Here is a 57,373-nt window from a genome sequence, read left to right as displayed (position 1 = left end):
CTTCACCCTAGTGGCTACTCGCGGGTCGGGAGTCGGCCGGTTCTGGAGGTCCCGAGGCGTGGCACGGCGTACCGTCGGAGCGTGGAGGAGGCACGCCCGCTCGCCGGGCGCTACGTCGCCGTCGTCGGCCCGGCCGACGCGGTGACGCCCGACGACCACCAGTACGCCGAGGAGGTCGGCCGTCTCCTCGCCGAGGCGGGGGCCGTGGTGCTGACCGGCGGCCACCACGGCGTGATGTCGTCGGCCGCCCGGGGCGCCACCGGCGCGGGCGGCGTGGCGATCGGCCTGCTCCCGGGTCTGGACCGCAACGAGGGCTCGACGTCCCACACGTTCCTGCTGCCGACCGGGCTGGGCGAGCTCCGCAACGGACTGCTCGTCCGCGCCGCCGACGCGGTGGTGTCGGTCGGCTGCAGCTGGGGCACGCTGAGCGAGATCGCGCTCGCCCGGCGCACCGGCGTGCCGCTCGCGCTGATCGACCCATGGGACCTCCCGGACGACGTCGGGGCGGTCGTGCCCGACGCCGAAGCGGCGGTGCGAGCGGTCGTTACGGCGCTAGGCTGAACGTTCGGGCGGTTGTGGCCCGTCGCCACCTGGCGAAAGGAGCCTCCGTGCTCTCATCACTCAGCGTCCGACGCGCCCTCCTCGGGGTCGTGGCCACGCTCGCAACGACCGCAGCCCTGCTCACCACCGGCGTCGCCATGGCCGGGCCGGGCTATCACGCGCCGGCCCTCGGCGACTGCCACGCCATCGACCTGGCCCACTCTCAGAAGAAGGCCGACCCGTCCGATCCGGTGCCGTGCAGCAGCGCCCACACCGCGCGCGTCATCAAGGTCGCCAAGCTGCCAGCGGGCGTCTCCTGGAGCGTCTCCGCGGCGAAGCTCTTCAAGATCGCCTCCCACAAGTGCATCCCGACCTTCATGGCCACCCTGGGGCGCACCGACAAGGTGCGCGACAGGTCGGCGTACTCCTGGCTGTACTTCCAGCCCACACAGGCCGAGATCGACCACGGCGCACGCTGGATCCGCTGCGACGTCGCGCTCCTCGGGGGCACCGAGCTGGTCAACCTCCCGACCGACGCGACCCCGGCCCTGCCGAAGCCGCCGCTGCCCGACTCCGTCGCGCGCTGTGAGACCGGCAAGTACGCCCAGACGACGTGCGCCCGCACGCACGCCTGGCGCTCGGCCGGGACCTTCCGGATCGACCAGAAGGCCTACCCGTCGCAGCAGCAGCTCCAGCACGCCGCAGAACGCCGCTGCCCCGCCATCGCCGGCACCGCCTACTGGCGGTGGAGCGCCCAGGGCGCCGTGTCGTGGTCGCTGGGCGACCACTTCGTCGTCTGCTACTCGCAGACGACGAGCTGACGCGACTCAGCCCCTCCAGACCCCGCGGGAGTCGCCGGCCTCGCCACCGAGGTCGGCGTACTCCCGCACCCAGGTGTGCATCGCGATCGCGGCCGCGGCCGAGGCGTTGATCGACCGCGTCGATCCGAACTGCGCGATCGAGAACGTCCCGTCGCAGACCTCGCGCGCGCCCTCGGACAGGCCGGGGCCCTCCTGGCCGAACAGGAAGCAGACCCGGCGGGGCACCGTCATCGTCTCGAGGTGCAGGGAGCCCGGCAGGTTGTCGATGCCGAGCAGCGCCACGTCGGCGGCGTGGAGGTAGGCAGCCAGGTCCGCAGCCGTCGCGTGGTGCCGGACGTGCTGGTAGCGGTCGGTGACCATCGCGCCGCGCCGGTTCCACCGGCGGTTGCCCACGATGTGCACCTCGGCGGCCAGGAAGGCGTTGGCCGACCGCACGATCGTGCCGATGTTGAAGTCGTGCTGCCAGTTCTCGATCGCCACGTGGAAGTCGTGGCGGCGGGTGTCGAGGTCGGCGACGATCGCCTCCATCGACCAGTAGCGGTAGCGGTCGACCACGTTGCGCCGGTCGCCCTCGGCGAGCAGCTGGGCGTCGTACTGGTCCCCCTCCGGCAGCGGACCCTCCCACGGCCCGACGCCGACCTCGGCCGGACCGTGCGGCATCGGGTCGTACGGCGCATTGGGCTCCTGGTCCTGCACGCGCGTCAGGCTACGGACCGCTTGGCAGGTTGGCTTCAGGCGGGTGCCGATACGCTACGGGGGTGACGCTGGCCCTCCTCCTCCATCCCCTGCTCCTCGGCATCTCCTGGATGGACCCCGAGTGGCTCCTCCAGCAGTTCGGCGGGGCCTTCATCTGGATCAGCCTCGGCATCATCTTCGTCGAGTGCGGGCTCTTCTTCCCGTTCCTGCCCGGCGACACCCTGCTCTTCGCGCTCGGCCTCTTCATCGCGGGCGAGAAGATCGACGTGCTCGGGATCGGGACCCCGTTCGTCGAGCTGGTCGTCGCCACGATCCTGCTCGCCGCCGTCGCGTTCCTGGGCAACGTCTCCGGCTACGAGATCGGCCGCCGGATCGGTCCACCGCTCTACGAGCGCAACGGCCGGTTCCTCAAGCGGAAGTACCTCGACAAGACCGACGCGTTCTTCGACCGGCACGGCAGCAAGGCCCTGGTCATCGGCCGCTTCGTGCCGTTCGTGCGTACCTACATCACCGTGGTGGCCGGCGTGACGCAGATGGAGCGCCGCCGGTTCTTCACCTGGAGCGGCGTCGGCGCCGTGGCATGGGTGGTCAGCATCATCTGCCTGGGCTACTTCCTCGGCCAGACCTTCCCCTCGATCGGCAACAACATCGACTACGCGATGATCGCGATCCTCGTCTTCACCGTCATCCCGCTCGTCTGGGAGGGCTGGCGGCACCGTGGCAGCGACGAGGACGACGAGGACGCCGAGGGCGTGCAGACCTCCGCCGAGAGCTGACGTGGGTGCCGGCGCAACTGCCGGCGACTCTGGGCTGGTTGCGCGCCGACGCTTCGCTGCGGGACCTCGCGCCTTCGGCGCGTATTTCTAGAATTTCCTTGGTCACCGCAGGGTTCGCACGAGGTACCTCCGGACCTTGCTTCCCGGCCTTCGGCTTCTTCACTCGACCGCTCGAACGAGGTTTCAAAATTCCCTCGATTCTTTACCTTTGTCGTGCTGGAAAAGGGGCTCTGGCCTGCGGTTTTGTCGGTGGTCCCTGCTGGAATTGATCCATGACAGCGATGGTCACCCAGCCGCCTCGACACCAGGTGTCGCGCGCTGTCGAGACCATGCAGTCACAGCTCTCGGAGCTGGCGGATGTGTCGCTCTGGTCGATGGATGCGGCCGAGTCCGCTGCGACGCTGACCGCGGTGACGCGGCTGTCCGCCCAGCTCGCCGAGCTCGAGATGCGGGTCGCCGAGCACGCCAAGGCCGTCGGGGTCGGGGAGTCTGTCGGGGCGACGTCGACGACCAACTTCTGGGCGCACGCGACTCATCAGACCCGGACGTCTGCGCACGGGAAGATGCGGCTCGCCGTCGCGCTGGCCACAAGGCCCGCACTCCGTACGGCGGTCGCGGCCGGTCAGGTTCTCGTGGAGCAGGCTCGGGTGATCGTCGACGCCGTCGAGGTCCTCCCGGCCGAGCACCGCGACGAGGCCGAAGCGATGCTGATCAAGTTCGCCGCCGACCACGACGCCAAAGCACTCAAGGTGCTGGGCCGGCGGATCCTGGACTTCCTCGACCCCGAGGCGGCCGAGGCGCACGAGGCCAAGCAGCTCGAGGACGAAGAACGCGCTGCCGCGATGTCGACCAAGCTGACCATGACCGACGACGGACACGGCAAGGTCCACGGCCGGTTCACCCTCCCGGCCGCCCAGGCCGCGATGCTGAAGAAGGCGCTGCTCGCCTTCGCTGCCCCGAAGCACCGCGCCGCCGTCGACGGGGGGCTCGGTGAACGCAGGCCCAGTGCCGAGCGGATGGGGCAGGCGTTCTGCGAGCTGATCGAGCGCTACCCCACCAAGAAGCTCCCCAAGGCCGGCGGTGTCAACGCCACCGTCGTGGTCACCATGGACATCTCCACCCTGATGGGCGGCCTGAAAGCCGCGTCGCTGGACACCGGAGAGCGGATCACCGCCGGCCAAGCACGCCGCCTGGCGTGCGAGGCGGGGATCATCCCCGCCGTCCTCGGCGGCAAGTCCCAGGTCCTCGATCTCGGCCGCAAGCGCCGCTTCCACAGCGAGTCCCAGCGAATCGCGATGGCAATCGAGCAGGGCGGCTGCAACGCCCAGGGATGCGACTGGCCGCCCGGTCTGTGTCACGGACACCACCCGATCCCGTGGAGCCTGGGCGGCGAGACGAACACCGACGGGATGCTCCTCTGCCCGCATCACCACGCCCGGGCGCACGACCCGAAGTTCACGATGACCACACAGGCCGGCGGGAAGGTCGCCTTCACCAGGCGGACATAGGCCGACGCCTCAGGGCTCAGCCCCGCGCTGCGTCCAGCTGCTCCTTGGTGAGCACCGGGCGGACCTCGAGGCCCACGTCGGCGAGGGGGTTCTCCCCTGCCGGGCTGCGGTCGATCGCGCAGACCACGACCTCGACGATCGCGCCTGCCTCGCGCAGCGCCCGCGTCGCGTCGCGTACGGCGCCGCCGGTGGTGATGACGTCCTCGATGATCGTCACCCGGCGGCCGGCGACGTCCGGGCCCTCGGCGAGCTTGCAGGTGCCGTACTCCTTGGCCTTCTTGCGCACGAAGAGCGCCGGGGTGCCGGTCAGGCTGCTGACCATCGTCGCGATCGGGATGCCGCCGAGCTCGAGGCCGCCGAGCAGGTCGGTGTCGGCGGGCAGCAGGTCGACCATCTGCCGGGCCACGCGAGCGAGCAGCGCGGGGTCGGACTCGAAGAGGTACTTGTCGAAGTACTCCGAGGCGACCTGGCCGGAGCGGAGCGTGAACTCCCCGGTCAGGCGGCAGCAGGCGTCGATGTCGGCGGCGAGGGTCTCGTCAGCGGTCACGCGCCCCATCCTGTCCCATGGCTACCCTCGGGGTCATGCTCGCCTCTCGCCTGCAGGACATCCCGCCCACGATCTTCAGCCAGATGTCGGCGCTCGCGGTGCGCACCCAGGCGGTGAACCTCGGCCAGGGCTTCCCCGACGTGGACGGCCCGCCCGAGGTGATCGCGCGGGCGGTGGCGGCGCTGGAGTCCGGGCAGAACCAGTACGCACCGGGGATCGGCGTACCCGCCCTGCGGCAGGCCGTCGCCCGGCACCAGCAGCGCCACTACGGCATCGAGCTCGACCCCGACTCCCAGGTCGTGGTGACCACCGGGGCCACCGAGGGGATCGCCGCGGCGCTGCTCGGGCTGGTGAACCCGGGCGACGAGGTGGTCGTGCTGGAGCCCTACTACGACTCCTACGTCGCGATGATCCAGATGGCCGGAGGCGTACGCCGTCCGGTGACCCTGCGTGCCCCGGACTTCCGCCTCGACCCCGACGAGCTGCGGGCGGCCGTCACCGACCGGACCCGCTTCCTGCTGGTCAACTCCCCGCACAACCCGACCGGCACGGTCCTGACCCGCGAGGAGCTGGGCGCCATCGCCGCCGTCGCGATCGAGCACGACCTGACCGTGATCACCGACGAGGTCTACGAGCACCTCGTCTACAGCGACGCGAGCGGCCACCACGAGCACGTGCCGCTGGCGACGCTGCCCGGCATGTTCGAGCGCACCCTGACCCTGTCGAGCGCCGGCAAGTCCTACTCCTTCACGGGCTGGAAGGTCGGCTGGGCGACCGGGCCCGCCGAGCTCGTGGGCGCCGTGCTGGCGGCCAAGCAGTGGCTGACGTTCACGTCCGGGTCACCGCTCCAGCCCGCCGTGGCGCATGCGCTCGACGAGGCCCCGGACTGGCCCGCCCAGCTCGCGCGGGACCTGCAGGGCCGACGCGACCTGCTCTGCGCGGGGCTCGCCGACGTGGGACTCGAGGTCCGGGTGCCCGAGGGGACCTACTTCGCGACGACCGACATCTCGGCGCTGGGCTGGGAGGACGGGCTCGCGTTCTGCCTCGCCCTGCCCGAGCGGGCCGGGGTCGTGGCGATCCCGAGCCAGGTCTTCCACGACGACGTCGAGGCCGGGCGGCACCTCGTGCGCTGGGCGTTCTGCAAGGAGCCGGCGATCATCGAGGAGGGGCTGCGGCGGCTGGCCGCCGCCGACCTCACTGCGTAGGCGTCGCCCCGAACCACGCCTTCACGTCGGGCCGGACCAGCAGCGCCAGGGTCACCACCGCCGCGGCGAGCGGCAGGACCAGCACCGGCTGGCCGAGCGTGGCCACCAGCAGCATGACCGCCGCCGCCGAGGCCGACACGGCCAGCCCGCGGCGGGCCCAGGCCACCCGGCGCCAGACCAGGACGCCCAGGACGATCGCGAGCACGCACCAGATGACCGCCAGGCCCACCATCACGAACGTCGCGATGCGCAGCGCGTCGTCGGAGACCCCCTGGCCGGCGAGGTCGGGGTTCTGCCGGTGCAGCTCGTCGAAGACGACGCCGGGACTGACGGCCAGGATCGCCGCGCTCGTCGCCATCAGCGCGATCGCCAGGCCCGAGCACACCCACGCGAGCAGGCAGGCCCACATCACGGCCGAGGGCCGGGACGACACGTCGGTCGGGGACCCGGGCAGCAGGGACTGCTCGACGCCGCCGGGACCCGCCGGCTCACCGAAGCCCTGCATCGCGCGCGGCTGCCCCGACGGATCGGCGTACGTCGTGGGCGACAACGGCGGGGCGGGCGGCACCTGCCCCGGTGGGACCTCCCCCGGTGGGACCTGCCCTGTGGGGAGACCCTCGCCGGTGAGCCGCTTCATCCCCTCGCGGCCGTTGAACCAGTCGCGCGCCGGCGGCAGCCACAGCATGACGGAGGCGGCCGCGACCATCGAGGACATCAGACCGCCGGTGAGGAGTCCGGTCACGAAGACCGGCAACGCCAGGATCGACAGGCCCACCCGGGCGCTGCGGCTGCGCTGGAGGACCTGGAAGCCGAGGATCGCGGTGGCGGTGGCGCAGGCGGCCGCGATCATCCCGGTGACGCGGAGGATCCCCAGCACGCCCTCGACGCCCAGGCCGAGCGAGTCGCCGGGCGGCGTGGACAGGAACTTCTCGACGGAGTCCTGGGTCTCCAGGGTGTGCAGGCCGGAGATCCGCTCCCAAGCCGTCAGCACCACGAGCACCGACCCGGTCATGATCAGCCCCGCCGCGAAGGTGACCTGGCGGGGGCGGTGGGAGGCGCTCATACCTGCCATTCCACCAAACGGGTGGTGGCCGCCGCATCGCCAGCCCGGGCGAGAGTGACCGAACGCTCAGTCGCCGACCAGCTCCGCGACCCGGTTGCCGAGGTCGAGCAGCCGGAAGGGCTTGGTCATGTAGGCGCTCGCGCCGGCCCGGATCCCCTCGGCGACCGCGTCGTCGGAGGCCAGCGCCGTGAGCAGGATGACCGGCATCGTGTGCATCTCCGGGGTGGCCCGGATCGTGCGGAGCACCTCCAGGCCCGTGAGATTCGGCATGGTGATGTCGAGGACCGCCAGGTCGGGGCGACGGGTCCGGCACAGCTCGAGGGCCTCGGCCCCGTCGTGGGCCTCGAGCACCTCGTGGCCGAGCGCGACGAGGCGCATCCGGACCAGCATCAGCAGGTCGGGATCGTCGTCAGCTGCCACGATCAGTGCCACGCCGCCAACCCTAGTGCCCAGCGCCGGGATGGCCCGCTCAGCCGGCGACCAGCCCCAGCCCGTCGCCGGCGCGGTCGACCACGACGCGGCCGCCGTCGGTCACCTCCCCCGCGATCAGCAGCCGCGCGAGCGGGTCGCCGATGGCGGTCTGGATGAGGCGGCGCAGCGGACGGGCGCCGTACGCCGGGTCGTAGCCGGTCTCGGCGAGCCAGCCCCGAGCAGCCTCGGTCACCTCGATGGTGATCCGGCGGACCGCCAGCCGCTTCTCCAGGAGCGCGAGCTGCAGGTCGACGATGTGGGCGAGCTCGTCCTTGCCAAGGGCCTCGAACAGCACGATCTCGTCGAGCCGGTTGAGGAACTCCGGCTTGAACGACGCCCGCACGGTGGCCAGCACCGACTCGCGCTTCTTCTCACCGTCCAGCGTCGGGTCGACGAGGTAGGCCGAGCCGAGGTTGCTGGTCAGGATCAGCAGCGTGTTGCGGAAGTCGACCGTGCGGCCCTGCCCGTCGGTGAGCCGACCGTCGTCGAGCACCTGCAGCAGGATGTCGAAGACCTCGGGGTGTGCCTTCTCGACCTCGTCCAGCAGCACCACGGCGTAGGGACGCCGGCGCACCGCCTCGGTCAGCTGGCCGCCCTCGTCGTAGCCGACATAGCCGGGAGGGGCACCGACGAGGCGCGCGACGGAGTGCTTCTCGGAGTACTCGCTCATGTCGATGCGCACGATCGCCCGCTCGTCGTCGAACAGGAAGTCGGCCAGCGACTTGGCGAGCTCGGTCTTGCCCGTGCCGGTGGGACCGAGGAACAGGAACGAGCCGGTCGGCCGGTGCGGGTCGGAGATGCCGGCGCGGGAGCGACGTACGGCGTCGGAGACGGCCCGCACGGCCTGCTCCTGCCCGACGAGGCGCTCCCCGATGACCTCCTCCATGCGCAGCAGCTTGGCGGTCTCGCCCTCGAGCATCCGGCCCGTGGGGATCCCGGTCCAGGCCTCGACGACCTCGGCGACCTGCTCGGCCCCGACCTCCTCGCCCACGAGCGGCTCGACCTCGCTGCGCTCGGCCGCCTCGACGCCGGCGAGCTTCTTCTCGAGCTCGGGGATCTGGCCGTAGAGCAGCTCGCTCGCCTCGTCGAGCTTGCCCTCGCGCATCAGCTTGTCGGCGGCGACCTTGACGGAGTCGAGGCGGCGCCGCAGCTCGCCCTCGCCCTCGAGGGTGGCCTTCTCGTGCTCCCAGCGGGCCTCGAGCCCGCGCAGCTCCTCCTCGCGGTCGGCGAGGTCGGCGCGCAGCGCGCCGAGCCGCTCCCGGGAGGCCGGGTCGGTCTCCTTGTCGAGGGCGAACTCCTCCATCTTCAGCCGCTCGACCGCGCGCCGGAGCTGGTCGATCTCCTCTGGCGAGGACTCGATCTCCATGCGCAGGCGGGAGGCGGCCTCGTCGATGAGGTCGATGGCCTTGTCCGGCAGCTGGCGACCCGGGATGTAGCGGTCGGACAGGGTCGCGGCAGCCACCAGCGCGGCGTCGGTGATCCGGACGCCGTGGTGCGCTTCGTACTTCTCCTGGATGCCGCGCAGGATCTGGATCGTGTCCTCGACGCTGGGCTCGCCGACGAAGACCTGCTGGAAGCGGCGCTCGAGGGCGGGGTCCTTCTCGATGCGCTCGCGGTACTCGTCGAGCGTGGTCGCGCCGATCATGTGCAGCTCACCGCGGGCCAGCATCGGCTTGAGCATGTTGCCGGCGTCCATCGCCGAGTCGCCGCCGGCGCCCGCGCCGACGACGGTGTGCAGCTCGTCGATGAAGGTGATGATCTGGCCGCCGGCGTCCTTGATCTCCTCGAGGACGGCCTTGAGGCGCTCCTCGAACTCGCCGCGGTACTTCGCGCCGGCCACCATCGCGGCCAGGTCGAGGCTGAGCACGCGGCGCCCCTTGAGCGAGTCGGGGACGTCGCCGGCGACGACGCGCTGGGCGAGCCCCTCGACGACGGCGGTCTTGCCGACGCCGGGCTCGCCGATGAGCACCGGGTTGTTCTTGGTGCGGCGGGACAGGACCTGCACGACGCGGCGGATCTCGGCGTCCCGGCCGATGACGGGATCGAGACGGCCCTCCTCGGCGGAGCGGGTGAGGTCGACGGAGTACTTCTCGAGGGCTTCGTACGTCGACTCCGCGTCCTGGCTGGTGACGCGGCGGTTGCCGCGCACGGCGGTCAGGCCCTCCCGCAGCCCGTCGGCGGTGAGCCCCGCGTCGGTGAGCACCTTCTGGGCGCTGCTCTCGGTGCCGGCGATCGCGATGAGGAGGTGCTCGGTGGCGACGTACTCGTCCTTCATGCCGCCCGCGAGGTCGAGCGCGGCGGCGAGGACGCGGGTGAGCGCGGCCGAGGCGGCCGGCTGCTGGACGGTGGCGCCGCTGGCCTTCGGCAGGGCGGCCATGACGGCCTCGGCGCGGGCGGCCAGGGCGGCTGCCTCGACGCCGGCCTTGGTGACCAGCGTGCGCGAGGTCCCGTCCTCCTGGCGGAGGAGGGCGACGAGGAGGTGGATGGGCTCGGTGGTGGTGTTGCCGGCCGTGGTGGCGGAGAGCTGGGCTGCCTCGATCGCCTCGCGGCTGCGGCTCGTGAACTTCTCGGCCCCGAACTGACTCATCTCGGTCTTCTCCTGTGACGGGTGGCTCGACGGCACCCAGTGTGCTCGTCATGGGGATCAACGCACCAGAAGTTGAGTCTGTTCCACTCAACTTTGGAATGTGTCGGCAGCGGCAAGGAAACGTCAAAACGACCACCCGAGGATTTCCGCGATCCGCGAGCAGCAGGCGGGCCCAGGCCCTACATTGCCCAGTGGGGCACCTCGGCTGGGGGCAGGGGTGGGTGGGAGACAACAGATGATCGCCTTGTCGGCCGCAGACAGCGCGGGCACACTCGCACACGGCATCCACTACGCGCTGGTCGCGGGGGGACTCGTGGGCCTGACCGTGCTGCTCGCGCCGACCACGCTGGCCTCGCGCCGCCGTGCCGGCGCACCGCACGACGAGCACGAACGCCGGATCCGCCGACTGCGCGACGAGCTGCTCGCCCACCGCTTCGCCGCGGCCCCGGTGACCTCGGTAGCACCGGCCCCCGCCTCCGCTCCCGTCCCCGCGCCGCCACGCCTCCCGGCGTCGGCCGCCGGCGACGCGTCGTACGCCCTCCTGCCGCTGGCCGTGGTCAGCAGCGCGGCGGCCGCCGGCGTGCACGCCGCGGTGTGCCCCGGGCACTTCCGGGAGGGCGCCCTGCTGGGGGCCTTCTTCGCGGTCACCGCGCTCGCCCAGCTGGTCTGGGCCGGGCTGCTGCTGCGCGGCAGCAGCCGGCCGCTGCTGGCGGTCGGCCTCGCCGGCAACCTCGCCCTGCTCACGCTCTGGACCGCCACCCGCACGACCGGACTGCCGTGGGGCCTGATCCCCGGTCCCGAGGAGGCCGGCCCCTGGGACCTCGCCGCCTGCGCCTGGGAGCTCGTCGCCGCGGGCGTGTGCTTCCAGCTGCTCCACGACGGCCGGGTGCGGTCCCGGGTCGGCGGCTGGTCGGGGTGGCACCCCGTCGCCCACGTCTTCTTCGCCACGTCCGTGGTGGCGCTCGGGCTCCTGACGATCAGCGGTGCCGGCGCGTGACCCGCCCGGGGAAGGAGTAGCCGATGTCGTGGCAGATCGGCCTGGTGTGCAACGCGGTGATCATGGTCGCCTACCTGCTCATCTCCCTGGCGATCGTGGTCCCGCTGGCCCGCAGCCACCAGCTGCGCACCAACCCGCTGGGCGCCGCCACCGCCGCGATCTTCTTCACCTGCGCGGTCCACCATGGCTCGCACGCGGTGCACATGCTGCTGCCCTCGCTGGGGCTCTCCGACGACGAGGGCCTGGCCATGCGGGTGGCCTGGGGCTGGCCCCTGACGATCTGGGACGCCGTCGGCGCGGCCGTGGCCGTCTACTACTGGACGCTGCGCCGCAACTACTCCTCCCTGATGCAGGGCGCCCAGCTCTTCGAGGACCTCCGGGCCCGGGAGCAGCAGGCGCTCGAGCTCAACGACTCGGTCCTCCAGGGGCTCGTGGTGGCCAAGATGGCCCTCGACCTGGGCCAGCCGGCCAAGGCCGACGTCGCCCTGACCAGCTCCATCGACTCGGCGAGCCGGATCATCACCAACCTGCTCGGCAGCGAGCACTTCGCCATCGAGCTGCTGCGCAGCTCGCCCGCCGCAGTCCACCGGATCGTGGAGTCCGACGACCCGCAGGCCGCGGTCGCCGCCGAGGTCCTCGCCGCCCACACCCACGAAAGGCCGACGCCATGAGTGCCGCCGCGCGAGTCCAGCCCCAGCGAGTCGTCATCGTCGACGACACCGCCGACCTGCGCGAGCTGCTGCGCCTGGCCCTGACCCGCGGCGGCTTCGACGTCGTCGCCGAGGCCGGCGACGGCCAGGAGGGCATCGACGCGGTGCGCGACCTGCGCCCCGACGTGGTCCTGCTGGACCTCGCCATGCCCGTCATGGACGGCCTCGAGGCCTTGCCCACGATGCGTCGGCTCCTGCCCGCCGCCAAGATCATCGTGCTGTCGGGCTTCGGCGCGACCCAGATGTCCGCCCGCGCGGTCGCGGCCGGGGCAGACGGATACGTCCAGAAGGGCGCGTCCCTGAACTCGATCCTCGACTACGTGCGAGACGTGACGTCAGGAGTCCCCCGGGCTCCCCGGCCGCTCTCCGTCGTACCTCCCCCGCCGCCGGCTGACCAGGAGGACAGCGTGGAGCAGACAGACCCGACCAGCACGACGACCACGGACGTGGTCGAGCACGCACCGGACCGACCCGCCCCGTCCGGCGGCGGGTCGGGCGGTGGATCCGGCTCCGGCCACACGATCCCGAACGTCCGCTCCGACGATCGCGTGGAGTCCTCGCCGGCCTCGATGGCGTCCCGGGTCTCCTCGTGGGAGGCGCTCGGCATGGCGCCCTACGGCATCATCGAGCTGGCCGACGAGCCGCTGTTCCGCATCGTCTACGCCAACGCGATGGCCCAGCGCCTGCTCGGCCACGCCTCCACCGCCGGCACCCCGCTCGGGCTCGCTTCCCCGGCGCTGGCCGCGCTCGTGTCCTACCACCGCCTCGACTCCGACGCGTCCTTCGAGGTCGAGCTGGTCGGCGGCAACGTCCGCGCGACCCTGCGCCGCACCGGCTGGTCGGTGCTGGTCTACCTCGACTCGACCGCCGACGACGTGGGCCTGCTGCGCCGCGCGATCGCGACCACGGCCCACGAGATCCGCGGCCCGGTCGCGGTCATCAACGGCATCGCCGAGACGCTCGGCTGGTCCGCGGCCGACATGGACGAGGAGCAGCGCAACCGGCTGATGGCCTCGGTCGCCCGGCAGGCCCGGATGCTCGACAGCATCACCGCCGACCTGCTCACCGCGGCCCAGATCCAGCGCGGGACGCTGCGCATCGACATGCAACCGGTCGACCTCTCGGCCGTGATCGAGGGGGTCGTGACCGACCGCTACGACGTCAAGGTCGTCATCGAGGACGAGCGGGCGGTCCGGGCCGACCCGCTGCGGCTCGAGCAGATGCTCAGCAACCTGCTGGCCAACGCCCACAAGTACGGCCAGGCGCCCTACACCGTGCGCGTGCGGCCGGCCGGGTCCCGGATCAGCATCGACGTGGTCGACGAGGGCGAGGGCGTGCCGCCGGAGTTCCGGGAGCACCTCTTCCGCGAGTTCGCCCGTGCCAACGACACCGTCGCCAAGGGGACCGGCCTGGGGCTCTACGTCGTCCGCACGCTCGCGCAGGCACAGAGCGGCTCGGTCACCTACACGCCCGGAGACCCCCACGGCTCGACGTTCACGATCACGCTGAACGCCTGCTGAGCGTCCCGGTCAGGGCTCCTGCGGGGGCTCGCCCGACTCCGGGGCGGGCGGCGTGGCGTGCTCGGGGAAGGTGTCCGTGGCGACCTGCTCGTCGACGAGCACCTTGCGGCAGAAGTCCTCGCCGAAGGGCGTGAGGTGGATGCTGCGTCGCACCACCTTGGCGAACTTCACCGAGTGCACGGCCGCCAGCACGTCCGGCTGCGCCTCGACCACCTGGTAGGGCATCGGGTCGCGCAGCGCCTCTCGGCTGAACCACACCAGGCCGAGCCGGAACAGGTTGTTGAGGTAGGACGGCACCTGGTCGAGGTAGCGGCACCCGGCCCGGGCGCCGATCATGCTCAGGCCCGGCGCGATCAGCTGGCTGGAGACCATCCCGATCGGGCCACCGGTGCGGACGTCGACGCTCGGCTGCGGACCGCCCTCGAGCAGGAGCAGCAGGATCCGGGCCTCGTCGGGTGCGAGCTCGTCGAGGATCCGCTCGTGGGCGGGGTGCGCCTGGTCGGTGTTCCACACGTCCCGGGAGCGCTCGAGCAGCTCGGCCCCGCGCTCGCGCAGGGAGGGGCCGGTCGGACGGGGCTCGGGGGCGTGCCCGTTGGCCGACGGCGTGGTAACGGCCTCGTCGGGCGGCTCGGCCAGCCACTCCCCCGCGGTCACCAGCGCCTTGCCGAGCGGCATGCCGGAGGAGACCGAGCGCGCGAGGCCGCCGATGACCGAGGCCGCCTCGGTGGCGTCGCGCGCGATGGCGGTCGCCTCGGCGGGGTCGGTGACCGCCCGGGCCAACCGGAGGCCTGCCTTCGCGGACGTCTTCACGCCCCACTCGGTGGTGTGCCACCAGGCCGAGGCGGCCACCCGCGCCAGGCCGGGCAGGGCCTCGACGGCCGGCGCGATCGACTCCGGCAGGTGCGGCCCGCCCTGCGGCGTACGCCGGGGCTTGTCGTGCTCGATCTCGGGGATCTCGTCGTAGGGGTCGAGGGGTTCCACGGCCATCAGCTCACTCCGAATATCGCGAGGTGGAGGAAGCCCCCCGCCAGGCCCATGACGGCGCCGTGGGCGTAGAGCATCCACTCGTCCTCCTTGATCGCCGCGCGCATCATCTCCACGAAGTCACGCGGCGGCAGCTCCTTGGTGCGGCGGGCGATGAGCACCCGGATCTTCTCCGCCTGCCGCTGGGAGAAGGCCGGGTCCTTGAACGGGGTCAGGGTGCGTCCGACCGCCTCGCGGGCGACCGAGTCCCGGATCGTGTCGAAGCGCCGGGGGCCCATCGCGACCCGGACCGCCGCCCGCGCGGGGCCGGCGGCCTGGTCGATCGCGGGCCGCATCGCGGTCGCCAGCATCTGGCGGGTGCGGTCGCCGCGCGGGCCGTCGAGCAGGAAATCGCCGATCCGCTCGAGCGTGATGACGTCCTCGGCGATGATCCGCGCGTAGACCTCCGCGGCCTGGTCCTGACGGCGCAGGAACAGGCCCTGGTGCCGGATCCCGAAGTAGGTCCGCGGCTCGGGCGGCTCGAAGATCAGCCACATGCCGAGGGCGTTGGTGACCCAGCCGACCACGACACCCAGCAGCGGCAGCAGCCACCAGAGGCCGAAGATGCTGTCCACGACCGCCACCGGGATGCCGAGCAGGAAGCCGAAGACGAAGCCGAAGGCCACCATCAGGTTGAGCTCGCGCTGGCCGAAGTCGCGGAAGATCCGCACCACGAGGGCGGGGTTCTTCTGGAAGTGGTCGATCACCATGATCTTGGGGTCGAGGAGCTGGTCGATGTGGACGCCGATCTCGGTGGTGACCCGGCCGACCACCGACGGCAGCTGGGCCTGGACCCGGTCGATCACCGCGTCCCGCACCGGCCGCGGCAGGTCCCGCCACAGTCGCGGGTGCTCGCGCAGCATCACCTGGTCGACGAGCTCGGGGATCTCGGGCCGGAACACCGTGACGATGTGCTCGGCGATCCGGTCCGGCTCGAGCTGCTGGTAGAACTCCGCCGGCGTCCCGAGCTTGGCGATCGCCTTGTCGACGGCGATGCTGCCCATCTTGGCGGCGCGCGCCGGGATGATCCCCTGCCAGCCGATGCCGCCCTGCAGGACGCCCGGCACCTCCTGGATCTTGCGCGGCAGGACGCTCGCGAGCTCGCGCATCCCGGGGATCCGGACGCCGTGGAACCGCACCGGGCTGAACAGCATGACCAGCCCCGACCAGTTGATCAGCCAGCCGATCACGCCGGTGAAGACGGGGATGGTCGCGAAGTGCACCCAGTTGATGTCGCGCAGCCAGTCCTGCAGCCACGCGATGATCGCGGCGTACGTCGTCCTCACCCCCTCGATCGGGTCCGGTCCTGCCTCGTGACAGATCGGTCGAGAGTAGCCGGGGCACCTTACAAAGCGACAGGCTTTGTCAAGCGGACTCCGTCACAGTGGCTGCGCGGGGCTGCGCTGGTGGGGGTGCGTCAGCGGCGTCACCCCGGCTCAGGGCGTACGCCGCCACACGACCATCGACTGGCCGGGCGAGGGCCGGCGCAGGACGGGGAGCTTGTTGGGCGGCAGCGGGGTGCCGTCGCGGCGGGCGGCGAGCGCCTGCGCCAGGGCCGCCCGGGTCGCCTCGAGCTCGCCGACCAGCTCCTCGTTGCGGGCGGCCAGCGCGGCGGCCCGGTCGGTCAGGTCGAGGATGCGGCGGACGCCCTCGATGCCGATGCCGATCGAGGTGAGGTCGGCGATCTCGCGGAGCAGCTCGACGTCGCGGTGGGAGTAGCGGCGGCCGCCACCCCCGGTGCGTCCGGGGGTGATCAGGCCGAGCCGTTCGTAGGTCCGCAGCGTCTGCGGGTGCAGGCCGGTGAGCTCGGCCGCGACGCTGATGACGTAGACGGCAGCGTCGGGTCCGGGGTTGCCGAACGGCTCACGGGCGGCCACGGTCAGCTGCCCTCGAACAGCCCGGCCCGCAGCGGCTTGCCGGCGGTCGCGGCCCGGTAGGCCTCGATCGCCTCCCGCGCCGCATCGTCGAGGACCGCGGGCACGACGACCTCGACGGTGGCCAGCAGGTCACCGCGTGTGCCGTCGGCCTTCGGCGCACCCTTGCCGCGGACGCGGAAGGTGCGGCCGTTGGGCGTGCCGGCCGGGATCTTCAGCGTGACCGGGGCCCCCGACAGCGTCGGGATCTTGATGTCGGCGCCGAGCGCCGCCTCGTCGAAGGACACCGGCACCTCGAGCGTGAGGTTGTCGGCCTTGCGCCCGAACAGCCGGTGCGGGGCGACCTTGACGGTGACGAAGAGGTCACCGGCCGGACCGCCGCTCTCGCCGGCGGCGCCCTTGCCGCGCAGCCGGATCCGCTGACCGTCCTTGACCCCCGCGGGGATCCGGGCCTGGATCGAGCGCGCCGACATCCCGCGGCCGGAGCCGTGACAGGTCGGGCACGCCTCGTCGTAGACCAGTTGGCGGCCACCGCAGGCGGGGCAGGTCTCGTTCATCGAGAACGCGCCGCCGACCGAGGCGACCACGAAGCCGGCCCCCTCGCACTCGGGGCAGATGTGCGGCTTGGTGCCGGGCTTGCCGCCGGTGCCGGCGCAGTCCGGGCAGGGCGCGTCGGAGGTGAGGCGCAGCGAGATCGTGACGCCGTCGAGGGCGTCGGTGAAGCTGATCGTCGCCGTCGTCTCGACGTCCGCGCCCTTCTGCGGCCGCGGCTGGTGCGTACGTCGACCGCCGCCGCCGAACAGGTCGCCGAACATGTCCCCGAAGCCGCCGCCACCCCCGGCGCGGTCGCGCAGCAGGTCGTTGAGGTCGAAGCCTCCGGCCCCGCCCCCGCCGCCGAAGCCGCCGGGGAACCCGCCGCGGGCACCGCTGCCGTAGAGCGAGCGCATCTCGTCGTACTTCTTGCGCTTCTCGGGGTCCCCGACGACGTCGTAGGCCTCCGCGACCTTCTTGAAGGTCTCGTGCTTGGCCGGGTCGTCGGGGTGGGAGTCGGGATGGTTGGCCCGCGCGAGCCGGCGGTAGGCCTTCTTGATGTCCTCGGCCGACGCATCCTTCGCGACGCCGAGCACGGCGTAGAAGTCCTTGTTGGCCCAGTCGGCACGCATGCCGTCGGTCGCGCTCACGCGGTCATCCCCCTCTCGCTTCCCCTCATGTCCAGCTCACACACTCCGGTGCCCATGCGCCGCTCAGGCGGTCGGGCCGCTCGGCGGGTCGACCACCAGGACCTGGGCCGCGCGGACCACGCGGTCGCCGATCCGGTAGCCGGCCTTGGCGATCACCTTGCAGGTGGTCACCTCCACGTCGGCATCCTCACCGATGTGGGACAACGCCTCGTGGATCGTCGGGTCGAACGCATCGCCCGGCGCGCCGAACTTGGCCAGCCCCAGGCCGGCCACGATCCGCTCCAGTTGGTCGGCCACCGTCTTGAGACCGTCCTCGAGCGGGGCGTGCTCACGCGCCCGGTCGATCGTGTCGAGCACCTCGGTGATCGGCGCGAGCGCGGCGTACGTGCTGTTCTCACGGATCAGCTCGCGGTCGCGGTCCACGCGTCGCTTGTAGTTGAGGTACTCGGCCTGCAGGCGCTGCAGGTCGGCGGTCCGCTCGGCCAGGGCCGTGCGGGCCGCGGACAGCTCGTCGTGCTCGGTCAGCCCGTCGGTGTCGGTCGTCGCGTCGATCGGAGAACCCTCCTCGACCATGTCGGAGTTGCGGGCCGAGTCGCCGTTGCGCGGCGTCTCGACCTCGGTCTCGTTGGCCATCTCGGCGGCAGCCTCGCCGAAGGACCCCGGGTGGGGAGCCGACCGGGTCGGCTCCCCCTCCGTGGTCACGTCTCGCTGCTCGGTGGCCTCTCCGTCAGGAGGAGGGGTCACTTGGCGTCACCCTCGTCCGCGGGGCCTTCGTCGACGATCTCGGCGTCGACGACGTCGTCGTCGGCCTCGCCCGTCGCACCGGTGGCCCCACCGGCGGCGGCCTGGTCGGCCTCCGCGGCGGCGTACATCGCGGCGCCCATCTTCTGGCTGGACTCGCCGAGCTTGGTCACGCCGGCGGTGATCTCCTCGGCGGAGGCCTCGGCGTTCTCGAGGATGGTCTTGAGCGCCTCGACGTCGGCCTTGACCTCGGTCTGGACGTCCTCCGGAATCTTCTCGGAGTTCTCCTCGAGGAACTTCTCGGTCGAGTAGACCAGCGAGTCGGCCTGGTTGCGGGCCTCGACGGCGCTGCGACGCTTGGCGTCCTCCTCGGCGTACTGCTCGGCCTCGCGAACCATGCGGTCGATCTCGTCCTTGCCCAGCGCCGAGCCGCCGGAGATCGTCATCGACTGCTCCTTGCCGGAGCCCTGGTCCTTGGCGGACACGTGGACGATGCCGTTGGCGTCGATGTCGAAGGTGACCTCGATCTTCGGGATGCCGCGGGGCGCCGGCGGGAGGCCGGTGAGCTCGAAGTTGCCGAGGGGCTGGTTCTGGGCCCACATCTGGCGCTCGCCCTGGGCGACCTTGATCTCCACCGACGGCTGGTTGTCGTCGGCGGTCGTGAAGATCTCCGAGCGCTTCGTCGGGATCGTCGTGTTGCGCTCGATCAGGGTGGTCATGACGCCGCCCTTGGTCTCGATGCCGAGGCTCAGCGGGGTGACGTCGAGGAGCAGGACGTCCTTGACCTCGCCCTTGAGCACGCCGGCCTGGAGCGCGGCGCCGACGGCCACGACCTCGTCGGGGTTGACGCCCTTGTTGGGCTCCTTGCCGCCGAGCAACTCCTTGACGAGCTCGCTGACGGCGGGCATACGGGTGGAGCCACCGACGAGCACGACGTGGTCGATCTTGTCGACGGCGACGCCACCGTCCTTGAGGACGTTCTGGAACGGCGCCTTGGTGCGGTCGAGCAGGTCGGCGGTGAGCTTCTGGAACTCGCTGCGGGTGAGCTTCTCCTCGAAGTGGAGCGGGCCCGACTCGCCGTGGGTGATGTAGGGCAGGTGGATCGTGGTCTCGGCGGACGAGGACAACTCGATCTTCGCCTTCTCCGCGGCCTCCTGGAGGCGCTGCTTGGCGATCTTGTCGGCGCCGAGGTCGACACCGTTGTTGTCCTTGAACTTCTTGACCATCCACTCGACGACGCGGGAGTCCCAGTCGTCACCACCGAGGTGGTTGTCGCCGGAGGTCGCCTTGACCTCGACGACACCCTCGCCGATCTCGAGCAGGGACACGTCGAACGTGCCGCCACCGAGGTCGAAGACCAGGATCGTCTGGTCGTCGCCCTTGTCGAGGCCGTAGGCCAGGGCGGCCGCGGTCGGCTCGTTGACGATGCGGGAGACGTTGAGGCCCGCGATCTCGCCGGCCTCCTTGGTGGCCTGGCGCTGCGCGTCGGAGAAGTACGCCGGCACCGTGATCACGGCGTCGGTGACGGTCTCGCCGAGGTAGGCCTCGGCGTCGCGCTTGAGCTTCTGCAGGACGAACGCGCTGATCTGCTGCGGCGTGAAGTCCTTGTCGTCGATCTTGGTCTTCCAGTCGGTGCCCATGTGGCGCTTGACCGAGCGGATGGTCCGGTCGACGTTGGTGACGGCCTGCCGCTTGGCGACCTCACCGACGAGCACCTCGCCGGACTTGGCGAACGCGACCACGGACGGAGTGGTGCGGGCGCCTTCTGCGTTTGCGATGACGGTGGGTTCGCCACCCTCGAGGACGGCAACGACGGAGTTCGTCGTGCCCAGGTCGATGCCGACCGCACGTGCCATGGTGAGTTACCTCCGGGGTAGAGCGTGATGTGTCAGTGGGGCCATCCTGCGCCTCGGCGACGAGTCTGGCAAACAAGTTGAGTCGGATCAACTCAACTCTGTTCATGGGGTCCAACGCAGGGTCGGCCGCCGGTGTTCCCGCCGTCGGGGAAATCTTCGGGTCGCGCCGCCCAGCGTGCGGCGGGGCGCACTGTGAGCATCACGACCCCGAGGGGGGAAACCGGAATACTCGGCGGCGATGGGTTGTCATGCCCCGCATGACCGTTTCCACGATCACCCTCAACGACCAGACCACCATCCCCCAGCTCGGCTTCGGGGTCTTCCAGGTGCCGCCGGAGGAGACCGCGAAGACGGTGACGACCGCGCTCGAGGTGGGCTACCGCCACATCGACACCGCGCAGATGTACCAGAACGAGCAGGGCGTCGGGGAGGCCATCGCCGCCTCCGGCATCGCCCGCGACGAGCTCTACGTGACCACCAAGCTCAACAACGGCTTCCACCGTCCCGACGACGCCCGGCGCTCCTTCGAGGAGTCGCTGAGCAAGCTCGGGCTGGACCGCGTGGACCTCTTCCTCATCCACTGGCCGCTGCCCACGCTCTACGACGGCGACTTCGTCTCGACCTGGCGCACCCTCGCCGAGTTCGTGGCCGACGGCCGCGCCACCTCGATCGGCGTCTCGAACTTCCAGCCGGCCCACCTGGACCGCATCATCGAGGAGACCGGCGTCGTGCCGGCGGTGAACCAGATCGAGGTGCACCCCTACTTCACCAACGAGGCCGCCCGGGCCGCCTCGATCCGCCACGGCGTCGAGGTCGAGGCCTGGTCCCCGATCGCGCAGGGCAAGGTCCTCGACGACGAGGTGATCGGCAAGATCGCGGCGGCGCACGGCAAGACGCCCTCGCAGGTCACGCTCCGCTGGCACCTCGAGCGCGGCGACATCGTCTTCCCCAAGTCGATGCGCGAGGAGCGGATGCGCGAGAACTTCGACATCTTCGACTTCACCCTGAGCGTCGACGAGGTCGCCGCGATCAGCGCGCTCGACGAGGGCGAGGACGGCCGGATCGGCCCCAACCCGGACGTGTTCGACTACGTCCCCAGCTGAGCCGGCACTCCCCGGCACTCACAGCAGAGCGAGAGGGCACTTCCCGGCAGTCACACTGCCGCGAAGTGCCCTCTCGGCGTCTGGGGAGTGCCCCAGAGTGCCGTGTCGGTCAGCCGACGGTCACCCGGATCTCGTTGGACTCCAGGCCGGTGTCGGTGTCGACCACGCGGAACCGGTTGACCCCGCCCTGGCTGGTCTGGACGTAGGTCGAGAACGTCTCGTCGCTGACCGAGACGGTCACCGGGAAGTCCTGCCACGAGCCGGACGTGAAGCGCTGCACCTGCAGGATCGCGCCCTCGCCGCCGGGGTAGACGCCGGTCAGGTCGATCTGCTCCATGGGGGCGACGGCCGTCTGGCCGGCCGAGAGCGAGATCTGCTTCTTCGGGGCCTTGGTCTTCGAGGGCTGCTCGGTGGGCTGGGCCGACGCGGTCTCCGACGGCGCCTGCGAGGCGTCCGAGCCGAGGGTGATGAGCGGGCCGGAGGCGCGCTGGGTCTTCTCCGGCCTGGGGAGGTACATCGACTGGCCGCCCGTCGAGGCCGACGTCGCGGAGCTGTCGCCCAGCCCGAGGACGTGGGTGCCGATGAGGACCGTCACGCCCAGGAACAGGCCGACGGCCAGGCCGACGCCGACGAGGGCGAGCAGGCCGGAGACGACCGGGTGCTCGGAACGGGTCGGGGAGTCGTGGTCGGACACGCCCCCCATTGTGTGCGACGGGCGGGGGACGGCCAAACGGGGTGCCGCGTGATGCTCACGACGCCTCCCCTCACAGGCCCCGCTTCCACACCAGCTCCTCCACGAGCCGCTCGCTGCGCCAGCCGTCGGCGGTGCGGACCATCCGGTGGTGGTAGATCCCGCCGAACTCGATCAGCACCTCCGCCCCGTCGCCGGTCGGCATCATCATCGGGTTGTGGAAGTACGCCGCCACGTCGGCCACGTCGCCACCCGCAGCGGCTCCGTCGTACCGGACCTCGACCTGCCCCAGCGTGTGCATCCGCCGCGGGAAGATCGGCAGGTGCTCGGCCAGCCAGGGCTTGACCGTGCCGTAGCCGCCCTCGATGCCGCCGGACTGGGTGTAGTCGATCTGCGCGTCCGGCGTGAACACCGTGTCGAGGCGGTCCCAGTCACCGGTGTCGATCGCCCGGGTGTAGCGCGTGAGCACGTCGGCGATCTCGAGCCGGTCGGAGAGCTGCTGGACGTCCATGCGACCACCCTTCCAGAAAACTGGAACACGTTCTATCCTTCGAGACGGTCGCTGCGCGACCTCCTCAGGAACCGAAGGAGCGAGAGCGATGCGATTCACCTACGCCGAGGCGATGACCCGGGCGTCGTTCTACGGGCCGCTCGCCCAGGCCGCCGAGGCCGCGGGCTACACGAGCATGACGGTGGCCGACAGCCTGATCTACCCCGAGGAGTCGGACTCGACCTACCCCTACACCGACACCGGCGACCGGGAGTTCCTCGAGGACAAGGAGTTCATCGAGACGATGGTGCTCTGCGCGCACCTGTTCGCGCTGACCAGCACCCTGCGCCTCACGCCGTTCGTCCTCAAGCTGCCCGTGCGCCCGCCCGTGCTGGTGGCCAAGCAGGCGTCCTCGCTCGCGCACCTGTCCGGCAACCGTCTCGGTCTCGGCGTCGGCCTGTCCCCCTGGCCCGAGGACTTCGAGGCCCTCGGCGTGCCGTGGGAGCGCCGCGGCAAGCGGATGGACGAGTGCATGGACGTCCTGCGCGGGCTGACGAGCGGCGAGTTCTTCGGCTACCGGGGCGACTTCTACGACTTCCCGCCGCTCAAGCAGTGCCCGGCCCCGACCGAGCGGATCCCGCTGCTGGTCGGCGGCCACGCCGACGCGGCCCTGCGCCGCGCCGTCGTGAAGGGCGACGGCTGGATGCACGCCGGCGGTGACGGCGAGGAGCTCGACCGGCTGCTGGCCCGGCTGGCGGAGATCCGCAAGGCGGAGGGCGACGAGCGCGACGACTTCGAGGTGCACGTCATCTCCTACGACGCCTACGACCCCGACGGGATCAAGCGGCTCGAGGACAAGGGCGTCACCGACTGCATCGTCGGCTTCCGCGTCCCCTACATCAAGGGCCCCGACACCGAGCCCCTGGAGAAGAAGATCGAGCACCTCGAGCGCTATGCCGAGAACGTCATCGCCAAGGTCGGCGCGTGACCACGGAAGCCTTCCAGAAGGCGGTCGCCGAGGCCGAGGAGCTGATCCGCAACCCGCCGTTCGAGATCTCCGAGCAGGACCTCGCGGAGGGTCTCGACTACCTCGCGGGGTCGATCCGGTCGTCGCTGCAGATGGCCTTCGACTACGACCTCGAGCACCCCGTGCTGATCAACCCGACGCACCAGTACGCCCGGCAGGGCCTTGACAACCCCGACGCGATCTACTTCAACGCCCACCTCACCGACGGGGCGTCGTACGTCGTCTCCGGCCGGCGCGGCTCCACCGCCGACCTGTCGTTCCAGGTCATGGACGGCACCTACTCCGACGCGGGGGCGCCGAACACCGTCGTGGCCTTCGACGACCGCGAGCTCGACGTGGCCGCGGACGGCACGTTCGAGTGGCGCTTCGGTCCTGAGCTCGGCCTGTCGCGGGGCAGCACGCTGATCGTCCGCGAGGTCTACGACGACTGGAACGCCGAGGAGCGCGGCACCCTGCGGATCCAGCGGCTCGACACGGCCGGGCAGCCACGCGGTCCGCTGACCCCCGAGCGGGTCGAGAAGCGCTTCGGCGTCGCGGCGAAGATGCTCACCGGCCGGATCCGGACGTGGTTCGCCTTCCCGGAGTGGTTCACCTACCAGGAGCCGGTCAACACCCTGACCGCGCCCGCCTCGACCCCCGGCGGCCTGGCCTCGCAGCTCTCCTCGATCGGCCACTACGCGCTGGCCGACGACGAGGCGATGATCGTGACGGTCCCGGTGGCCGCCTGTGCCTACCAGGCCATCCAGATCGGCTCGGCCTGGTACATCTCGACCGACTACGAGCACCACCAGACCTCGCTCACCCGCGCCCAGTCGCGCGTCGACCTCGACGGGATGCTCCGGTACGTCGTCACCGAGCGCGACCCGGGGCTGGCCAACTGGCTGGAGACCACCGGCCACCCGCGCGGCGTGATGATGCTGCGCTGGCAGCGGCTCTCCGAACCGCTCGCGGAGACCGACGGACCCAACGTCGAGGTCGTGCCGGTCGCCGACCTGCCGTCCCGCCTGCCGTTCCACGCCGAGGCCTCGATCACTCCGTCCGACCAAGCCGCCCGCATCGCCGACCGCCAGGTCGGCATCGCCCGAAGGATGATCTCGTGAATCTCGACACGGGCGCTGCGCGCCCTGCTCGATCACCGCAGCTGCTCGAGGACAAGGTCGTCGTGCTGTCCGGTGTCGGCCCCGGGCTGGGCCGCGCTCTCGGCGAGGAGGCCGCGAGGATGGGGGCCGACCTGGTCCTGGTCAGCCGCACCGAGCGTCGCCTGCAGAAGATGGCCGACGTGGTGCGCTCACACGGCCGCCGCGCCCTCGTCGTACCGACCGACATCACCGACGAGGACCAGCGGGCCGCGCTGGTGCGGGCCGCGCTGGACGAGTTCGGCCGCGTCGACTGCCTGATCAACAACGCCTTCGGGATCCCGCCCATGGACCCGCTCACCACGCTCGACCTCGACGGCCTGCGTTCGGCCAACGAGACCAACGTCTTCGCCCCGCTGCGGCTCTCGGCGCTCTTCGCCGACGCCCTGGCGGAGTCGCAGGGGTCGGTCATCATGCTGAACTCCTGCGTCATGTACTCCTCGCAGCCGGAGTACGCCGGCTACAAGCTGAGCAAGGGGGCGCTGGCGCACCTGTCCTCGTCGCTGGCGACCGAGCTCGGCCCGCGCGGCATCCGGGTCAACAGCGTGGCGCCGTCCTACATCTACGAGGACGTCAACAAGGCCTACTTCGACTGGCTGGCCACCGAGCAGGGCGTCACCCACGAGGAGATCTACCGGCAGAAGGCCGACCCCACGGACCTGAAGCGGCTGGCCACGCCCGACGAGGTCGCGCGGGCGACGCTCTTCCTCGCCAGCGACCTCGCGAGCGCGGTGACGGGGCAGGTGCTGACCGTCGACTGCGGGGAGTTCCACTCGCGATGAGCCGGGTCCGGGACGACGTCGGCTCCTACGACGACATCGCGGCCGCGGCCGTGCGCACCACGGGGCTCGAGGACTTTGGCGGCACCGCGCACGAGGAGGGGCTGCGGATCCTCGTCGAGGACCTCAACTCACCGGAGGCCGGGCTGACGGGCGTGGGCAACTACTTCCAGCGCGGCCAGGTCAAGAGCGCGCTCGTGGGGAGGCTGCTCACCCAGCTCCGGTTCGGCGAGCACCCCGAGCACGCCGACGTGCCGATCGAGAGGCCGATCTTCGTGGTCGGCCTGCCCCGCACCGGCACGACCGCGCTGCACCGGCTCCTCAACGCCGACCCGGCCCACCAGGGCCTGGAGCTGTGGCTCACGGAGTTCCCCCAGCCCCGGCCGCCGCGCGAGACCTGGGAGCAGGACCCGGTCTTCACCGCCATGCAGGCGGCGTTCAGCGAGCACCACGTCGAGAACCCCGAGTTCATGGGGATCCACTACATGGACGCCACGTCCGTGGAGGAGTGCTGGCGGCTGCTGCGCCAGACCGGCAAGTCGATCAGCTACGAGTCGCTGGCCCACGTGCCGCGCTACTCGGCCTGGCTGGCGGAGCAGGACTGGACCGACGCCTACGCCCGCCATCGTGCCAACCTCCAGCTGATCGGGCTCCACGACCCGGAGAAGCGCTGGGTCCTGAAGAACCCCTCCCACCTGGCCGCCCTCGACGCCCTCATGGCGGTCTACCCCGACGCGCTGGTGGTGCACACCCACCGCGACCCGGTCACCTCGATCGCCTCGGCCTGCTCACTGTCGGCCGAGGCCACCGACGGGCACTCCACGACCTTCGTCGGCGCGACGATCGGCCGGACCCAGCTCGCCATGCTGGCCCGCTCGTGGCGCTCCTTCGAAGAGGCCCGCACGCACCACGACCCGGCGCAGTTCGTCGACGTGGACTACGCGGCGTTCGTCCAGGACCCGGTGGGCACCACCCGGGGGATCTACGACGCCTTCGGGCTGGACTGGACGCCGGCCGCGGCCGCCGCGGTCGAGCAGATCGACGCCGAGTCGCGGCGCGGCGGGCGCCGGCCCGCGCACCACTACGACCTGGCCGACTACGGCCTCACCGAGGGCGACGTACGCGCTGCCTTCGGGTGATCGCGACCCCGGGCCCGCACCCCCGTTCGGGCGGGCCCGGCTGGGTCATTTCGCGGCATTCGGCCACGGTCGCGACGGCGCCGGGCATTCACTCCCTTGGGGCTCGCTCGGAACCCCGAAACGGAGGAAACCCATGCACCTGCTCTCACGCTTCGTGGCGGTGGCGACTCTCGCCTCCACCGCCCTGGCCGGCGTCATGCTGGCCCCGACGGGCACCGCGGCCACGCCGGCCGGCGCTCCTGCCATCCACCGTCCGGCGGGCAGCGCCCAGGCGCCGCCGGTGAGGGTCACCGTCCGGATCACGAAGGACGGCGTCCGGCGTTCGATGACCGGCTTCCGGCCCGGCAGCACCATCTTCGACATGGTCAGCGACGGCGGCACCGGGACTCTCGAGGTGATCCGCCTCCACGACGGCTACTCGCTCAAGGAGATCCAGAAGGACTTCGGCGGCCTGTTCAGCGGGGACCTCAAGGCGATCCGCCGGATCGACCGCAACGTGGAGTTCTACGGCGGCTCTTCGGTCACCCGGCACACCCGGGCATCGTTCGCGACCCATCTCGACGCCGGCCTGTACTACCTGGTCAACCTCGACCGGGGCACCTGGCGCACGATGCGGGTCACGGGCAAGGTCCAGCAGCGCTGGATGCCCGTCTCACACGGCCCGACGAACATCGTGTCGCCCAACCGCTTCGACACCCCACGACGCATGGCCCACTCGGGGTGGATGCGGACGACCAACAAGAGCGACGAGCCGCACTTCGTCGACATGAACCTCGTGAAGTGGTCAACCACCCCCCAGCAGGTCAAGAAGTTCTTCGAGGGGGGCGCCAAGGGACACCCGAGCTGGGGCCTGGGCGTCAGTGGCGGCACGCTCGTGATCGGTCCTGGTCACACCGTCGCGTGGAGCTACGACCTGCCGCGCGGCAAGTACGTCCTGGACTGCTTCTGGCCCGATGACGAGACCGGCATGCCGCATGCGCTCATGGGGATGTGGCACCTCACCCGGCTCCGGTGAACAGCGTCGACCATCAGGCCCGCGGCCGGATGCTCACGCGGGCTCAAGCTCGCTCGGAACCCCGAAACGGAGGAAACCCATGCACCTGCTCTCACGCTTCGTGGCGGTGGCGACTCTCGCCTCCACCGCCCTGGCCGGCGTCATGCTGGCCCCGACGGGCGCCGCGGCCACGCCGGCCGGCGCTCCCACCATCCAGCGCCCCGCCGGCGCCACCCAGGCCCCGCCCGTCCGGGTCACGATCACTGTCGCGGAGGACGGGTCCATCCGCCGCAGCCTGAGCGGCTTCCGCCCGGGCGCGACCATCTTCGACATCAGGTCTGCCGGAAGCGGCAGCGTCGAGCTGCTGCGCCTGCACGACGGCTACTCCCTCAAGGAGCTCCAGGGCGACTTCGGCGGCATCTTCAACGGGAACCTCAGGAAGATCCGGCGCGTCGACCGCAACGTGGAGTTCTACGGCGGCACCTTCGTCGAGAAGGGCGAGGCCCCGTCGTTCGCGACCCGCCTCGACGCCGGCCAGTACTTCCTGGTCAATCTCGACAAGGGCACCTGGCGGACCCTGCGGGTGACCGGGAAGGTCCAGCAGCGCTGGATGCCGGTCTCGCACGGGCCGATCAACATGGTCGGCGAGCACCAGTTCAGCGAGCCGAAGCGGATGCACCACTCGGGCTGGATGCGCTCGACCAACAAGACCGACGAGCCGCACTTCGTCGAGCTGGCGCAGGTCAAGGAGTCCACGACGGCCGCGAAGGTGCGCCACTACTTCGCCAGCGGCGCCAACGGCGACCCGTCGTGGGCGCTGCCCGGCCATGGCGGCACGCTCGTGATCGGCGCCGGCCACACGGTGGCCTGGAGCTACGACGTGCCGCGCGGCAAGTACTTCACGATGTGCTTCTGGCCGAGCGACGAGAACGGCATGCCGCACGCCGCGATGGGGATGTGGAGGTTGGCGCACCTGAAGTGACCGGCACCAAGTGACAGGCAGTACCTGAACAACCGCCGGACGGCCCCGCCCCCTCGTGGGGCGGGGCTGTTCCGCGTCAGGCGCCGGGCTGCTCGCCGGCCAGTGCCCGGAACGCCCGCTCCGCGACCGCGTGCTCGTCGGTGCGGGCGTCGTACGTCCAGAAGTCGCGCAGCGCGAGGGCCGTGAGGCCGACGCCTGCGATGCAGGCGAAACCACCGCTGGCGATCGAGCCGCGGACGCTCCACAGGTCGGCCACCGCGCCGGCCCGGACCTGCCCGCCCAGCGGGCCGATGGAGTAGGACAGCATCTCGATGCCGGCAAGCCGGCCCCGCATCGTCTCGGGGATCGTCTGGTTCCACACCGTGCCGCGGAACGTCGCCGAGACCATGTCGGCCGCACCGGACAACGCCAGGAACAGCATCACCAGCCAGATGCTCGGCATCAGGCCCGCCAGCCCGACACAGGCGCCGTACGCCGCCGCGGCGATCACGATCGCCCGGCCGTGGAGGTGCACCCGGGTGGTCCAGCCGCTGAGGGCGGTCGCCACGAGCGCGCCGACGGTCTCGGCGGAGTAGAGCAGGCCGAGGAGCTCGGGACGCGCGAAGACCTCCTTGGCCAGGGCCGGGAAGAGCACCACCGGCAGGGCGAGCAGCATGGCCGCGATGTCGACGAGGTAGGTGCCGAGCAGGTCGCGGCGGCCGAGGGCGTAGCGCAGGCCGTCGCGGATGCCGGCCAGGCTGGGTGGCGTGGTCTCGGCGCGGTGCGGGTAGGGCCGCATCAGGAAGAACATCAGCGTCGCGACGCCGAGGCCCGCGATGTCGACGGTGTAGCACCAGCCGATGCCGACGTAGGCCACCAGCAGGCCGCCGATCGCCGGCCCGACCAGCACGCCGATCTGCATGCCGAGGCTGGTCAGGTTGTTGGCGGCGGTGATCTGGTCGTGGCGGACCGTGCGCGGCATGAGCGCCTCGCGGGAGGGCCGCTGCATGGCCGAGCTCGAGGCCAGCAGGCCGGCCACGACGAAGATGAGCGGCACGTGGGGGTCGTCGCCGAACGCGTTGACGGCCAGCACCACGGTGAACCCGGCCTGGGCGACCCCCGTCCAGATCAGCAGCCTGCGGCGGTCGACGTGGTCGGCCAGCGCACCGCCGTACAGGCCGAAGACGACGAGCGGCACCAGCTCGACCAGGCCGATCGCACCGACCGCGAAGTTGGAGCCGGTGAGCGTGTAGATCTGGTAGGGGATCGCGACGTAGGTGACCATGCCGCCGAGGTAGAAGACCGTGCCGGCCAGGAAGAGGAGCCGGAAGTCGCGCGACTCCCGCAGGGGGGTCACGTCCATCCGCATCGCGCGGAAGCGGTCACGCCAGGTCACGACCAGCAAGCGTGGCACCCGGGGCCACCGGGTGCACGCGAATTCCTGGTCAGGCGCGAGCGGTCACCCGGATCCGCGCCCCGTTCCTCGGGACGCTGGTGATGTTGCGGACCTTCGGCTCGTCCTCGCCGACCGCGGTCACGTCCCAGGCGCGCAGCACCTCGCGAAGCACGGCGACGCCCTCCATGAGCGAGAAGCCGGCGCCGATGCAGCGGCGTACGCCGCCGCCGAACGGGATCCAGGTGTTGGTCGGCGGGTTGTGGCCCAGGAAGCGCTCGGGGTCGAACCGGTCCGGGTCGGGATGGTTCTCCGGGCGGCTGTGGGCGACGAGGATGGAGGGTCCGATCGTGGTGCCGGCCGGCAGGTCGATGCCGCCGACGGTCGCGGGCTTCATGAGGGTCCGCACGACCATCGGGATGACGGGGTGCCGCCGCATGGACTCCTTCATCACCGCGTCGAGCCAGGCGTCGTCCCCCTCGAGCGCGGCGGTGCGGGCCCGGGCGAGCTGCTCCGGCGAGCGGCCGATCTCGTGGAGCGCCCAGGCGAGCGCGGTCGCGGTGGTCTCGTGGCCGGCGAGCAGCAGGGTCACCAGCTGGTCGCGCAGCTCGGTGTCGGTGAGCGCGTCGCCACCGTCCTCGGTCAGGATCAGCCGCGAGAGGACGTCGGTGCGCTCGGCCAGGTCGGGAGCCGCGCGGCGCTCGCGGATCTCGCGGTAGATCAGCTGGTCGAGCTCGTGCTGGTTCTCGACGGTCTTCTTCCACGGACCGAACTTCTGCAGGGCGGGGTAGCCCCAGCCGAGCAGGATCGCGGGGCTGATGTCGACGGTCTTGTTGACCCGGGGGCGCAGCTCGGCGAGCCGGGCCTCGTCGGTGACCCCGAAGACGACCCGGAGGATCACCTCGAGGGTGACGGCGTTCATCCGGTCCAGAGCCCGGAGCTCGGCGCCCGACGTCCAGTGGGCGGCCTCGGCGGCGGCGACCTCGGTCACGAGGGCCTCGTAGCCGCGCAGGGCATGGCCGTTGAAGGCCGGCATCAGCAGCTTGCGCGCCCGCTTGTGCTCACCGGAGTCCTGCAGGAGCAGCGAGTGCTCCCCCATGATCGGACCCAGGATCGCGTTGCCCTTGCCGGCGTGGAACACCTCCGGGTCGCCCGCGAAGATCTCCTTGGCGTGCTCGGGCCGCGTGAACAGGACCAGCGGCCGACCGCCGGGGATGATCCGCACGGTGAAGACGTCGCCGTACCTGCGGTGGAGGTAGGGCACGAAGCGGTGCCGGAAGCGCAGCAGCCCCGCGCTCTGCAGGAGGACCGGCCAGCGGGGGCCCGGCGGCAGCCCGCTCGTGTCGATCGGCGGCGGCGCGTCACCCCCGAACGGGCGCATCCGGGTGAAGCGCTGCTCGGTGAGGTCATGGACGTCGCGCTCGACCGTGGTCACCGTCACATACTACGAGTACGTCAAGTGGCGGCGTCACCCGTCCCGAAGTGCCCACCGCGAGCCGCGTCCGCTGCTAGCGTCCCCGCATGGGCAGCCCCGCCACGCTTGCCACGCAGCGGCGCCGGTTCGCCGTCGCCGCCCCGAGCGCCCTGGCCCTGCTGGCCCTCTTCGCCTTCCTGCTCCAGCCGGGCTTCTCGCTGGCCACCCGTCAGGCCGCCAGCGGGGCCGGCCTCCTGCTGGCTGGAGTGCTGGGAGCCGTCAGCTGCGGCGCCCGGGCCGCGCAGACGACCGGACGTCGCCGTCGTTCCTGGCTCCTCCTGATGTCGGCCGGATGCACGGCGGTGGCGGCCAACCTGTGGGCGACCGTCGTGGGTGCCGACGTGGTGACCTCGCCGAGCGCCGTGAGCAACGGCGGGATCGCCCTGGCCCTGGCCCTCTCGATCGCCGGACTGCTGATGTTCCCCAGCGTCCGCCGCCGCGGCGCCGACGCACTCGTCATGTTCCTGGACGGCGCGATCGCCGCGGGCGCGGTGCTGGTCATCTGCTCGGTGCTCGTCTACTCCGAGCTCCTGGAGGCGACCGCCAGCTCGCCGTCCGAGCGCTGGAGCGACCTGCTGTTCCCGGTCCTCGACATCGTGCTGGCCACGGTGGCCATGCTGCTGGTCCTCCGCACGCGGGGAGCGGACCGCTCAGCCCTGGCGATGGTCGCCGCTGGGTTCCTCCTCTACACCGTCGCCGACCTGACGTTCGCCGTGCTCGCGGCGAAGGGCACCTTCGAGTTCGGTGGCTACGTCGACCTGCTGTGGATCGGCGGCTACCTCATCATCTCGCTCGCCGCCTGGTACCCCAGCGAGCACACCGACGCCGCCTCACCCGGGGTCAACGGACCCGGCTCGGACGCCCGGGCGACCGTGCTGGTCTTCGCCGTGCTGTTCATCGCGGGCGTCATCCAGGTCTCGGTCCGGGGGGACCACCTGCGCGCGACGGAGGCCGTGCTCTGGGTCGCCCTCTTCCTGGCGGCCGCCGCCCGACAGACCCTCCTCGCCGCCGACAACGCCGCCCTCCGTGTCGACCTCGAGCGTCGCGTGCGCGCGCAGACCGCCGACCTGCGGCGCCTGGCCCGGCAGAACGAGGTGCTGCTGACCTCGGTGGGCGACGGCATCTACGGCGTCGACCCCGCCGGCCGCGTCACCTTCGTCAACCCGGCCGGCGCGGCGCTCCTGGGCTACTCGCCCGACGACCTCCTCGGCAAGGTCGCCCACGACCACTTCCACGCGCCGGCGGTCGACGGCACGCCGTACCCCTCCGACGGCTGCTACATCAGCCAGGCGATCCGCAGCGGGACCGTCGCGCAGCCCGAGGAGGACGTCTACCTCCGCGCCGACGGCCAGACCTTCGCGGTCGAGATCACCGCCTCGCCGCTGCTGGACGACGACACCGTGCGGGGAGCCGTCGTCGTCTTCCGGGACGTCACCCAGCGCCGCGAGGTCGAGCGGATGAAGAACGAGTTCCTCTCGGTGGTCAGCCACGAGCTGCGCACCCCGCTGACCTCGATCCGGGGCTCCCTCGGGCTGCTCGCCGGCGGAAGCCTGGGCGAGCTCCCGGAGCGGGCCGGACCGCTGGTCACCATCGCCCTGCAGAGCAGCGAGCGGCTCACCCGCCTGATCAACGACCTGCTCGACATCGAGCGCATCGAGTCCGGGACGCGCCCGATGGCCGTGACCGTCCTCGAGGCCGCCGACCTCGTCGCGACGGCCGCGCACCAGATCGAGGGGCTGGCCACCCAGATGCGGGTCCGGATCGAGGTCGGCGACACGAGCGGGCGGGTGCTCGCCGACGAGGACCGGATCATTCAGACCCTCACCAACCTGCTCGGCAACGCCATCACCTACTCCGAGGCGGGCGGCGTCGTCCACCTCGAGGCGCGGGAGCAGGGCAGCGAGGTCGTCTTCACCGTCCGCGACCAGGGACGCGGGATCCCGGCCGAGAAGCTGGAGAGCATCTTCGAGCCCTTCGAGCAGGTCGACTCCTCCGACGCCCGCCAGAAGGGCGGCACCGGGCTGGGGCTCGCGATCAGCCGCGGCATCGTGGAGGGGCACGGCGGGCGGATCTGGGCTGCGAACGCCCCCGGCCGCGGCGCCGTCCTGACGTTCACGCTCCCCTCGCCCCGACGACCGGGGGCCGAACCCGGGGCCGTGGCGCGACAGTCCTCCCGACCGACGGCCTAGCATGGCGCCGACACTCTCGGGGGAGGCTCGGTGATGGTGCGCACGGTGCTGGTGGTGGACGACGACGACTCGATCCGGGAGATCACGCAGCTGGCCCTCGAGGTCGTCGGCGGCTGGCGGGTGATCGCCGCGTCCGGGGGCGCCGAGGCGCTCGTGCTGGCCGACCGGCACCAGCCCGACGCCGTCCTGCTCGACGTGATGATGCCGGAGATGGACGGGCCCACGACCTTCCGTCACCTGCGCGACGGCGCGACCACCAGCCAGATCCCGGTGATCTTCCTGACCGCCAAGGTGCAGGTCGGCGACCACCGGATGTGGGACGACCTGGCGGTGGCCGGGGTGATCCCCAAGCCCTTCGACCCGATGGGGTTGTGCCGGGAGGTCTCAGGCCTGCTCGGCTGGACGGACTGAGCCGCCCAGCGTCGCGACCCGGGTGAGGGCCGCCTCGGTCGCGAGCTCGACGCGCCGTGGCGGGTGGTCGAGGTAGTGGCGCAGCACCCGGAGCGCGAGCCACGGGTCCAGGGCCAGGCTGGTCGCGTCGACCCGGGGGGAATCGTCGTGACTGCCACCGAGGTCGACGGTGAGCCAGTTGTGCACGACGTCCCGCCCGGTCGGGAACCGGCGCACACCGCGGCTCCAGTGCGGGCGGAAGTCGAAGACGTGCTGCCAGGTGAGGTGGACCGGGACGTCGCTGGTCCGCATGACCACCCCGTCGGGGCGCAGCAGGATCCCTCGGCCGGATCCGGCGCGCACGCCCGAGACGGGGAGGAGGAGGCCGGCGCCCTGCCCGTCGTCGTAGAGGCGCGGGGTCAGGCGGCGCACTGACCAGCGGCGGGTGGGCAGGTGCCAGCCGTCGCCGCTGGTGTTGGACTCCAGGGGGGTCGTGGTCGCGGGGTCGATCACGGACGGACATGTACCCGCGGGCGGACTCGTCCACACGGTGATGCCCACCACCTGACTGGACAGGTCGGTCAGGGTCGGTCCCACCCGGTGACGGTGTGCACGCGGGTGCCCTTGAGCTTCAGGTCGGCGCAGCTCTGCCGGCGCGGCTCGCCGGGCGTGGAGGCGACCGTGAGGCGGTGGTCCACGCCCGCCAGCGTGAGGGAGACGGTGTCCTCGATGCCGGGTCCGACCGACACGTCGCCGAGGTCGTGGAGACCCTCGAGGCCGAGTGCGGTCCGGACGTGGAGCTCGGCGACCTGCGCCGCCGCGGGCAGTCCGGCTCGTCCGCGTGCGTTGGCCGTGGGGAAGCCACCCGCGGCGATCTCGGCGCAGGCCTCGACGGCCGTGTCCGGGTCGAGGCGGCCGAGGGTCACCCCGCTGGGCAGCGCCAGGAGGGTGCCGGAGAACCGGTGGCCGCCGAGGTGGGTCGTCTCCCAGGTCGAGGCGGGCCAGCGCTCGGCCAGGGCGGCCGCGACCGGGCGGCCGATCTCGGCGCAGCAGCGGTCCCGGCGGCCATTGGTGCACACCAGCCAGAGTGGCCCCTCGTGGGCCGGCAGGCCGGGCTCCCCGCCCAGCGCCAGCGCGCGCAGGTCGAGGTCGGCGACCTGGTCCACCCGCTCGAGGACGGTGCCCCACACGCGCCCGGTCGCGCCGAGCCGGGCGGCGAAGACGTGCACCCCCGGTCCGGCCCAGCCGCCGTGCCGGCGGATCAGCTGGACCCGGACACCGTCGGCCCCCTCGAGGACCTCGCGGACGCCGTCGGGGAGACGGCTGTCGGCCACGGCGTTGCGGCCCCAGGAGCCGGCGTACTCGACGAGGAGCCAGGCCGTGTCCTCCGGCGCCGTGCCGGCCATCGGCTCCGCGTCGAGGGCGCTGGCGGCCGAGCAGCGGAAGGTCTCGGGGGTCACCCGGCTATTCGACCAGACCCCGCCGGCGCCCGATCGCGGCGGCCTCGGTGCGGCCGGCGGCCCCGAGCTTGCCGAGGATGTTGGAGACGTGGACCGAGACCGTCTTGGCGCTGATGAACAGCTGCTTGCCGATCTCGCCGTTGGAGCGCCCCTCCGCCACGAGGGCCAGGATCTCGGTCTCGCGGGGCGTGAGCGCGTCGGAGGTGGCGTCGCCCCGGGCGGGGGTGCTGCCGAGGGCGCGGAGATCGTCGAGCAGCGGCTGGGCGCCGAGCTGGTGGGCCGCGGCACGCGCCAGGTCGCCGACCTCCCGGGCCCGGGCGGCGTCGCCGGAAGCCCGCAGGATGCCGGCGAGCACGGTGCGGGTGCGGGCCAGCTCGAAGACGTCGCCGAAGTCGGCGAACAGGACCTCGGTCTCCTCCCACGCGCGCACCAGGGCGTCGAGGGGTGGCGCGTCGATGCCGGTCAGCCAGCGCAGCCGCAGGACCTCGGCGTCGAGGCGCTTGACCCAGGCGCGACCCTCGGGCCCCCAGAAGCCGGACGGGTCGGCGTAGCGCTCGAGCACCGTGTGGCCCTCGGCGTGCAGCCGCTCGGCACGCTCCTGGAACGCTGCGCGCTCGCCGGCCACGAGGGTCGGGACGGCCTGGGCGATGGCCCCGATCGTGATCGCGGCCAGCCGCACCCGGGCGGGGAACCACTCGTGCCAGATCCGGCCGAGCACGTCGACGGCGTGCTCGTACGACGCCACCGCGCCGGCCGCGTCCGCGCGGCGCCCGGCGTCGAGCAGCTCGACGGTGCTGGCGTGGATGGCGATCCCGCCCTCCTTGTGCCAGTGCCGGCGCAGCGCGAGCGTCTCGGGGGCGACGTCGAGCCCGCGGCCGTGCTGGATGTTGAGCCGGACGCTGTCGAGCAACGCCTTCGGGATCGGGGGCGCGGACTGGCCGTCGATCCCGCAGAGCTCCAGTGCCTCGTCCCACCGGCCGCTGACCATCAGCACCCAGGCGAGCTGCCACCGCGACTCGAAGGCGTACGGCGCCCACGCCAGCCCGGCCGCCTGGCCGCGCTCGATCGCGCTGCGGAACCAGCGCTCGGTCTCCTCGAACTCCGCCCAGTCCTGGTAGGAGCGGGCCAGGAAGAACCGCCCGCGGAGCTCGGCGTGGATCGCACCGGACTCCTGGGCACGCAGGATCGCGTCGGTCAGTGCGGCCCGCAGGCCCTCCTTGGGGCCGGCCTTCTTGAGACCGGACAGGGTGGTGATCGCGTCGGAGGCCAGCTCGGACATCGAGAGCTTCTCGGCCAGGGCGAGGGCGTCGATGCCGACCGCCTGGGCCTCCTCGAAGCGGCCCATCGCGGCGAGCACCCGGGCATGGGTCGTGAGCACCCGGGCGCGCAGCATCGGGGCGTCGTCGGGCACCAGGTCGAGCGCGCTGGCGGACACGGCGGCCGCGTCCTCGTCGGTCTCGATGATCACCAGGGCGGAGGCCCGGACGGCGAGCATCCGGGCCCGCCAGGCCGGCGAGGCGTCCGCGGGCAGGCAGGTCAGCTGCTCGGCCACCAGCGCCGCCGCGCGGATCGGGTGGCCGCTGGCCATCAGGGCCTCGGCCGCGCTGACGGTCAGCTTGGACACGTCGACATCGAGGTCGGCCCGGCGCCGCGGGTCGGCGAGCAGCTCCAGGGCCTGCTGGTAGTGCTGGGCGGCCTCGTCCGGGCCGCCGATCGCGGTCGCCTCGTTGCCGGCCCGGATGCTGGCGTCGAGGGCGGTGTCGAGGTCCATGGCGAGCCGGGCGTGCCGGGCCAGCTCGGCCGCGGTGCCGCGGGCCCGGCCGTCGCTGAGCGCCGCGCAGTACGCCGCGTGCAACCGGACCCGCTCGCCCGGCAGCAGGTCGTCGTACACCGCCTCGCCGAGCAGGGCGTGCCGGAAGGTGTAGGTGCCGGCGCCGGCCACGAGGACGTTCATCTCGACCGCGCGGCGCAGGCCCTCGTCGAGGGCGGTGTCGTCGAGCAGGGAGGCGGCGGCCAGCATCTCGTGGCTGACCTTGCGGCCGGCGACGCTGGCCGCGCGGACGACCTGGCGGGCGGTGTCGTCGAGGCGGTCGAGGCGGACGAGCAGCACGTCGGCGAGGTCGGCAGGCACCCAGCGGCCCGGTCCGGAGGCGGCGCCGACGAGCTCCTCGACGAAGAACGCGTTGCCCTCGGCGCGGTCCACGATGCCGGCGACCTGCTCCTCGGGGAGGGGGCCGGCATCGAGCTCGGCGATGAGGGTGCGGACGTCGCCGGCGGAGAGCGGGGCCAGCTGGATCCGCTCGACCCCGCGGATCCGCGACCACTCCGCGACCTGCGTGCGGAGGGGGTGGCGGCGGTGCAGGTCGTCGGAGCGGTAGGACGCGACGATCGCGACCGGGCGGGCGAACGGACGGGAGAAGAGGAAGCTGAGCATGTCGCGCGTCGACTGGTCGGCCCAGTGGGCGTCCTCGATGACCAGGAGCAGCGGGGCGGCCTCGGCGGCGGCCTCGAGCAGGGCGTGGACGGCCTCGAACAGGTCGGTGCGGTCCAGGGCGCCCGTCTCACGGTCGGGGTCGGCGTTCATCACGCGACGGCCGGGCTGGAGGCGGGCCAGGGCGGGGTGCTGGCCGGCGACGGCCTCGACGACCCCGGGCAGGTCGGTGGCCATCCGGCCGAGCACCTCGGAGAAGGGCAGGTAGGGCAGGGCGCTGTCGCCGAAGTCGAGGCAGTGGCCGGCGAAGACCTGCCAGCCCTCGGTGAAGGCCACGTCGCGCAGCTCGGTCAGCAGACGGGTCTTGCCGACGCCGGCGTCACCGGACAGCAGGACGTTGGTGGCCTCGCGGTCGCTCGCGGACCGGTCCCCGGGGATGCGACGGACGCCGAGCAACGAAGCGATCTCCGTCAGCTCGGCGTCTCGTCCCACCAGGGGCTTGCTCGTGTGTCCTGCCACGTCGTCCATGATCTCGTGAACGTCCGGTGCGGTGCCCATCTTTTCGCGGGCCCGTCAGCGGACGATGTCGCTGTCCACCACGGATCGACGTACGCGGGGAAGCCTGGTGCGGCGCCCCTTGAGCCCGGACCGGATCCGCATCGCGCGGTAGTCGATCTCGGACTTCAGGATCTGGTTGGTGTGGTCGTACATCTGGTGCTCCTCATCTCGGGTCGGTGAGACGAGGTTCGCTCCCTGAGGTAGGCGCCCACATCGGACAACCTCCCTATCTGAGGTGGCCGTCCGGCGGGGGTGCCTTAGGGCGGCTCAGACCGGCCGGCCGCCCTGCCAGACCTGCTGCACGAGGGGCACGCCGGGGCGGTAGGCCAGGTGCACGTGGCTGGGGGCGTCGAGGACCATCAGGTCGGCCCGCCTGCCGACGGTGAGCGCGCCGACGTCGTCGCGGTCGAGGGCGCGCGCTCCCGTCGCTGTCGCCGCATGGACCGCCTCACCGGGGGTCATCCCCATCTCCCGGACGGCCAGCGCGACGCACAGCGGCAGCGAGCTGGTGAAGCAGGACCCGGGGTTGCAGTCGCTGGCAATCGCGACCCGCACGCCGGCGTCGAGGAGGCGGCGCGCGTCGGGGTAGGGCTGCCGGGTCGAGAACTCCACACCGGGCAGCAGCGTCGCGATCGTGCCGCTGTCGCGCAGCGCGTCGACATCGGCGTCCTCGAGATAGGTGCAGTGGTCGACGGCGGTGAGCCCGAGCTCGGCGGCGAGCCGGACGCCGGGGCCGGGGCCCAGCTGGTTGGCGTGCAGCCGGCCGCGCAGCCCCTTCGCCGCGCCGGCGGCGAGCACCGCCCGGGCCTGGTCGCCGTCGAAGGCGCCCCGCTCGCAGAACACGTCGATCCAGCGGGCGTACGGCGCCGCCGCGTCGAGCATCGGTCCGGTCACGAGGTCGACGTACGCCGCCGGGTCGTCGGCGTGCTCGGCCGGCACGACGTGCGCGCCGAGGAACGTCGTCTCCTCGGTGAACTGCCGGGCGACGGCCAGGCTGCGCGCCTCGTCGCGGGTGGAGAGGCCGTAGCCGCTCTTGATCTCCACCGTGGTGGTGCCCTGGCGGCGCATCTCGGCGACCAGCCGGGCCACGTGGCTGGTGAGCTGCTCGTCCGTGGCGGCGCGGGTCGCGGCGACCGTCGTACGGATCCCGCCGGCGGCGTAGCTCTCGCCCGCCATGCGGGCCGCGAACTCGGCGGCCCGGTCGCCCGCGAAGACCAGGTGGGAGTGGGAGTCCACGAAGCCCGGCAGCACCGCGCGGCCGCCGACGTCGAGGCGCTCGTCGGCCTCGGGGGCATCGATCGCCCGGCCGACCCAGGCGACCGTGGCGCCCTCGACGACGAGGGCGGCGTCGGCGATCGCACCGAGGAGGTCGTCGGCCTCGGGGTCGTTGGTGACCAGCTCGGCGATGCCCGTGATGAGGGTGCTGCTCACGCTGTGCCCTTCCAGATCGTGTCGATGGCGGCCGCCAGCTCGCGCCCGATGTCGGCGCGATCACCCTGCCGCACCACGACCCGCCCGTCGACCATCACCTGGGTGACGTCCTCGGCGGTCGCGGCGAAGACCGCGGTGTTCTCGTCGCCGCCGGTGCCGGCGGTGCGTGGGGTGGCGGGGTCGAGGGTGACGAGGTCGGCCCGGTTGCCGACCTCGATGGCGCCGGCGTCGGCGAAGCCGAGGCTCTCGTGGCCGGTCGTCGTGGCCGCGGTCAGCAGCTCGGCCGCGGTCCAGTGGCCGCGCTGTCGGGTGGCGAGCCGCTCGTCGAGCTCGACCGCGCGCATCTCCTCGAACAGGTCGATGACGGCGTGGCTGTCGCTGCCCAGGGTCAGCCGGCTGCCGGCCTCGTGCAGCCGCCGGCTCGGACCGATGCCGTCGCCGAGGTCGCGCTCGGTGGTCGGGCAGAAGTCGGCGTAGGTGCCGGTCTCGCCGAGCAGCCTGATGTCGTCGTCGGTCAGGTGCGTCGCATGCACCGCCGTCGTCGCGGGCGTCAGCAGGCCGGCGTCGTGGAGCAGCCGGGTCGGCGTCACGCCGTACGCCGCGAGGCAGCCGTCGTTCTCGGCCACCTGCTCGGAGAGGTGGACGTGGAGGGGCATCGTGCCGTCGACCGCCTCCCTGACCGTCGCCAGCTGGTCGCGCGGCACGGCCCGCACGCTGTGCACGGCCGCGCCGATGACGACACCGTCGCCCTGTACGTTTCCCAGCAATTGTTGGGTTCTGGCCCCCCACGCGGCCGCGTCACCGTCGTAGTAGCGCAATTGCGCGGTTTCGACCGGCTCCCCGAAGCCCGAGCTGAGGTAGACCGTGTCGAGCAGCGCGATCCGGATCCCGGCCTCGCGCGCCGCCTCGACCAGGGCCAGCCCCATCGCGTTCGGGTCGGCGTAGGGCGTGCCGCCGGGCTGGTGGTGCAGGTAGTGGAACTCCCCCACTCCCGCGATCCCCGCCGCCGCCATCTCGCGGTAGGTCGCCCGGGCCAGCGCGAAGTAGTTGTCGGGGTCCAGCCTCCCGGCCACGGCGTACATCTGGTCGCGCCAGGTCCAGAACGTCCCCCGCTCCCGCTGGGTCCGCCCGCGCAGCGCCCGGTGGAAGGCGTGGCTGTGGCAGTTGGCCAGGCCGGGGATCGTCAGGCCGGGGACGCGGGTGGCGGTCGGGGCGGAATCACCGGTTGACCGGTGATTCCGGACGTTCTGGGGGGTTGCAACGCCCGAAGACGTCCGGGAGTGCCCGGGGAGTGTCGCGGAAGTGACGGAAGTGAACCGCCCGCCCTCGACCTCGACCAGCACGTCGTCGTGGACGGCCCCGGCGACCCACGCCCGCTCCAGGAGGTACGACGCCGCCGTCACTGCCCGGCCAGCCTCTCCAGCGTGTCCGCCAGCGCCGAGACGCCCACCAGGCAGTCCGGCATCGAGGCGTGCTCCGCGGGCGAGTGCGAGACGCCGGTCGGGTTGCGCACGAAGAGCATGGCGGTGGGGATCCCCGCGGCCGACAGGATGCCGGCGTCGTGGCCGGCCTGGGTCGGGATGACCGGCCAGTCGCCGCCCTCGTGGTCGGCCGCGATCGAGGCGGCCAGGGACGGGGAGAAGGCCACCGACGACGAGACCGACTCGGCGGTCACGACCAGGGCCGTGCCGTCCCGAGAGGCCCGGTCGGAGGCTTGCGTCGAGATGGCCTCGACCAGCGACGCCAGCCCCGCATCGGTCGAGCACCGCGCGTCGAGCCACGCGGTCACCCGCGACGGGATCGCGTTGGTGCCGTTGGGGGCCACGTCGATGCGCCCGAAGGTGGCGCGCTGCCCGGCCAGCCGTGCCTGCTTGTTGGCGGCGAGCGCGGTCATCGCATACGTGAGCATCGGGTCGGCGCGGTCCTCCATCCGCGTCGTGCCGGCATGGTTGGCGGCCCCCGTGAAGTCGAAGCGGTAGCGCCCGTGCGGCCAGATCTCGCTGGCGAGGCCGACCGCGGCACCCCGGTCGACGAGGTCGCGGCCCTGCTCCACGTGCAGCTCGACGAAGGTGCCGACCGACGCCAGCGACAGCGGCGTCCCGTCGAGGCCCTCCGCCGCGAGCGCGTCGCCGAGGAACACCCCGTCGCGGTCGCGCAGCTCGCGCGCGGTCGACCACGGCAACGCCCCCGCGACCAGCCGCGACCCGAGGCAGGCCAGCCCGAACCGCGACCCCTCCTCCTCCGCGAACACCGAGACGCCGATCGGCCGTGCGGGCACGAATCCCCTGTCCCGCAAGGCATCCACGGCCGCGAGCGCCGACACGACGCCGAGCGGGCCGTCGTACGCGCCCCCGTCCAGCACCGAGTCGAGGTGCGACCCGGTGAGCACCGCCGGGCCCGACGCCCCGGGATGCTCCCACCAGCCGACCACGTTGCCGAGCCCGTCGGCCTCGACCCGCAGGCCGCGTGCCTCGCACTGCGCCACGAACCACGACCGCAGCTCCACCTCCGCCGAGGTCCAGGGCTGGCGGAAGTAGCCGCCCGAGGTGGCCGAGCGTCCGACCGGGCCGAGGTCGGCCCACATCCGCTCGAAGTCGTCAGGCACGCTTGCCTCCATGGAGTTCCAGGACGTCGTCCGACGCCGCAAGATGATCCGCAACTACGCCGAGACCCCGGTGGACCCGGCGGTCGTCGACCGGGCGCTCGACAACGCGACGCGCGCCCCGAGCGCAGGCTTCAGCCAGGGTTGGGGATTCCTGGTGCTCGACACCCCCGACGACGTACGACGCTTCTGGGCCGCCACGTCCGACGACGTGGACCAGCCCGACAGCTGGCTCGCCGGCATGATGCGGGCGCCGGTCGTCATCGTGCCGTGCTCGAGCAAGGCCGCCTACCTCGCGCGGTACGCCGAGTCGGACAAGGGCTGGGCCGACCGCGACGAGGCCCGCTGGCCGGTGCCGTTCTGGCACATGGACGCGGCGATGGCGAGCCTGCTCATCCTGCAGACCGCCGTCGACGAGGGGCTCGGGTCCTGCTTCTTCGGCATTCCGCCGGACCGGGAGCCGCAGGTGAGGACGGCGTTCGGCATCCCCGACACCTTCGACCCCGTCGGGGTCATCACCCTGGGCCACCGCGTGGAGGACACCGGCGCCGCCGGATCCCCGTCGCGACGCCGACGCAAGCCGCTCGAGGACGTCGTCCACCGCGGCAGCTGGGGTGGATGACGGGGGCACCCCGCCAGTCCACCGGGCCCCGGCACCGGGGTCAACGACCACCACGCCGGCCCAGTCTCACATCCGAGACACATCACCCCGGTCGTGCGGATGAGAGTGCGCGATAGCGCTCCTTGAGCAGCACGACCCGGCTAGGTTTCACCGCATGTCCACGAGGGAGGGCGGGCCGGAGCATGCCCGCGCGATCACCAAGCTGCAGGCCCTCGTCCGGATCCCGACGGTCTCGCACCGCGACCCCGCGGCCGTGGACACCGCGCAGTTCGACGAGTTCCTGGTCGAGCTCCGGAAGCAGTTCCCGCGGTTGCACGCCGAGACCGAGCTGACCCGCGTCGGCACCCATGGACTGCTCTTCCGCTGGTCGGGCGCGGACGACAGCCGCCCCGTCGTGCTGATGGCCCACCTCGACGTGGTGCCCGTCGACGAGGACGCCCCGTGGCAGCACCCGCCCTTCGACGCAACCCTGGTCGACGGCGCGATCTGGGGCCGCGGGACCCTCGACGACAAGGGCTCGCTGGTCGGCATCGCCGAGGCGGTCGAGGTGCTGCTCGAGCGGGGATTCACCCCCGCGCAGGACGTGTGGCTCTCGTTCGGCTGCGACGAGGAGGTCTCCGGTACGGCGGCACCCGAGGCCGTCGCCCACCTGCGGGCGGCCGGCGTACGCCCCTGGTTCGTGCTCGACGAGGGCGGCGCCGTCGCTCACGAGGCCTTCCCCGGCGTGGCCGCGCCGATCGGCGTCATCGGGGTGACCGAGAAGGGCACCACCAGCATCGAGCTGCGCGTCGAGGGCCGCGGCGGCCACGCGTCGACGCCGGCCCGGATGGGCCCGACCGCCCGCCTGGCCCGCGCGATCCTCCGGCTCGAGCGGGCTCCCATGCCCGCCCGCACCCCCGACGCGACCGTGGAGTTGCTGCGCCGGATGGCCCCGCACGCGTCCGTCGCGCTGCGTCCCCTGATGGCCAACGCCGGGCGCCTCCGCCCCGTCCTCACCCGGGCGCTGGTCGCCGCGGGTCCCGAGTCCGCGGCGATGACGCGGACGACGTTCGCGATCACCACGCTGTCCGGCAGCCCGGCACTCAACGTCATCGCCAGCACCGCCAAGGCCGGCGTGAACATCCGGGTGATGGTCGGCGACACCGTCGCGGGCGTCCTGGACCACGTGCGCCGCGCGATCTCCGACGACGACGTCCACATCGACGTGGTCGAGCAGAACGAGCCGAGCCCGGTCTCCCCGATGGACGACGCGTTCGCGCTGCTCGAGGAGACCATCGGCGAGCTCTTCCCCGACGCCTTCGCCGCGCCCTACGTGATGATGGCCGCCACCGACTCCCGGCACTTCACCGAGATCTGCGAGCGCGTCTACCGCTTCGCGCCCTTCCGGATGACCAAGGCCCAGCGCGAGTCCATCCACTCCTACGACGAGCACCTCGACGTCGAGGCGTTCCTCGACGGCGTCGCCTGGTACCAGCTCCTGATCGAGAGGATCCCCCGATGAGCGTCCACCGGCTCGACCGACGACCGGCTGAGGCGACCCACAGCCTCGTCGCCATCGTCGGCTTCCTGGTCTGCGTCGAGATCGCCAGCGGCATCCTGCAGGGCTACTACACGCCGATCTGGAAGGACGTCGCCGGCCACCTCGACATGCGCGACGCCGACGTCAACTGGTTCGAGGCGGCCCAGCTCATCGTCTCCGCCCTCGTCGTGCCGTTCCTCGCGCGGCTCGGCGACCTGGTCGGGCACAAGAAGGTGCTGCTGCTCTCCAGCGCCGTCACCGCCCTCGGCTCCTGGATCCTCGCGTTCGCCCCCTCCTTCACGACGTTTCTGGTCGGCTTCGCCCTCCAGGGTGCGTACGTCGTGTGGTTGCCCATGGAGGTCGCGATCATCCACCGCCGGACGGCCGGCACCGGCCGCCAGGCGGTCCTGACGCGGCGAGCGGCCGCGATCCTGGTCGGCGCCCTCGAGCTGTCGGTGATCATCGGCGCGCTCACCAGCGGGGCGCTCGTCGGGTCGACGTCGATGGGCCTGGTCCTGATGCTCCCGGCCGTCGCCGTGACCGCCTGCTTCTTCGTCGTGCTGGTCGGGATCGAGGACGTGCAGGGCGTCGGGCGCGGCGGCATCGACTACCGCGGCCTGGGCCTGGTCACGCTCGCCCTCGGACTCGTGATGGCGGGCCTGATCGCCGTACGCCTCGACGGTCCGGGCAGCCTCCTCGCGTGGGTCCTCGTCGCCGCCGGGCTCGCCACGATGGTGCCGTTCGTCCGCTTCGAGGCCGCCCACCCCGACCCCATCGTCGACGTCCGGCTGTTCGCCCAGCCCCGCCAGTGGCCGGTCCAGCTGACCGCGTTCCTGTTCGGCATGTCCGTGCTGGGGGCCCAGATTCCGCTGTCGACCTTCGCCCGCACCGATCCCGACGTCGCGGGCTACGGCCTCGGCGCGGACGCCGGCTTCGTCTCCACCCTGATCGGCGTCTACGTCATCACGCTGGCGATCGGCGCCTTCACACTGCCACTGACCTCGCGCTGGTTCGGCGCCCGCAACGCGCTGGTGCTCTCGGCAGTCCTGGTCGCGGCCGGCTACGCGCTGTGGCTGCCCTTCCACGACAGCACCGGCCAGGCCCTGCTCAACATGGCCGTCGCCGGCGTCGGGTCCGGAGCCCTGGTCGCGGCCCTGCCCGCCGCCGCCGCGGCCGCTGCTCCGGCCGACCGCACGGGCTTCGCCACCGGCATGACCAACGCGACCAAGACCGTCGGCGGCGCCATCGCCTCCTCGGTCTTCGCGATCGCCCTGGCCTCGACCGGATCGCTCGACGACCCGACCGAGGGCCACGCCCCACTGCAGGGCTACCTCACCGTCTGGACGGTCTGCGCGGTGGCCGCCCTGCTCGCCGCCGTCGCCCTGCTCGTGATGCCGCGCGACGCCGCCGAGGACCCGGAGGCCCCCACCCCCGCCGGGTAATCTGGCCGCACGGAGGTGACCCAGTGACCGACCAGCCCGACCGCCAGCCCGAGAGGCTCCCCGAGAAGGACGAGCGCACCGGCCGCAGCGCGGCCGCGGCCCGGATGCACCACCAGGCCAGCTGGGTCGACCAGCAGATCCGGGTCGCGATGGCCAAGGGCGAGTTCGACAACCTGCCCGGCGCGGGCAAGCCGATCACGGACCTCGGGCCTACCCACGACCCGGACTGGTGGCTGAAGAAGTTGGTCGAGCGCGAGCACATCGCGGTGCTGCCGGCCTCGCTCCAGCTCCGCAAGGACGACGCCGAGCTCGACGCCCTGCTCGACCGCCTCAACGTCGAGGCCGAGGTGCGGCGCGAGGTCGAGGAGTTCAACGCCCGGGTGATCGCCGCCCGCTACCGCCCGCCCGAGGGGCCGCCGCTCATCACGATGCCGCGCGACGTCGACGCCACCGTGGCGGGCTGGCGCCAACGCCGTACGGCGAGGCTCGCGGCGCACCGCACGACGCCCGCACCGGCTCCGGCGCCCGCTGCGGAGTCGCCGAAGCGTCGCTGGTTCCGCCGCTCCCGCTGATTGCGATCCACTGTCAGATCGGTCATACCGGCGAGTAGCCCCCCGCTGCTAGTTTCCGCCCATGCCCAGCAGCAGCCGTAGCGCCAAGGACTTCTTCCGCCCCCTGGCCGTGGGGGCCCCGACCCCCCTGACCGAGGTCCCGGCCCGCCCCAGCCGGGCGATCCACTTCTTCGACCCGAGCAACGAGAAGATGGCCGCCAAGATCCCGGCCATGGTCGGCACCGTCGACGTCCTGCTCGGCAACCTCGAGGACGCCGTCAAGGCCGACAACAAGGTCGCCGCCCGCGAGGGCCTGGTGAAGATCGCCCAGGGCACCGACTTCGGGCCCACCCAGCTGTGGACCCGGATCAACGCCCTCGACAGCCCCTGGGTCCTCGACGACCTGACCACGCTCGTGCCGGCAATCGGTGACAAGCTCGACGTGATCATGGTGCCGAAGGTGCAGGGCGCCGAGGACATCCACTACGTCGACCGGCTCCTCGCCCAGCTCGAGGCCAAGGCCGGGCTGGACCGGCCGATCCTCGTGCACGCGATCCTCGAGACCGCCCGCGGCGTGGCCAACGTCGAGGAGATCTGCGGCGCCAGCCCGCGCATGCAGGGCCTCTCCCTCGGCCCGGCCGACCTCGCGGCGGACCGCCGCATGAAGACCACCCGCGTCGGCGGCGGCCACCCCGGCTACCTCGTCCGCCAGGACCCGACCAAGTCCTCGGACGGCATCGAGGTCGGCGAGCGCGCGACCTACCAGCAGGACCTCTGGCACTACACGATCGCCCGGATGGTCGACGCCTGTGCGATGCACGGCATCTACCCCTACTACGGCCCGTTCGGCGACATCGCCGACGAGGTCGCGTGCGAGGACCAGTTCCGCAACGCCTTCCTGCTCGGCTGTGTCGGCACGTGGAGCCTGCACCCCAAGCAGATCGCCATCGCCAACCGGGTCTTCAGCCCCAGCGTCGAGGACATCAAGCACGCCCGCCGCGTGGTCGCGGCCATGGGTGACGGCACCGGCGCGGTGATGCTCGACGGCAAGATGGAGGACGACGCCTCCCTCAAGCAGTGCCTGGTGATGGTGCGGCTGGCCGAGGAGCTCGCCGCGATCGACCCCGAGCTGAAGAAGCAGTACGACGCGATCGAGGTGCCGGCATGAGTGACTTCACCCCCCTGCGCTCGGTCCTCTACATGCCGAGCTCCAACGAGCGGGCGCTGGAGAAGGCCAAGGCGATCGCCTGCGACGGCCTGATCCTCGACCTCGAGGACGCTGTTGCCCCCGACGCCAAGCCCGCCGCCCGTGAGGCCGCTGCCGCGGCCGCCGCATCGGGCGAGTACGGCCGCCGTACGGTCACCATCCGCGTCAACGGCATCGGCACCCAGTGGCACGACGACGACATCGTCGCCGCCGCCCAGGCCGGCCCCGCGGGCGTGGTCGTCCCCAAGGTCAACAGCGCCGACGAGGTCCGCGCCCTGGTCGCCGCACTGGAGAAGGCGGGCGCCCCCGACCACACCCGCCTGTGGGCGATGGTCGAGACGCCCGAGGCGGTGTTCAACGTCCGCGAGATCGCGGCGGCCTCCGACCGGCTCGCGGTCCTGGTCATGGGCACCAACGACCTTGTCAAGGAGCTGTACGCCGAGCACGTCCCGGGCCGCGCACCGCTCCTGACCTCGCTCTCGCTCTCGCTGCTGGCCGCACGCGCCGCCGGCGTCGCGATCCTCGACGGTGTCTACAACGACGTGAAGAACACCGACGGCTTCCTCGCGGAGTGCCAGCAGGGCCGCGAGATGGGCTTCGACGGCAAGACCCTGATCCACCCCGGCCAGATCGAGGGCGCCAACACGGCGTTCGCGCCGAGCGAGTCGGCCGTCGAGGACGCCCGCGGGATCCTCGCGGCGTGGGAGGACGGCAAGGGATCCGGCGTCGTGACCTACAACGGCAAGATGGTGGAGAACCTCCACGTCGAGTCCGCCGAGCGGACGCTCTCGATCCATGAGGCGATCACCGCGCTCGGGTCGTGAGCGGGGCGTGACCTGCGCCACGCCCCGATTCGGGTTCGGCCGGGAGTGAACTGCGGCCCTCCGGGTATAGGACGAGTACCTATTCCCCGGAGGGAGAACACATCATGGTTGTACTCGGCCTGATCCTGCTCATCATCGGCCTCGTGGCCGCGATCCCCGTCCTGACGACGATCGGTCTGATCCTCATCGTCGTGGGCCTGATCCTGAACTTCGTTCCGATCGGCGGCACGCGGCGCAGGTACTACTGACCCGCAGCGGCGACAAGCTCTGACCCCCGGCCCTCCTGGGCCGGGGGTCGTTGCATGTCCGGGGCCTCTCAGTCGTCGTCGCGGCGCAGGGTCTCGTCGAGCCACATCTTGGCGCTGCCGAGCCAGCCCGCGGCGTCGTGCACCATCCGGCCCAACGCGTCCTGGGTCTGCTTGAACGTCTCGCCGTAGCTCCGGGCCGCGGCCGACGCCGCCTCGCTGACCGTGGCGGCGTCGTCGGTGTCGCGACGCGGGTAGGCGCCGCCGAGGAAGCGGGTGTACTCCCCCGCGTCGACCCACCGGCGCAGCTCGCTGGCACGCACCACCGCGAAGGGGTGGGTGCGGTTCTCGATGAGCAGCAGCTTGAGGACCGAGTCGCGCAGGTCGGACTCCTCGTACTCCGTGCCCTGCGCGAAGAACGACGTCGCGTCGAGGTCGTCGAGGTGGCCACCGCTGGCGAGCTTCATGTGCACGCGGAACGCCGTCGCCGGGTCCTGGGTGGCGAGCAGGCCGGCCCGGTCGGCGGACAGCTCCGCCTTGCGCGACCACTCGTAGAGCGCGGCCATGATGGCGCGCACCCCGAGCCCGCCCAGCGGCACCGAGGACAGCACCCCGCTCAGCTGGATCAGCCGCTGCAGCAGCGTCTGGTAGACCGCGTGCCCGCTCACCGCGTGGCCGAGCTCGTGGCCCAGGACGAAGCGCATCTCCTCGTCGTCGAGCAGCTCGACCATGCCGGAGGTGACCACGATGAACGGCTTGTTCATGCCGATCGTCATGGCCTGCGGCACCGGGTTGGCCGACACGTAGAGCTCCGGCAGCTCGGCGGCGTCGAGCGTCTGCGCCACCTCACCGAGGAGCCGGTGGAGCGTGGGGAACTGGCGGTCGTCGACCCGGATCGCCGACCCCAGGAACACCAGCCGGACCGCGCGCTCGTTGAAGAGCCCCGACATCGCCTTGAGGACGGTGTCGAAGCCCTTCAGCTTGCGCAGCGCCACGAGGGCGCCGCGGTCGGCGGGGTGCTCCCACGCGCGTGAGCTGATGCCGGGCAGTGGGACCCGAGAACGGGCCGGCTGGGTGGTCACGGTCCCAGCCAATCACGCGACCTGTCATGTCGTCCGTGGGTCGCGGTCATCTGCGACCGCTCGACACACCGAAGTGCGGTCCGAGGCCCCTCCAGGTGCCGCGATCCGGACTTCGGTGTGTCGGTGGGTTCAGCCCTCGGACATGGGGATGCGCACGTCGCGCTCCGCGGCCACCTCGGCGGCCCGCTCGTAGCCGGCGTCGACGTGGCGGATCACGCCCATGCCCGGGTCGTTGGTGAGCACCCGCTCGATCTTCTCGGCGGCCAGTGCGGTCCCGTCGGCGACGCAGACCTGGCCGGCGTGGATCGAGCGCCCCATGCCGACGCCGCCGCCGTGGTGGATCGAGACCCACGTCGCGCCCGAGGCGGTGTTGACCAGGGCGTTGAGCAGCGCCCAGTCCGCGATCGCGTCGGAGCCGTCGAGCATCGCCTCGGTCTCCCGGTAGGGCGAGGCGACCGAGCCGCAGTCGAGGTGGTCGCGGCCGATCACGACCGGCGCCTTGAGCTCGCCCGAGGCGACCATCTCGTTGAACTTCAGGCCGGCGAGGTGACGCTCGCCGTACCCCAGCCAGCAGATGCGCGCCGGGAGGCCCTGGAAGTGCACGCGCTCGCCGGCCATGGTGATCCACTTGCGCAGCCGCTCGTTCTCGGGGAAGAGCTCGAGGATCGCCTTGTCCGTGGCGGCGATGTCGGCTGGGTCGCCGGACAGCGCGGCCCAGCGGAAGGGGCCCTTGCCCTCGCAGAACAGCGGCCGGATGTAGGCCGGCACGAAGCCGGGGAACTCGAAGGCCCGGTCGTAGCCACCCTTGCGGGCCTCGTCGCGGATCGAGTTGCCGTAGTCGAAGACCTCGGCGCCCTTGTCCTGGAACTCCACCATCGCCCGCACGTGGGCGGCCATCGACTCCTGCGCGCGCTTGGTGAAGCCGGCCGGGTCCTCTGTGCGCTCGCGCTCCCAGTCCTCGAAGGCGGTGCCGACCGGCAGGTAGAACAGCGGGTCGTGGGCGGAGGTCTGGTCGGTGACGATGTCGATCGGCGCATCGGACTCGAGCAGCTCGGGCAGCATCTGGGCGGCGTTGCCGAGCACCCCGATGGACAGCGGGCGCCGCTCGTCGCGCGCGGCCACCGCCATCTCGACCGCCTCCTCCAGCGAGGCGGCCTGGACGTCGAGGTAGCGGTGCTCGATGCGGCGCGCGATCCGGGACTGGTCGCACTCGATGCAGATGACGACGCCGTCATTCATGGTGACCGCCAGCGGCTGGGCACCGCCCATGCCGCCGAGACCGGCGGTCACGGTGATGGTGCCGGCCAGCGTCCCCGAGAACCGCTTGTCGGCGACGGCTGCGAACGTCTCGAACGTGCCCTGGAGGATCCCCTGGGTGCCGATGTAGATCCACGAGCCCGCGGTCATCTGGCCGTACATCGTCAGCCCGAGGTCCTCGAGGCGGCGGAACTCCTCCCAGTTGGCCCAGTCGCCGACGAGGTTGGAGTTGGCGATCAGCACGCGCGGCGCCCACGCGTGGGTGCGCATCACGCCGACCGGCTTGCCGGACTGCACGAGCATCGTCTCGTCGTCCTCGAGGTCGCGCAGGGTGCGGACGAGCGCGTCGTACGCCTCCCAGCTGCGGGCCGCCTTGCCGGTGCCGCCGTAGACGACGAGGTCCTCGGGACGCTCGGCGTTCTCCGGGTCGAGGTTGTTCATCAGCATCCGCAGCGGCGCCTCGGTCTGCCACGACTTCGCGGTCAGCTCGGTGCCGGTGGCGGCGTGGATGGGCAACCTTGGATTCTGGGGCAGGGGGTTGGTCACGAGAGTTCTCCGATCACGGCTTCGACGGACGACAGGACGGCGCCCGAGCGGACCAGCTCGACGGCGGCCTCGATCTCGGGCGAGAGGTGGCGGTCGGGGCCGGGGCCCTGGATGCCCGACTCCCGCAGGAGGCGGACGACGGCGGCGGTGGCCGGCGACGGCTCCAGCGGAGCGCGCAGGTCGAGGGCGCGGGCAGCGGTGAGCACCTCGATCGCGACCACGCGGGTCAGGCCGTCGACCGAGCGGCGCAGCTTGCGCGCGGCCGACCAGCCCATCGAGACGTGGTCCTCCTGCATCGCGCTGGAGGGGATCGAGTCGACCGAGGCCGGAACGGCGAGGCGCTTGAGCTCGGAGACGATCGCGGCCTGGGTGTACTGCGCGATCATGTGGCCGCTGTCGACGCCCGGGTCGTCGGCGAGGAACGGCGGCAGCCCGTGGTTGCGGGCCTTGTCCAGGAACCGGTCGGTACGTCGCTCGCTGATCGAGGCGACGTCGGCGGCGACGATGGCGAGGAAGTCCAGGACGTAGGCGACCGGGGCGCCGTGGAAGTTGCCGTTGGACTCCACGCGGCCCTCCTCCGCCAGGACCACCGGGTTGTCGACGGCACTCGCCAGCTCGCGGCCGGCCACCTGCGCGGCGTGCTCGACGGTGTCGCGGGCGGCGCCGTGCACCTGCGGCGAGCAGCGCAGCGAGTAGGCGTCCTGGACGCGGTTGCAGTCGGGGCCGCGGTGGGAGGCGACGACGCCGGAGTCGGCGAGGACGCGGGTCAGGTTGGCCGCCGAGAGCGCCTGGCCGGGGTGCGGCCGGATCGCCTGCAGCTCGGGCGCGAAGACCCGGTCGGTGCCGAGCTGGCCCTCGACCGACATGGCGGCCGAGACGTCGGCCGTGCGCAGCAGCATCCGCAGGTCGTGGATCGCCATGACCAGCATCCCGAGCATCCCGTCGGTGCCGTTGATGAGCGCGAGGCCCTCCTTGGCCTCGAGCTCGACCGGGGTGAGCCCGGCGGCGGCCAGCGCGTCGGCCGCGGGCATCAGCACACCGTCGGCGTCGCGGACGTCCCCCTCGCCCATCAGGGCCAGCGCGCAGTGGGACAGCGGCGCGAGGTCGCCCGAGCAGCCCAGCGAGCCGTACTCGCGCACGACCGGGGTGATCCCGTGCGACAGCAGCCCGGCGAGCAGCTGCGCGGTCTCGACCCGGACGCCCGTGTGGCCGGTGGCGAGCGTGGAGAGGCGCAGCAGCATCAGTCCGCGGGTCACCTCGCGCTCGACCTCGGGTCCGGAGCCGGCGGCGTGCGAGCGGACCAGCGACTTCTGCAGCTGGGCGCGCATCTCGGTCGGGATGTGCCGGGTGGCGAGGGCGCCGAACCCCGTCGAGATGCCGTACGCCGGGGTGGCGGCCGACGCGAGCACCTCGACCACCTCGCGTGCCCGGGCCAGGGCGGTCAACGCCTCCTCGGTCAGCTCGACGGGAGCGCCGCCGCGGGCGACGGCGACGACGTCGTCGAGGGACACGGGGCCGACACCGACGGCCACGGGGCGGGTGCGCAGATCAGGAACGGACATGCCCCCATCCAACGCCCGGGACCGGTCGCCCACCAGAGCGGGACACGGCGCACCCGTCTCGGATCCCAGACTCGTCGCCGCGCGACCCCGCCGGTTTCTTTACCTTCCGGGACGTGTTCCGGCTCACACGATGGGTAAAAGACAGGTGAAGGCCTGGAGGCAGTACGGGGGGCGACCAGGGTCGCAAACGCCAACAGGCCCGGGCGCTGAACCGTCTCGGGCTGCTCACACGGGGAGAGCACAAGCATGCGCACACCACTCATCGCAGGATCCGTCCTTGCCCTCATGACGGCCGGCGCCGTCACCCTGGGCACCACCACCGCACAAGGCATGGGGGCCTCGGAGAAGACTCCGACGCAGTTCGCCCTCGGAGGATCGGGGTTCGGGAGCCGGGGCGAGGGCGGCGACGTCCCCGCCGGGACCGACACCACCGCCTACCAGGTCATCGGCTGCAACAACAGGGCCGGACTCAACCGCGAGAACCACCTCGAGGACACGACCGTCCCCGGGCTGGGCACCATGCACAACATCACCACCACCGTTTGGACGACCACGTCCGGCGGCACCGTGGCGTCGAACTCGCGCAACAGCATCGAGCAGCTCACCATCGGGGACCCCTCGGCAGGCGCCCTCGAGCTGCACGCCGTGAGGTCCGACTCTCGCGCCTTCCACGACGGCAGCGGCTACCACTCCACCACCGTCACCCACGTCGGCTCGCTGACGTTCACGCCGCCGGGCGGCGAGCCGCAGGTGCTCGACCTCCCGACGCCGGACCAGCCGGTCACGGTGCCGGGCCTGGCCACCATCGCGATCGGCGACGCCCGCGAGCTGCACGACGGAGACGGAGCCAAGGCCTCGGCCAACGCCGTCGACATCACGGTGCTGGCCACCGGCTCGCGCTTCCGGATCGCGCACTCCGCGGCCCAGATCGGGGAGGGCGTGCGCTCCGGCCTCTTCCGCGGCTACTCCTCCAGCAGCCGCAACCGCGGCCTGGACGACAACGTGACGACCGGGAAGACGTCGTACCTCCTCATGCCCTGCCAGGGCACCGGCGGCGACCTGCGCCGGAAGTCGATCGCTCACTCGACGCCTCGCTCCGACATCGAGATCCGCAACGCGGCCAGCCGCGAGTCGGGCACGCAGAACGCCTCCACCGCGAGCGGGTTCGAGCAGGGCTCCATCTCCCGGATCGCCATCGGCGGCGACCTGCTCGTCAAGGCCATCGTCGGCCGGGTCAACGTCAAGCGCGTCGGTGACAAGGTGATCCGCTCCATCGACGGCACCAGCATCGGCACGATCATCGCCAACGGTGAGCCGCAGACGTTCCCCGACACCGACGTGCTGGAGATCCCCGGTGTGGCGCGCCTGGAGCGCAACATCGTGAAGAAGACGCCGAACGGCATGTCCGTGATCTCGCTGCGGATCACCCTGCTCGACGGCACCGGCGCTGTCTTGAACCTCGGCCTCGCACGGCTCGAGATCCTCGACAGCGGCAACTGACCGACACGCTCGGTCAGCCTCCCCCGGGGGTGGCGGGTGACCACGGTCACCCGTCACCCGCGGAGCCCGCAGGCGTTGTCCTCGTGGGAGCGCGACACCAACGTCGCCGTCATGCCATGCCACACCACGGGCCCACGGCCCACTCCGGGAGAAATCACCACATGCGCACACGACTCGTCCTGCCGTCCCTCGTCGCCCTGCTGTCCGCGGGCCTCGTCGCCTCGCCGAACCTGGACGCCCAGGCCGCCGACGGCGCCAGCCAGGCCGCGCGGACGCCCACGGCGTTCGCGATGAAGACCTCCGGCTTCGGCACCCGCGTCCAGGGCGGCCAGGTGCCCGCGAGCTCCGACACCACCGGGTACGACGTCATCAGCTGCACCAACGAGGCCGGACGCGACCACCGCAACTACGAGGCCTCGGTGACCCTGCCGGGCGCCGGGCTCGCCGAGGGCGTCAAGACCCACGCGTGGACGGCCACCGGCCAGGACGGCGCGCGTGTGTCCTCCAACACCGTGCACGACGTGGCCCGGGTGACCCTGGCCCAGACGGGCGCGGGCAAGCTCGTGCTCACCGCGATCCACTCGAAGTCCTCCGCCGTGCACGACGCGACCGGCTTCCACACCATCACCTCGACCACCATCGGTGGCGTCTCGCTGGTCAGCCCGGGCATGCCGGCGCAGTCCTTCCCGGTCCCCACCCCCGGCCAGCCGCTCACGATCCCCGGCGTCGCCACCGTCGCGGTCGGCACCTCCCACGAGTCGACCACCGACCACGCCGCGCACGCGACCGCCAACGCCGCCGACGTGCACCTCCTGGTCTCCGGCACGCGCGTCCGCATCGCGCACAGCGCGGCGCACCTCTACGACGGCGTCATCCACGGCATCTTCAAGGGCAACGCCAACGCCACCCGGGCCACCGGCGTGGCCGACAACGTCCGCAGCGGCCCGACCCCGCTCCAGTACGTCCCCTGCCAGGGCACCGCCGGCGACGCCCGGAGCAAGTCGATCGCCAGCCTCGACCTCGGCGGCAACATCGCCGTCCAGGGCCTCAGCACCAAGGTGATGGGCAAGCAGACCGCCGACAAGACGACCGGCTTCGCCTCGGGCCGCGTCGCCTCGTTCAACCTCGGCGACGGCCAGCTCGTCATCACCGGCATCGTCGGCCGGGTCAACGTCGACCGGCTCGCGGGCGGTCGCCTGATCCGCACGCTGGCGGGCACGACGATCGGCAGCATCACCTCCAACGGTGACCCGCAGAGCTTCCCCGACACCGGCGTCCTCACCATCCCCGGCGTCGCGAAGGTCGAGCGCTCGCTGTCGGAGATGAAGCCCAACGGGCTCGCCGTCACCGCCGTGCGCATCACGCTGCTCGACGGCTCCGGCGCCGTGATCAACCTCGGCCAGGCGCAGCTCAAGATCAAGCCCAGCGGCCGCTGACCCCTCCTGCCTGATGGCCCATCTCACGGGCCATCAGGCAAGACGCGGCGTCGTACGTCGATCGCCGCGGCGTTGACTGGGTGGCATGACCACCACGAGGGACACCGTGGCGCGTCGGGTGCCGGACGTCGGGACCGCGCGGCGCTGGTCGATGCTCGGCGCGAGCACGCTCGCCCAGGCGGCGGCCGCGGTGATGGTGCACGGCCCCGCGTTCCTGATCCCGGTGCTGCACGCCCGGCTCGGCCTGAGCCTGGCCGAGGCCGGACTCGTGGCGGCAGCGCCCACGGTCGGCGTGATGCTGGCCCTGGTGGCGTGGGGGCTCGTGTCCGACCTGCGAGGTGAGCGCTTCGTGCTCGTCTCCGGCCTGGCGCTGACCACCCTCGCCGGCGTGGCCAGCACGCTGACCGACCGGCTGCCTCTGCTGGTGCTCACCCTCCTGCTCGCCGGTGCCAGCGCGGCCAGCACCAACGCCGCCAGCGGGCGGGTCGTGGTCGGCTGGTTCCCGGCCGGACGGCGCGGGCTCGCCATGGGCGTGCGGCAGATGGCCCAGCCCGTCGGGGTCGGCGTGGCCGCGCTGTCGATGGCCGTGGTCGCCGACGGTCACGGCGTCCAGGCGGCCCTGTGGGTGCCGACCGTCGCGTGCGGCCTCGCCACGGTGGTCGTGGCCCTGGTCGTGGTGGACCCGCCGCGGCCCGAGGCCGCCGCCGGCATCGCTCCCAACCCCTACCGTCGCGACGGCTACCTCACCCGCATCCACGGCGTCTCGGTCCTGCTCGTGGTCCCGCAGTTCCTGGTGTGGACGTTCGCGCTGGTCTGGCTGGTGCAGGACCGGCACTGGTCGGCTGCCGGGGCCGGCTCGGTCGTGGCCGCCTCCCAGCTGGCCGGGGCCGTCGGCCGGATCGCCGCCGGACACCTCTCCGACGTGGTCGGCAGCCGGATGCGTCCGCTGCGCTGGGTGGCCGCCGCGGCCGGCACCACCATGGCGCTGCTGGGCCTGGCGGCCGGGGCCGGCTGGGCCGTGGCCGTCGCCCTGATGGTGCTGGCGACCGTCCTCACGGTGGCCGACAACGGGCTCGCCTTCACCGCGGTCGCGGAACGGGCCGGCCCGTTCTGGTCGGGCCGGGCGCTGGGCATCCAGAACACCGCGCAGTTCCTCGCGGCGAGCGCCGTACCCCCGCTGGCGGGGCTGGCCGTCGCGGCGTTCGGCTACTCCGCC

52 protein-coding genes (1 of these 52 cut by a window edge) are annotated in these 57,373 nt (G+C 72.1%); 27 read left to right on the top strand and 25 right to left on the bottom strand.

Annotation, left to right across the window (positions count from 1 at the left end; translation table 11 throughout):
- Window positions 1–81 precede the first annotated feature (81 nt).
- Together EJF31_RS12555 and EJF31_RS12550 are read left to right on the top strand one after the other, a co-directional pair.
- A complete protein-coding gene (locus EJF31_RS12555) occupies window positions 82–561 on the top strand; it encodes a TIGR00725 family protein (RefSeq protein ID WP_125037355.1) in 480 nt (159 codons plus the stop codon).
- Window positions 562–608: 47 nt separating this feature from the next.
- Window positions 609–1,361 (top strand): septum formation family protein, encoded by a 753-nt coding sequence (locus EJF31_RS12550; protein WP_185736228.1) that lies wholly within the window; start codon window positions 609–611, stop codon window positions 1,359–1,361.
- Between the two features lie 6 nt (window positions 1,362–1,367).
- On the opposite strand, the gene EJF31_RS12545 is transcribed toward EJF31_RS12550, so the two are convergent.
- Complete coding sequence (locus EJF31_RS12545; RefSeq protein WP_125037779.1) at window positions 1,368–2,021, bottom strand: TrmH family RNA methyltransferase; 654 nt, start codon at window positions 2,019–2,021, stop codon at window positions 1,368–1,370.
- Between the two features lie 98 nt (window positions 2,022–2,119).
- On the opposite strand from EJF31_RS12545, the gene EJF31_RS12540 reads away from it, so the two are divergent.
- Together EJF31_RS12540 and EJF31_RS12535 are read left to right on the top strand one after the other, a co-directional pair.
- Window positions 2,120–2,833, top strand: a complete 714-nt coding sequence (locus EJF31_RS12540; RefSeq protein ID WP_260430809.1) for a DedA family protein — start codon at window positions 2,120–2,122, stop codon at window positions 2,831–2,833.
- A gap of 272 nt (window positions 2,834–3,105) precedes the next feature.
- Complete coding sequence (locus EJF31_RS12535; protein WP_125037353.1) at window positions 3,106–4,341, top strand: HNH endonuclease signature motif containing protein; 1,236 nt, start codon at window positions 3,106–3,108, stop codon at window positions 4,339–4,341.
- A gap of 16 nt (window positions 4,342–4,357) precedes the next feature.
- Here EJF31_RS12535 and pyrE read toward each other — a convergent pair whose 3' ends face one another.
- Window positions 4,358–4,888: an orotate phosphoribosyltransferase gene (pyrE, locus tag EJF31_RS12530; protein WP_221767533.1), complete on the bottom strand. Its 531-nt coding sequence runs from the start codon at window positions 4,886–4,888 to the stop codon at window positions 4,358–4,360.
- Window positions 4,889–4,923: 35 nt separating this feature from the next.
- On the opposite strand from pyrE, the gene EJF31_RS12525 reads away from it, so the two are divergent.
- Window positions 4,924–6,093: a pyridoxal phosphate-dependent aminotransferase gene (locus EJF31_RS12525; RefSeq protein ID WP_125037351.1), complete on the top strand. Its 1,170-nt coding sequence runs from the start codon at window positions 4,924–4,926 to the stop codon at window positions 6,091–6,093.
- Here EJF31_RS12525 and EJF31_RS12520 read toward each other — a convergent pair.
- From EJF31_RS12520 to clpB, 3 genes are all read right to left on the bottom strand, one after another.
- Window positions 6,083–7,156: a hypothetical protein gene (locus EJF31_RS12520; protein WP_125037350.1), complete on the bottom strand. Its 1,074-nt coding sequence runs from the start codon at window positions 7,154–7,156 to the stop codon at window positions 6,083–6,085. The two genes, EJF31_RS12525 and EJF31_RS12520, sit on opposite strands and share 11 nt — an antisense overlap.
- A 66-nt stretch (window positions 7,157–7,222) precedes the next feature.
- Entirely contained in the window at window positions 7,223–7,588 is a 366-nt protein-coding gene (locus EJF31_RS12515; RefSeq protein ID WP_221767532.1) for a PleD family two-component system response regulator, read from the bottom strand.
- 37 nt (window positions 7,589–7,625) lie between these two features.
- On the bottom strand, window positions 7,626–10,214 hold the full coding sequence (gene clpB / locus EJF31_RS12510; protein ID WP_125037349.1) for an ATP-dependent chaperone ClpB: 2,589 nt from the start codon (window positions 10,212–10,214) through the stop codon (window positions 7,626–7,628).
- Between the two features lie 235 nt (window positions 10,215–10,449).
- Between clpB and EJF31_RS12505 the strand changes: the two genes are divergently transcribed.
- The 3 genes from EJF31_RS12505 to EJF31_RS12495 are packed head-to-tail and all read left to right on the top strand — an operon-like array spanning window position 10,450 to window position 13,441.
- The gene (locus EJF31_RS12505) at window positions 10,450–11,211 is read left to right on the top strand and encodes a hypothetical protein (protein ID WP_125037348.1); all 762 of its coding nucleotides are present in this window, start codon (window positions 10,450–10,452) and stop codon (window positions 11,209–11,211) included.
- Window positions 11,212–11,234: 23 nt separating this feature from the next.
- Complete coding sequence (locus EJF31_RS12500) at window positions 11,235–11,882, top strand: hypothetical protein (protein ID WP_125037347.1); 648 nt, start codon at window positions 11,235–11,237, stop codon at window positions 11,880–11,882.
- On the top strand, window positions 11,879–13,441 hold the full coding sequence (locus tag EJF31_RS12495; RefSeq protein WP_125037346.1) for a response regulator: 1,563 nt from the start codon (window positions 11,879–11,881) through the stop codon (window positions 13,439–13,441). Before EJF31_RS12500 ends, EJF31_RS12495 begins: the two co-directional genes overlap by 4 nt.
- 9 nt (window positions 13,442–13,450) lie before the next feature.
- Here the strand turns inward: EJF31_RS12495 and EJF31_RS22130 are convergent, their stop codons facing one another.
- The 6 genes from EJF31_RS22130 to dnaK all read right to left on the bottom strand — a co-directional run bounded on the left by EJF31_RS22130 (window position 13,451) and on the right by dnaK (window position 20,116).
- The gene (locus EJF31_RS22130) at window positions 13,451–14,428 is read right to left on the bottom strand and encodes an Abi-alpha family protein (protein WP_125037345.1); all 978 of its coding nucleotides are present in this window, start codon (window positions 14,426–14,428) and stop codon (window positions 13,451–13,453) included.
- Window positions 14,428–15,750 (bottom strand): hypothetical protein, encoded by a 1,323-nt coding sequence (locus EJF31_RS12485; RefSeq protein WP_125037344.1) that lies wholly within the window; start codon window positions 15,748–15,750, stop codon window positions 14,428–14,430. The genes EJF31_RS22130 and EJF31_RS12485 overlap by 1 nt, the downstream gene beginning before the upstream one ends.
- Window positions 15,751–15,900: 150 nt before the next feature.
- Window positions 15,901–16,341, bottom strand: a complete 441-nt coding sequence (locus EJF31_RS12480) for a heat shock protein transcriptional repressor HspR (protein WP_125037343.1) — start codon at window positions 16,339–16,341, stop codon at window positions 15,901–15,903.
- 2 nt (window positions 16,342–16,343) lie between these two features.
- Window positions 16,344–17,501, bottom strand: a complete 1,158-nt coding sequence (dnaJ, locus tag EJF31_RS12475) for a molecular chaperone DnaJ (protein WP_125037776.1) — start codon at window positions 17,499–17,501, stop codon at window positions 16,344–16,346.
- A gap of 81 nt (window positions 17,502–17,582) precedes the next feature.
- A complete protein-coding gene (gene grpE, locus EJF31_RS12470) occupies window positions 17,583–18,221 on the bottom strand; it encodes a nucleotide exchange factor GrpE (protein WP_260430808.1) in 639 nt (212 codons plus the stop codon).
- Between the two features lie 38 nt (window positions 18,222–18,259).
- A complete protein-coding gene (gene dnaK, locus EJF31_RS12465; protein ID WP_125037342.1) occupies window positions 18,260–20,116 on the bottom strand; it encodes a molecular chaperone DnaK in 1,857 nt (618 codons plus the stop codon).
- A gap of 257 nt (window positions 20,117–20,373) precedes the next feature.
- Here dnaK and EJF31_RS12460 point away from each other — a divergent pair, with 257 nt between their 5' ends.
- A complete protein-coding gene (locus tag EJF31_RS12460; protein ID WP_125037341.1) occupies window positions 20,374–21,219 on the top strand; it encodes an aldo/keto reductase in 846 nt (281 codons plus the stop codon).
- Window positions 21,220–21,328: 109 nt separating this feature from the next.
- On the opposite strand, the gene EJF31_RS12455 is transcribed toward EJF31_RS12460, so the two are convergent.
- Complete coding sequence (locus tag EJF31_RS12455; protein ID WP_125037340.1) at window positions 21,329–21,913, bottom strand: hypothetical protein; 585 nt, start codon at window positions 21,911–21,913, stop codon at window positions 21,329–21,331.
- A 70-nt stretch (window positions 21,914–21,983) separates the two neighbouring features.
- A complete protein-coding gene (locus tag EJF31_RS12450) occupies window positions 21,984–22,421 on the bottom strand; it encodes a nuclear transport factor 2 family protein (RefSeq protein ID WP_125037339.1) in 438 nt (145 codons plus the stop codon).
- 88 nt (window positions 22,422–22,509) lie between these two features.
- Here EJF31_RS12450 and EJF31_RS12445 point away from each other — a divergent pair, with 88 nt between their 5' ends.
- The 6 genes from EJF31_RS12445 to EJF31_RS12420 all read left to right on the top strand — a co-directional run bounded on the left by EJF31_RS12445 (window position 22,510) and on the right by EJF31_RS12420 (window position 28,457).
- On the top strand, window positions 22,510–23,388 hold the full coding sequence (locus EJF31_RS12445) for a TIGR03619 family F420-dependent LLM class oxidoreductase (protein WP_125037338.1): 879 nt from the start codon (window positions 22,510–22,512) through the stop codon (window positions 23,386–23,388).
- Window positions 23,385–24,527, top strand: coding sequence for a hypothetical protein (locus tag EJF31_RS12440; protein ID WP_125037337.1), 1,143 nt, complete (start codon window positions 23,385–23,387; stop codon window positions 24,525–24,527). The genes EJF31_RS12445 and EJF31_RS12440 overlap by 4 nt, the downstream gene beginning before the upstream one ends.
- Window positions 24,524–25,345: an SDR family oxidoreductase gene (locus EJF31_RS12435; protein ID WP_260430807.1), complete on the top strand. Its 822-nt coding sequence runs from the start codon at window positions 24,524–24,526 to the stop codon at window positions 25,343–25,345. The genes EJF31_RS12440 and EJF31_RS12435 overlap by 4 nt, the downstream gene beginning before the upstream one ends.
- On the top strand, window positions 25,342–26,481 hold the full coding sequence (locus tag EJF31_RS12430; protein ID WP_125037336.1) for a sulfotransferase: 1,140 nt from the start codon (window positions 25,342–25,344) through the stop codon (window positions 26,479–26,481). Before EJF31_RS12435 ends, EJF31_RS12430 begins: the two co-directional genes overlap by 4 nt.
- A 133-nt stretch (window positions 26,482–26,614) precedes the next feature.
- Entirely contained in the window at window positions 26,615–27,496 is an 882-nt protein-coding gene (locus EJF31_RS12425) for a hypothetical protein (RefSeq protein WP_125037335.1), read from the top strand.
- A 79-nt stretch (window positions 27,497–27,575) separates the two neighbouring features.
- Entirely contained in the window at window positions 27,576–28,457 is an 882-nt protein-coding gene (locus EJF31_RS12420) for a hypothetical protein (RefSeq protein WP_125037334.1), read from the top strand.
- Between the two features lie 76 nt (window positions 28,458–28,533).
- Here the strand turns inward: EJF31_RS12420 and EJF31_RS12415 are convergent, their stop codons facing one another.
- Together EJF31_RS12415 and EJF31_RS12410 are read right to left on the bottom strand one after the other, a co-directional pair.
- Window positions 28,534–29,832: an MFS transporter gene (locus EJF31_RS12415; RefSeq protein WP_260430806.1), complete on the bottom strand. Its 1,299-nt coding sequence runs from the start codon at window positions 29,830–29,832 to the stop codon at window positions 28,534–28,536.
- A 49-nt stretch (window positions 29,833–29,881) separates the two neighbouring features.
- A complete protein-coding gene (locus tag EJF31_RS12410) occupies window positions 29,882–31,264 on the bottom strand; it encodes a cytochrome P450 (RefSeq protein ID WP_125037333.1) in 1,383 nt (460 codons plus the stop codon).
- Between the two features lie 86 nt (window positions 31,265–31,350).
- On the opposite strand from EJF31_RS12410, the gene EJF31_RS12405 reads away from it, so the two are divergent.
- Together EJF31_RS12405 and EJF31_RS12400 are read left to right on the top strand one after the other, a co-directional pair.
- A complete protein-coding gene (locus tag EJF31_RS12405; RefSeq protein WP_125037332.1) occupies window positions 31,351–33,492 on the top strand; it encodes a cell wall metabolism sensor histidine kinase WalK in 2,142 nt (713 codons plus the stop codon).
- A gap of 33 nt (window positions 33,493–33,525) precedes the next feature.
- Entirely contained in the window at window positions 33,526–33,903 is a 378-nt protein-coding gene (locus EJF31_RS12400) for a response regulator (RefSeq protein ID WP_125037772.1), read from the top strand.
- Here the strand turns inward: EJF31_RS12400 and EJF31_RS12395 are convergent.
- From EJF31_RS12395 to EJF31_RS12370, 7 genes are all read right to left on the bottom strand, one after another.
- Window positions 33,877–34,395: a hypothetical protein gene (locus EJF31_RS12395; RefSeq protein ID WP_125037331.1), complete on the bottom strand. Its 519-nt coding sequence runs from the start codon at window positions 34,393–34,395 to the stop codon at window positions 33,877–33,879. The two genes, EJF31_RS12400 and EJF31_RS12395, sit on opposite strands and share 27 nt — an antisense overlap.
- A gap of 68 nt (window positions 34,396–34,463) precedes the next feature.
- The gene (locus EJF31_RS12390; protein ID WP_125037330.1) at window positions 34,464–35,342 is read right to left on the bottom strand and encodes a sucrase ferredoxin; all 879 of its coding nucleotides are present in this window, start codon (window positions 35,340–35,342) and stop codon (window positions 34,464–34,466) included.
- A 4-nt stretch (window positions 35,343–35,346) separates the two neighbouring features.
- Window positions 35,347–38,292 (bottom strand): helix-turn-helix transcriptional regulator, encoded by a 2,946-nt coding sequence (locus EJF31_RS22480; RefSeq protein WP_185736227.1) that lies wholly within the window; start codon window positions 38,290–38,292, stop codon window positions 35,347–35,349.
- A gap of 54 nt (window positions 38,293–38,346) precedes the next feature.
- Window positions 38,347–38,484, bottom strand: a complete 138-nt coding sequence (locus tag EJF31_RS21875; RefSeq protein ID WP_182541945.1) for a hypothetical protein — start codon at window positions 38,482–38,484, stop codon at window positions 38,347–38,349.
- 114 nt (window positions 38,485–38,598) lie between these two features.
- Window positions 38,599–39,762, bottom strand: coding sequence for an imidazolonepropionase (gene hutI / locus EJF31_RS12380; RefSeq protein WP_125037328.1), 1,164 nt, complete (start codon window positions 39,760–39,762; stop codon window positions 38,599–38,601).
- Window positions 39,759–41,165 (bottom strand): formimidoylglutamate deiminase, encoded by a 1,407-nt coding sequence (locus EJF31_RS12375; RefSeq protein WP_125037327.1) that lies wholly within the window; start codon window positions 41,163–41,165, stop codon window positions 39,759–39,761. Before EJF31_RS12375 ends, hutI begins: the two co-directional genes overlap by 4 nt.
- Window positions 41,162–42,367, bottom strand: a complete 1,206-nt coding sequence (locus EJF31_RS12370) for an allantoate amidohydrolase (protein WP_260430804.1) — start codon at window positions 42,365–42,367, stop codon at window positions 41,162–41,164. The genes EJF31_RS12375 and EJF31_RS12370 overlap by 4 nt, the downstream gene beginning before the upstream one ends.
- Before the next feature lie 10 nt (window positions 42,368–42,377).
- Here EJF31_RS12370 and EJF31_RS12365 point away from each other — a divergent pair, with 10 nt between their 5' ends.
- The 7 genes from EJF31_RS12365 (at window position 42,378) to EJF31_RS21870 (ending at window position 48,777) form a co-directional block, all read left to right on the top strand.
- Window positions 42,378–42,986: a nitroreductase family protein gene (locus EJF31_RS12365; protein ID WP_125037325.1), complete on the top strand. Its 609-nt coding sequence runs from the start codon at window positions 42,378–42,380 to the stop codon at window positions 42,984–42,986.
- Window positions 42,987–43,140: 154 nt separating this feature from the next.
- Window positions 43,141–44,487, top strand: coding sequence for a M20/M25/M40 family metallo-hydrolase (locus tag EJF31_RS12360; RefSeq protein ID WP_125037324.1), 1,347 nt, complete (start codon window positions 43,141–43,143; stop codon window positions 44,485–44,487).
- Entirely contained in the window at window positions 44,484–45,947 is a 1,464-nt protein-coding gene (locus tag EJF31_RS12355) for an MFS transporter (RefSeq protein ID WP_125037323.1), read from the top strand. Before EJF31_RS12360 ends, EJF31_RS12355 begins: the two co-directional genes overlap by 4 nt.
- Before the next feature lie 23 nt (window positions 45,948–45,970).
- Window positions 45,971–46,519 carry a DUF1992 domain-containing protein gene (locus EJF31_RS12350; RefSeq protein ID WP_260430803.1) on the top strand — a complete coding sequence of 183 codons (549 nt, stop codon included), beginning with the start codon at window positions 45,971–45,973 and terminating at the stop codon, window positions 46,517–46,519.
- A 61-nt stretch (window positions 46,520–46,580) separates the two neighbouring features.
- Window positions 46,581–47,666, top strand: a complete 1,086-nt coding sequence (locus EJF31_RS12345) for a CoA ester lyase (protein ID WP_125037322.1) — start codon at window positions 46,581–46,583, stop codon at window positions 47,664–47,666.
- Complete coding sequence (locus tag EJF31_RS12340) at window positions 47,663–48,529, top strand: CoA ester lyase (protein WP_125037321.1); 867 nt, start codon at window positions 47,663–47,665, stop codon at window positions 48,527–48,529. The genes EJF31_RS12345 and EJF31_RS12340 overlap by 4 nt, the downstream gene beginning before the upstream one ends.
- 104 nt (window positions 48,530–48,633) lie before the next feature.
- Entirely contained in the window at window positions 48,634–48,777 is a 144-nt protein-coding gene (locus EJF31_RS21870; protein WP_182541937.1) for a hypothetical protein, read from the top strand.
- Window positions 48,778–48,845: 68 nt separating this feature from the next.
- Here the strand turns inward: EJF31_RS21870 and EJF31_RS12335 are convergent, their stop codons facing one another.
- From EJF31_RS12335 to hutH, 3 genes are all read right to left on the bottom strand, one after another.
- Entirely contained in the window at window positions 48,846–49,856 is a 1,011-nt protein-coding gene (locus EJF31_RS12335) for a M48 family metallopeptidase (protein WP_182541935.1), read from the bottom strand.
- Window positions 49,857–49,985: 129 nt separating this feature from the next.
- Window positions 49,986–51,629: a urocanate hydratase gene (gene hutU, locus EJF31_RS12330; protein WP_260430802.1), complete on the bottom strand. Its 1,644-nt coding sequence runs from the start codon at window positions 51,627–51,629 to the stop codon at window positions 49,986–49,988.
- A gap of 26 nt (window positions 51,630–51,655) precedes the next feature.
- Window positions 51,656–53,221, bottom strand: coding sequence for a histidine ammonia-lyase (hutH, locus tag EJF31_RS12325; protein WP_125037319.1), 1,566 nt, complete (start codon window positions 53,219–53,221; stop codon window positions 51,656–51,658).
- A 246-nt stretch (window positions 53,222–53,467) separates the two neighbouring features.
- Here hutH and EJF31_RS12320 point away from each other — a divergent pair, with 246 nt between their 5' ends.
- From EJF31_RS12320 to EJF31_RS12310, 3 genes are all read left to right on the top strand, one after another.
- The gene (locus EJF31_RS12320; protein WP_125037318.1) at window positions 53,468–54,721 is read left to right on the top strand and encodes a choice-of-anchor P family protein; all 1,254 of its coding nucleotides are present in this window, start codon (window positions 53,468–53,470) and stop codon (window positions 54,719–54,721) included.
- A gap of 161 nt (window positions 54,722–54,882) precedes the next feature.
- Window positions 54,883–56,157, top strand: a complete 1,275-nt coding sequence (locus EJF31_RS12315; protein ID WP_125037317.1) for a choice-of-anchor P family protein — start codon at window positions 54,883–54,885, stop codon at window positions 56,155–56,157.
- 85 nt (window positions 56,158–56,242) lie between these two features.
- On the top strand, window positions 56,243–57,373 hold the 5' portion of the coding sequence (locus tag EJF31_RS12310; protein ID WP_125037316.1) for an MFS transporter. The gene runs 78 nt beyond the window's last position; the window shows 1,131 of its 1,209 coding nt (coding positions 1–1,131); its start codon is at window positions 56,243–56,245; its stop codon lies off the right edge, out of view.

It is taken from the genome of Nocardioides sp. LS1 (assembly GCF_003865225.1).
Classification (GTDB): domain Bacteria; phylum Actinomycetota; class Actinomycetes; order Propionibacteriales; family Nocardioidaceae; genus Nocardioides; species Nocardioides ginsengisegetis.
The sequence above is the reverse complement of the archived record's forward strand: the minus strand, read 5'-3'. Positions and strand labels throughout refer to the sequence as shown.

What these genes read in the sequence shown, in the direction of transcription:
- EJF31_RS12545 (WP_125037779.1), bottom strand. Translation starts at nt 2,021, where the DNA reads ATGCCGCACGGTCCGGCCGAGGTCGGCGTCGGGCCGTGGGAGGGTCCG.
- EJF31_RS12535 (WP_125037353.1), top strand. Translation starts at nt 3,106, where the DNA reads ATGACAGCGATGGTCACCCAGCCGCCTCGACACCAGGTGTCGCGCGCT.
- EJF31_RS12525 (WP_125037351.1), top strand. Translation starts at nt 4,924, where the DNA reads ATGCTCGCCTCTCGCCTGCAGGACATCCCGCCCACGATCTTCAGCCAG.
- EJF31_RS12520 (WP_125037350.1), bottom strand. Translation starts at nt 7,156, where the DNA reads ATGAGCGCCTCCCACCGCCCCCGCCAGGTCACCTTCGCGGCGGGGCTG.
- clpB (WP_125037349.1), bottom strand. Translation starts at nt 10,214, where the DNA reads ATGAGTCAGTTCGGGGCCGAGAAGTTCACGAGCCGCAGCCGCGAGGCG.
- EJF31_RS12505 (WP_125037348.1), top strand. Translation starts at nt 10,450, where the DNA reads ATGATCGCCTTGTCGGCCGCAGACAGCGCGGGCACACTCGCACACGGC.
- EJF31_RS12500 (WP_125037347.1), top strand. Translation starts at nt 11,235, where the DNA reads ATGTCGTGGCAGATCGGCCTGGTGTGCAACGCGGTGATCATGGTCGCC.
- EJF31_RS12495 (WP_125037346.1), top strand. Translation starts at nt 11,879, where the DNA reads ATGAGTGCCGCCGCGCGAGTCCAGCCCCAGCGAGTCGTCATCGTCGAC.
- EJF31_RS22130 (WP_125037345.1), bottom strand. Translation starts at nt 14,428, where the DNA reads ATGGCCGTGGAACCCCTCGACCCCTACGACGAGATCCCCGAGATCGAG.
- dnaJ (WP_125037776.1), bottom strand. Translation starts at nt 17,501, where the DNA reads ATGCGTGCCGACTGGGCCAACAAGGACTTCTACGCCGTGCTCGGCGTC.
- dnaK (WP_125037342.1), bottom strand. Translation starts at nt 20,116, where the DNA reads ATGGCACGTGCGGTCGGCATCGACCTGGGCACGACGAACTCCGTCGTT.
- EJF31_RS12460 (WP_125037341.1), top strand. Translation starts at nt 20,374, where the DNA reads ATGACCGTTTCCACGATCACCCTCAACGACCAGACCACCATCCCCCAG.
- EJF31_RS12450 (WP_125037339.1), bottom strand. Translation starts at nt 22,421, where the DNA reads ATGGACGTCCAGCAGCTCTCCGACCGGCTCGAGATCGCCGACGTGCTC.
- EJF31_RS12445 (WP_125037338.1), top strand. Translation starts at nt 22,510, where the DNA reads ATGCGATTCACCTACGCCGAGGCGATGACCCGGGCGTCGTTCTACGGG.
- EJF31_RS12430 (WP_125037336.1), top strand. Translation starts at nt 25,342, where the DNA reads ATGAGCCGGGTCCGGGACGACGTCGGCTCCTACGACGACATCGCGGCC.
- EJF31_RS12425 (WP_125037335.1), top strand. Translation starts at nt 26,615, where the DNA reads ATGCACCTGCTCTCACGCTTCGTGGCGGTGGCGACTCTCGCCTCCACC.
- EJF31_RS12420 (WP_125037334.1), top strand. Translation starts at nt 27,576, where the DNA reads ATGCACCTGCTCTCACGCTTCGTGGCGGTGGCGACTCTCGCCTCCACC.
- EJF31_RS12405 (WP_125037332.1), top strand. Translation starts at nt 31,351, where the DNA reads ATGGGCAGCCCCGCCACGCTTGCCACGCAGCGGCGCCGGTTCGCCGTC.
- EJF31_RS12400 (WP_125037772.1), top strand. Translation starts at nt 33,526, where the DNA reads ATGGTGCGCACGGTGCTGGTGGTGGACGACGACGACTCGATCCGGGAG.
- EJF31_RS21875 (WP_182541945.1), bottom strand. Translation starts at nt 38,484, where the DNA reads ATGTACGACCACACCAACCAGATCCTGAAGTCCGAGATCGACTACCGC.
- EJF31_RS12365 (WP_125037325.1), top strand. Translation starts at nt 42,378, where the DNA reads ATGGAGTTCCAGGACGTCGTCCGACGCCGCAAGATGATCCGCAACTAC.
- EJF31_RS12360 (WP_125037324.1), top strand. Translation starts at nt 43,141, where the DNA reads ATGTCCACGAGGGAGGGCGGGCCGGAGCATGCCCGCGCGATCACCAAG.
- EJF31_RS12355 (WP_125037323.1), top strand. Translation starts at nt 44,484, where the DNA reads ATGAGCGTCCACCGGCTCGACCGACGACCGGCTGAGGCGACCCACAGC.
- EJF31_RS12345 (WP_125037322.1), top strand. Translation starts at nt 46,581, where the DNA reads ATGCCCAGCAGCAGCCGTAGCGCCAAGGACTTCTTCCGCCCCCTGGCC.
- EJF31_RS12340 (WP_125037321.1), top strand. Translation starts at nt 47,663, where the DNA reads ATGAGTGACTTCACCCCCCTGCGCTCGGTCCTCTACATGCCGAGCTCC.
- EJF31_RS21870 (WP_182541937.1), top strand. Translation starts at nt 48,634, where the DNA reads ATGGTTGTACTCGGCCTGATCCTGCTCATCATCGGCCTCGTGGCCGCG.
- hutH (WP_125037319.1), bottom strand. Translation starts at nt 53,221, where the DNA reads ATGTCCGTTCCTGATCTGCGCACCCGCCCCGTGGCCGTCGGTGTCGGC.
- EJF31_RS12320 (WP_125037318.1), top strand. Translation starts at nt 53,468, where the DNA reads ATGCGCACACCACTCATCGCAGGATCCGTCCTTGCCCTCATGACGGCC.
- EJF31_RS12315 (WP_125037317.1), top strand. Translation starts at nt 54,883, where the DNA reads ATGCGCACACGACTCGTCCTGCCGTCCCTCGTCGCCCTGCTGTCCGCG.